The organism is Mycobacterium sp. WUMAC-067 (assembly GCF_020217485.1).
Lineage (GTDB): Bacteria > Actinomycetota > Actinomycetes > Mycobacteriales > Mycobacteriaceae > Mycobacterium.
Window position 1 is genome coordinate 113,981 of sequence record NZ_JAEKMI010000008.1, and the last position, 57,671, is coordinate 171,651.

General features: G+C 68.9%; 41 protein-coding genes (1 of these 41 cut by a window edge). 27 read left to right on the forward strand and 14 right to left on the reverse strand.

Going from position 1 to position 57,671, the window contains the following annotated elements:
* Positions 1–204: 204 nt before the first annotated feature.
* The 6 genes from JF781_RS08170 to JF781_RS08195 all read right to left on the reverse strand — a co-directional run bounded on the left by JF781_RS08170 (position 205) and on the right by JF781_RS08195 (position 8,148).
* Complete coding sequence (locus JF781_RS08170; protein ID WP_225326937.1) at positions 205–1,593, reverse strand: PPE family protein; 1,389 nt, start codon at positions 1,591–1,593, stop codon at positions 205–207.
* 324 nt (positions 1,594–1,917) lie between these two features.
* Positions 1,918–2,244, reverse strand: coding sequence for a hypothetical protein (locus JF781_RS08175; RefSeq protein WP_225326936.1), 327 nt, complete (start codon positions 2,242–2,244; stop codon positions 1,918–1,920).
* Positions 2,245–2,483: 239 nt separating this feature from the next.
* Entirely contained in the window at positions 2,484–3,731 is a 1,248-nt protein-coding gene (locus JF781_RS08180) for a hypothetical protein (RefSeq protein ID WP_225326935.1), read from the reverse strand.
* Positions 3,731–5,077 carry a wax ester/triacylglycerol synthase family O-acyltransferase gene (locus tag JF781_RS08185; protein ID WP_225326934.1) on the reverse strand — a complete coding sequence of 449 codons (1,347 nt, stop codon included), beginning with the start codon at positions 5,075–5,077 and terminating at the stop codon, positions 3,731–3,733. Before JF781_RS08185 ends, JF781_RS08180 begins: the two co-directional genes overlap by 1 nt.
* Positions 5,077–6,723 carry an ABC transporter permease gene (locus JF781_RS08190; protein ID WP_225326933.1) on the reverse strand — a complete coding sequence of 549 codons (1,647 nt, stop codon included), beginning with the start codon at positions 6,721–6,723 and terminating at the stop codon, positions 5,077–5,079. Before JF781_RS08190 ends, JF781_RS08185 begins: the two co-directional genes overlap by 1 nt.
* Before the next feature lie 33 nt (positions 6,724–6,756).
* Positions 6,757–8,148: a condensation domain-containing protein gene (locus JF781_RS08195; protein ID WP_225326932.1), complete on the reverse strand. Its 1,392-nt coding sequence runs from the start codon at positions 8,146–8,148 to the stop codon at positions 6,757–6,759.
* 935 nt (positions 8,149–9,083) lie between these two features.
* Here JF781_RS08195 and JF781_RS08200 point away from each other — a divergent pair.
* The 3 genes from JF781_RS08200 (at position 9,084) to JF781_RS08210 (ending at position 13,013) form a co-directional block, all read left to right on the forward strand.
* Positions 9,084–10,742 carry an NAD-dependent malic enzyme gene (locus JF781_RS08200; RefSeq protein ID WP_225326931.1) on the forward strand — a complete coding sequence of 553 codons (1,659 nt, stop codon included), beginning with the start codon at positions 9,084–9,086 and terminating at the stop codon, positions 10,740–10,742.
* A gap of 129 nt (positions 10,743–10,871) precedes the next feature.
* On the forward strand, positions 10,872–11,663 hold the full coding sequence (locus tag JF781_RS08205) for an iron reductase (RefSeq protein WP_225326930.1): 792 nt from the start codon (positions 10,872–10,874) through the stop codon (positions 11,661–11,663).
* A 291-nt stretch (positions 11,664–11,954) separates the two neighbouring features.
* Positions 11,955–13,013, forward strand: a complete 1,059-nt coding sequence (locus JF781_RS08210; RefSeq protein ID WP_225326929.1) for a 3-deoxy-7-phosphoheptulonate synthase — start codon at positions 11,955–11,957, stop codon at positions 13,011–13,013.
* A 28-nt stretch (positions 13,014–13,041) separates the two neighbouring features.
* Here the strand turns inward: JF781_RS08210 and JF781_RS08215 are convergent, their stop codons facing one another.
* Entirely contained in the window at positions 13,042–14,685 is a 1,644-nt protein-coding gene (locus JF781_RS08215; RefSeq protein WP_225326928.1) for a (2,3-dihydroxybenzoyl)adenylate synthase, read from the reverse strand.
* A gap of 96 nt (positions 14,686–14,781) precedes the next feature.
* Between JF781_RS08215 and JF781_RS08220 the strand changes: the two genes are divergently transcribed.
* The 10 genes from JF781_RS08220 to JF781_RS08265 all read left to right on the forward strand — a co-directional run bounded on the left by JF781_RS08220 (position 14,782) and on the right by JF781_RS08265 (position 37,501).
* Positions 14,782–18,285, forward strand: a complete 3,504-nt coding sequence (locus JF781_RS08220) for a non-ribosomal peptide synthetase (protein ID WP_225326927.1) — start codon at positions 14,782–14,784, stop codon at positions 18,283–18,285.
* A gap of 8 nt (positions 18,286–18,293) precedes the next feature.
* The gene (locus JF781_RS08225) at positions 18,294–19,064 is read left to right on the forward strand and encodes a thioesterase II family protein (RefSeq protein WP_225326926.1); all 771 of its coding nucleotides are present in this window, start codon (positions 18,294–18,296) and stop codon (positions 19,062–19,064) included.
* 5 nt (positions 19,065–19,069) lie between these two features.
* Positions 19,070–20,389, forward strand: a complete 1,320-nt coding sequence (locus tag JF781_RS08230; protein ID WP_225326925.1) for a polyketide synthase — start codon at positions 19,070–19,072, stop codon at positions 20,387–20,389.
* Positions 20,389–23,445 carry a mycobactin polyketide synthase MbtD gene (mbtD, locus tag JF781_RS08235; RefSeq protein ID WP_225326924.1) on the forward strand — a complete coding sequence of 1,019 codons (3,057 nt, stop codon included), beginning with the start codon at positions 20,389–20,391 and terminating at the stop codon, positions 23,443–23,445. The genes JF781_RS08230 and mbtD overlap by 1 nt, the downstream gene beginning before the upstream one ends.
* Before the next feature lies 1 nt (position 23,446).
* Entirely contained in the window at positions 23,447–30,022 is a 6,576-nt protein-coding gene (locus JF781_RS08240) for a non-ribosomal peptide synthetase (protein WP_225326923.1), read from the forward strand.
* Positions 30,019–34,455, forward strand: a complete 4,437-nt coding sequence (locus JF781_RS08245; protein WP_225326922.1) for a non-ribosomal peptide synthetase — start codon at positions 30,019–30,021, stop codon at positions 34,453–34,455. The genes JF781_RS08240 and JF781_RS08245 overlap by 4 nt, the downstream gene beginning before the upstream one ends.
* Complete coding sequence (mbtG, locus tag JF781_RS08250; protein ID WP_225326921.1) at positions 34,452–35,738, forward strand: NADPH-dependent L-lysine N(6)-monooxygenase MbtG; 1,287 nt, start codon at positions 34,452–34,454, stop codon at positions 35,736–35,738. Before JF781_RS08245 ends, mbtG begins: the two co-directional genes overlap by 4 nt.
* Positions 35,719–35,934, forward strand: coding sequence for an MbtH family protein (locus JF781_RS08255; RefSeq protein ID WP_225326920.1), 216 nt, complete (start codon positions 35,719–35,721; stop codon positions 35,932–35,934). Before mbtG ends, JF781_RS08255 begins: the two co-directional genes overlap by 20 nt.
* Positions 35,935–36,171: 237 nt before the next feature.
* Positions 36,172–36,708, forward strand: a complete 537-nt coding sequence (locus tag JF781_RS08260) for a hypothetical protein (protein WP_225327039.1) — start codon at positions 36,172–36,174, stop codon at positions 36,706–36,708.
* Between the two features lie 274 nt (positions 36,709–36,982).
* Complete coding sequence (locus tag JF781_RS08265; protein WP_225326919.1) at positions 36,983–37,501, forward strand: hypothetical protein; 519 nt, start codon at positions 36,983–36,985, stop codon at positions 37,499–37,501.
* Here JF781_RS08265 and JF781_RS08270 read toward each other — a convergent pair.
* From JF781_RS08270 to JF781_RS08280, 3 genes are all read right to left on the reverse strand, one after another.
* Entirely contained in the window at positions 37,495–38,400 is a 906-nt protein-coding gene (locus JF781_RS08270; RefSeq protein WP_225326918.1) for a sigma-70 family RNA polymerase sigma factor, read from the reverse strand. The two genes, JF781_RS08265 and JF781_RS08270, sit on opposite strands and share 7 nt — an antisense overlap.
* On the reverse strand, positions 38,397–38,993 hold the full coding sequence (locus JF781_RS08275; protein ID WP_225326917.1) for a carboxymuconolactone decarboxylase family protein: 597 nt from the start codon (positions 38,991–38,993) through the stop codon (positions 38,397–38,399). Before JF781_RS08275 ends, JF781_RS08270 begins: the two co-directional genes overlap by 4 nt.
* 83 nt (positions 38,994–39,076) lie before the next feature.
* Entirely contained in the window at positions 39,077–39,391 is a 315-nt protein-coding gene (locus tag JF781_RS08280) for a type II toxin-antitoxin system VapB family antitoxin (RefSeq protein WP_225326916.1), read from the reverse strand.
* A gap of 214 nt (positions 39,392–39,605) precedes the next feature.
* On the opposite strand from JF781_RS08280, the gene hrcA reads away from it, so the two are divergent.
* The 8 genes from hrcA (at position 39,606) to era (ending at position 47,950) form a co-directional block, all read left to right on the forward strand.
* Entirely contained in the window at positions 39,606–40,637 is a 1,032-nt protein-coding gene (gene hrcA / locus JF781_RS08285) for a heat-inducible transcriptional repressor HrcA (protein WP_225326915.1), read from the forward strand.
* Positions 40,638–40,694: 57 nt separating this feature from the next.
* Positions 40,695–41,843 carry a molecular chaperone DnaJ gene (gene dnaJ, locus JF781_RS08290; protein WP_225326914.1) on the forward strand — a complete coding sequence of 383 codons (1,149 nt, stop codon included), beginning with the start codon at positions 40,695–40,697 and terminating at the stop codon, positions 41,841–41,843.
* 13 nt (positions 41,844–41,856) lie between these two features.
* Entirely contained in the window at positions 41,857–42,618 is a 762-nt protein-coding gene (locus tag JF781_RS08295) for a 16S rRNA (uracil(1498)-N(3))-methyltransferase (RefSeq protein WP_225326913.1), read from the forward strand.
* Between the two features lie 170 nt (positions 42,619–42,788).
* Positions 42,789–43,847 carry a PhoH family protein gene (locus JF781_RS08300; RefSeq protein WP_225326912.1) on the forward strand — a complete coding sequence of 353 codons (1,059 nt, stop codon included), beginning with the start codon at positions 42,789–42,791 and terminating at the stop codon, positions 43,845–43,847.
* Positions 43,848–43,867: 20 nt separating this feature from the next.
* Positions 43,868–44,401 (forward strand): rRNA maturation RNase YbeY, encoded by a 534-nt coding sequence (gene ybeY, locus JF781_RS08305; protein WP_225326911.1) that lies wholly within the window; start codon positions 43,868–43,870, stop codon positions 44,399–44,401.
* A 50-nt stretch (positions 44,402–44,451) separates the two neighbouring features.
* A complete protein-coding gene (locus JF781_RS08310; protein WP_255641426.1) occupies positions 44,452–45,672 on the forward strand; it encodes a hypothetical protein in 1,221 nt (406 codons plus the stop codon).
* A 39-nt stretch (positions 45,673–45,711) separates the two neighbouring features.
* Entirely contained in the window at positions 45,712–47,058 is a 1,347-nt protein-coding gene (locus tag JF781_RS08315) for a hemolysin family protein (protein ID WP_225326910.1), read from the forward strand.
* A complete protein-coding gene (era, locus tag JF781_RS08320) occupies positions 47,051–47,950 on the forward strand; it encodes a GTPase Era (protein ID WP_225326909.1) in 900 nt (299 codons plus the stop codon). Before JF781_RS08315 ends, era begins: the two co-directional genes overlap by 8 nt.
* Here the strand turns inward: era and JF781_RS08325 are convergent.
* Positions 47,947–49,419, reverse strand: a complete 1,473-nt coding sequence (locus JF781_RS08325) for an aminotransferase class I/II-fold pyridoxal phosphate-dependent enzyme (RefSeq protein ID WP_225326908.1) — start codon at positions 49,417–49,419, stop codon at positions 47,947–47,949. The two genes, era and JF781_RS08325, sit on opposite strands and share 4 nt — an antisense overlap.
* Positions 49,420–49,495: 76 nt before the next feature.
* Complete coding sequence (locus JF781_RS08330) at positions 49,496–50,998, reverse strand: amidase (protein ID WP_225326907.1); 1,503 nt, start codon at positions 50,996–50,998, stop codon at positions 49,496–49,498.
* 61 nt (positions 50,999–51,059) lie between these two features.
* Here JF781_RS08330 and recO point away from each other — a divergent pair, with 61 nt between their 5' ends.
* From recO to JF781_RS08345, 3 genes are read left to right on the forward strand one after another with little or no spacing between them, the layout of a single operon-like run.
* Positions 51,060–51,857 carry a DNA repair protein RecO gene (gene recO / locus JF781_RS08335; protein WP_225326906.1) on the forward strand — a complete coding sequence of 266 codons (798 nt, stop codon included), beginning with the start codon at positions 51,060–51,062 and terminating at the stop codon, positions 51,855–51,857.
* 33 nt (positions 51,858–51,890) lie between these two features.
* Entirely contained in the window at positions 51,891–52,760 is an 870-nt protein-coding gene (locus tag JF781_RS08340) for a decaprenyl diphosphate synthase (RefSeq protein ID WP_225326905.1), read from the forward strand.
* Entirely contained in the window at positions 52,760–53,188 is a 429-nt protein-coding gene (locus JF781_RS08345) for a hypothetical protein (protein ID WP_225326904.1), read from the forward strand. The genes JF781_RS08340 and JF781_RS08345 overlap by 1 nt, the downstream gene beginning before the upstream one ends.
* 6 nt (positions 53,189–53,194) lie before the next feature.
* Here the strand turns inward: JF781_RS08345 and JF781_RS08350 are convergent, their stop codons facing one another.
* Together JF781_RS08350 and JF781_RS08355 are read right to left on the reverse strand one after the other, a co-directional pair.
* Positions 53,195–53,590: a Fur family transcriptional regulator gene (locus tag JF781_RS08350; RefSeq protein ID WP_225326903.1), complete on the reverse strand. Its 396-nt coding sequence runs from the start codon at positions 53,588–53,590 to the stop codon at positions 53,195–53,197.
* On the reverse strand, positions 53,587–53,964 hold the full coding sequence (locus tag JF781_RS08355; protein WP_374109679.1) for an ArsR/SmtB family transcription factor: 378 nt from the start codon (positions 53,962–53,964) through the stop codon (positions 53,587–53,589). Before JF781_RS08355 ends, JF781_RS08350 begins: the two co-directional genes overlap by 4 nt.
* A 230-nt stretch (positions 53,965–54,194) precedes the next feature.
* On the opposite strand from JF781_RS08355, the gene JF781_RS08360 reads away from it, so the two are divergent.
* From JF781_RS08360 to JF781_RS28705, 3 genes are all read left to right on the forward strand, one after another.
* Positions 54,195–55,586: a glycine--tRNA ligase gene (locus JF781_RS08360; protein WP_225327036.1), complete on the forward strand. Its 1,392-nt coding sequence runs from the start codon at positions 54,195–54,197 to the stop codon at positions 55,584–55,586.
* Positions 55,587–55,760: 174 nt separating this feature from the next.
* Positions 55,761–56,990: a PPE family protein gene (locus JF781_RS08365; protein ID WP_225341155.1), complete on the forward strand. Its 1,230-nt coding sequence runs from the start codon at positions 55,761–55,763 to the stop codon at positions 56,988–56,990.
* A 514-nt stretch (positions 56,991–57,504) separates the two neighbouring features.
* Positions 57,505–57,671, forward strand: the 5' portion of a protein-coding gene (locus JF781_RS28705) for a hypothetical protein (protein ID WP_374109678.1). The gene runs 121 nt beyond the window's last position; the window shows 167 of its 288 coding nt (coding positions 1–167); it begins with the start codon at positions 57,505–57,507; its stop codon lies off the right edge, out of view.

The following is a 57,671-nucleotide window of genomic DNA, read 5'->3' on the forward strand; positions in this document are numbered from 1 at the left end:
AGGGATTGGGGCTGGGGCCACCCGGATCCGGATCGGCGCCGGCCTGCGCCGGTGTCGATGCCCCGAACGCCACGATGACGGCAGCGCACATCGAAGCGTTTGCGATGAACGCCAGCGGTTTTCGGGCCGCCGGCCCGGTCGCGCGTTCCTTCGGATTCGGAGAGCTCGCGCCCTCCGTGACGGCCCGCGGTCGGCGTCGGCGCATCACCCGGCCACCGGCGAATGCGGAATGAGCGAGACACGCAGGCCGACGCGCTGAACCGCGCCCTCGGATTCGCGTCCGACCATGCCGCCCAGCGGCAACTTGGACACGGTAGGGCCGGGGGTCGGCGCCGCGGCCCATCCGCCCGGCATGGTGCTGGAGTGGAGAGCCTGCAGCGGCGTGACCGACGACACGGTGGCGGCCCAACTCGGTGGCACGGACAACGTGCTCAGGGAGCTGGCTTGGCCCACACCCGCCGCGGCGCCGTGGCCCACTCCTGCCAGCGGGAGATTTCCCAAGCCCGCCGCGACGCCCATACCGCTTATGCCCTCCACTCCGCCGGCGCCCTCGGCCCCCAGGATGGAACCGGCGCCCGCGTAGTCCAGCGCCAATCCCTGGTAGTCCAAACCGAGCCCCTGGTAATCCAAATCGAGGCCGTAGAGGTCTATTCCGATTCCGCCGGTGTCGGCGATCAGGCCGGTGCCATCGGCCCCGAACCCGGCCGCTTCTCCGGCCAGGGCGCCCGTGCCACCGTCGAGTGCAGGTGCGGCCGCGAGCGTCGAGGCAAGTCCCGTCGCGGCGCCCGCGCCCGTGCTCGCGCTCTTTGTCGCCCCCTTGCCGGAGGCGTTGGTCAGACCCGACAGCGCGCTGAGCGGGGCGGTGGCCCCCGACGATCCCAGCGAAGCGCCCGTGCCCATCGCCGCCTGCGACAGCCCGGTGCTCGAGGACGAGCCGGGTGTCGACAGGCCTTGCAGGGTTTGCGGCACCGAGGAGGCCCACTGCGTCGCCGTCGCGTGGGCGGTGCTGCCGGACTGGAGCGCCGCGTGGGTGACGGCGCCGATGTGGCCGGCGACGGCGGTCGAAGTGGTCGTTTGCGGGGGTGGCGGCGCCACCGGCGAAAGTGCCGAGGCCGACGCCGAACTGGCGGCATAGCCGTACATCGCGGTCGCGTCTTGGGCCCACATTTCGCTGTACTCGGCCTCGGTGGCCATGATCGCAGGCGTGTTCTGCCCGAAGATGTTGGTCTGGATCAATGCCAGAAGCCGAACGCGGTTGGCGGCGACCAGCGGAGGCGGGACCGTCATTGCGTAAGCGGTTTCGAAGGCTGCCGCGGCGGCCGTCGCCTGCGCGCCGGCCTGCTGACATTGCTCGGCGGTCGCCGTCATCCACGTGATGTAGGGCATGACCGCGGCCACCATCGACATCGACGCCGGCCCCGACCAGGACTCGTCGGTGAGACGGGCGATCACGGCTTGGTAGCTGCCGGCGGCATCAGTCAGCTCGGCGGCCAGCGTCTCCCATCCCGCCGCGGCGGCCAGCAAACTTTCGGGACCGGGTCCCAAATACATTCGACCGGAGTTGATCTCCGGTGGTAACGCGCCAAAATCCATGCCTATCCCTGTCCTTGGTGACTCTTTGGGCGGACCTTGCTGATGCCGCGGTGCTCGCACGCGACATCTGGTCAGCAGTCGAAGTGGTGGTGAAAAGTCCAAGCGCCCAACGCATCACGCAGCGACCTGGGACGCCCGTGACCTCGGAATTCCGTTAACTGGCACGCCGGATTTCGCGGCGGTGCCGGGTGTGGTGGCCACAACGCATCGCTGAAACAGCCCAGACAAGCCGATCAGCGGATGCCGGGGGCGCCGGAGCTGAGAGCGGCTAGCGTCCAGCTCGCCGTGCGAGGGTGTTGCACGCCGACGAGCCGGTGTGCCCGATCAGCAACGGGCGACGCAGTATTGAAAAATATTGTGCCCGACGGGGCTGGTCGCCGGCGCGCGCGCCGGCGTATCGACGCGCTGCTGTGACCAGATTACCCCGACAGCGGGCGGGGCCGACGAGCCGGACTGCCGCGGAGTGGAAAGGGCGAAAGTGCTTCCGCGATCGCGCTTTAACGCGGCACTCTTGAACGCCTTGTCGTCGTTCACAGTGGAGCCGACGCCGAGGCGACGCACCGGAACCGACTCGTGGTCCGGGTATATCGGGTTGGAAAGCGGGCTGACCGACGAAGCCGCCACCTCCGGCGGTGAAGCGTTGGCGGCCATTTCGGCTCGCAAAGCCCCGCAACCGAGTACAGCTGCGACGAGGGTCAGCGCAGCAACGATGGCCAGCGCAGCTTGTCCTCGCGGCCACCGTGAAAACATTCCCACTCCGAAATTCACAGTGCCATGCACTCTACCAGCCGCGATACATCACCAGCCAAGCCGTCACGTCCAGCAAAAACGATGATCGACATACGTTGGTGCGGCATCGATCGTGCGCCAGCTCGAAAAGGGCGGCGTCGTCAGACCATCCGCGGTCCGCCGAAACCCGGAACCGCGCCTACCGGGATCACGGCGAGCGCGATGACGAGAAGGATGAACAACCGCAACGTTTTTGGCGTGGGCGGCTGATCGATCTCCGGCCTGCGCGCTGCGAAAAGGACGAAAACGACCGCAACGTCGAACGCCACGATCGTCAGCCAGCGGGTCCAGTCGAAGCCGGTCAGAAAGACCGGGACGATCAACAGTAGGCCAGTGGTCACCCAGGTAGTCTGCCCCCGCAGCACCTCGACGAACGCGCGCAGCGGTACGCCCGACAGGACGCTGAGACCCCACACCGTCACCGCGGCGGCACCGGCACCGAAGATCACCGAGACTGTGAGACCGAGCGCGCCGATGTTCCCGACGGCCCGGATGGCGTCCGCGATTCCGTTGTCGTAGTTCGGCATCACGTTGCGGCACACCCAGTCGTGATAATCGGTTTGACTCGGTTGCCCCGCAAACACATAGCGCACCAGCGTCGCCGGCGATGTGACCGTGGCAAAGGGGTTGGGCACCGGGTGGTGCGGCACCGCCGCGCACAGTTGACGGGCGATGTCGTGGCGACCGAACGCCGCCACGGCGGCCGTGGTGAGGACGCCCGGCAACACGGCCAGCACCATGCCACGGCGCTGGGCCGTTTCCAACGCGCCGCCGAGGACGGCGATGGCCAGCAGCGCCCCCAACGCGAACTGCAGCCCTATCGCCTCGTGCACCAGCGTCAGCGCGGCGATGAGGGCGCCGTAGCCGGCGCACCAGCCCGTCGCGACGGGCCGGGAACGCGTGAGCGCCAACGCCGAGCTGAACACCGCCAGAGCCGCCGCGCCGAACAGGTCCGGCCGGGCCGAGAAGGCCGCAAACGGGACACCGAACGGCAACAACGGCATCACCCCCGCGACCAGCAGCCTGCGTTCAGACGGATGGCGACTGAAGAGCACCACACCGGCAACCGTTGCCAGGCCGCACAAATAGAGCGCGGTGGACAACCACCGCAAGCCGAGCGTGGCCGTGAAGTAGTGGCGTGGGGCCAACCGAACCAGCTCACCGGCGAGCCCGCGGCGCACGAAGCCGTGCGTGTAGTCGGCGGTGTAGTACGACATCCAGTACACGTCGAGCGGAACGACCTTGATCGCGAACCACAGCACGGCCGCCGCCCAGGCCGCGATCGCGACGGCGATAGCTACGTAACGGCGGCGTGTGCGTTGATCGGCCTCGAGGCCGAGGTCCACCATCACATCCCGCCCTCGTAGACCGTGGCGGCGCACAACCGCAGGTCGGCCAGCGCGCCACGCGCGAGCTCACGCGTGGCCGCTGTGGTGTCGCCGGCGCCGCTCTGGTAGGCGACCATCGTGAGAAATCGGCTGCCGTTGACCGTTCCTGTGGCGCAGAACAATTGGCCGCGTGTTTGCGCGATGCGCGACTGCGTGATGCCCTGCTCGGCCAGCCGCATCGAGAACTCGGTCGCGTCCGCACCGTCGATGCGGCGGACGGCGGGATCGAGGTTGCCGACGTTGGAGCAACCCACCGGTAGTTGGCCGGACGACATGGCGATGCCCTCGGCGCGACGCACCACCCATCGCGGCGTGAACGGAATGAGTGGCAATCCGGCGAGCATCTCGTTGGGTTGTCGATCCAGGGACGTCAGCAGGTTCTTGACTTCTGCACGCACGCCGCTCAGGTCGTGGACCACCGCGTGGCCGTCGACGGTGAGTGTGATCGAGGTCAGCGCGTTGGCGCGGTCGTCATCGGCGGTGCGATCGCTGACCGGAAGCACCACCGTCACGGAGCATCCGTCGGGGAGCACCCTGCCCATCCGGTGCGCCACGCGAGCGGCGAATGCGACGAACAGCGTGTTGCTGCTGCCGCCGAGGCCGCGGGCACGTGCGTCCCATGCCGCGGCGTCGGTTTGTATCGTCACCGACCCGAATGCGTTCTGGCCCTGACCCATTGGATCGTGCGCCCGAGGCGCCCGCGCCTGCGGGTGAACCTGCCGATCCGACGAGGCCTTGACCAGTATCGCCAGAGTCGCGATCAGCGCCCGGATCGCGGCCGGCAGGGCGAGAACGGCGTCAACCAGATCTTCCCGAATCGCGCGCCACCGGCCACGCGAATTCCGCTGCGGGTAGCCGCGATCGCGTCGTTCTCCCTTGACCGCTTCGGTGATGGCCGCCGCCATCGCGAGCCCGTCGACAACGCAGTGCGACGCGACCAGGGTGACGGCCGCCCCACCGTCGTCGAACGGCAACAGCCCGAGGTGAAACGACGGGCCGTGTTCGGGGTCGACGCGCACCCGCGCTCGTCGTTCGATCCACGCGCCGATCTCACGCCGCGGTTGCGGCGGCTCGCACGCGATGTCCGGCGAGCGGTCGTCGACGACCCAGCGATGACGCCCGAATGGCAGTGGTGAACGCTCGATCCGGCGCCCGAGCAGGCCGGCGCCGAGATTGTCTCGGAAGGACCGCAATTCGTCGATGTCCACGTCGCGGTCGTAGACCCACGTGCATTGCACCGTGCTGCCTTGGCCGGTGGCGCGCAACCGCAGGAACGCGGCCTGGTCCAAAAGCCCCAGCCTCGTCACTAGCAGCCCGCCTCGGCGGCGGCGCGATACCCGCGCACCGCGGCCGGCGCGAACACCGCGACCAGGACACCGGCCCACAGGCCCGCCTGCCACATCGGCGACAGCAGCGGCCCGCCCTCGGCGAGCGCGCGCATCGCCTCGATCGTCGGTGATATGGGTGAAAAGCGCACCACCGGTTGCAGCCAGCCCGGAAACACCCCGGCGGGCGCGACACCGGTGTTGAGGAACAGCAGCAGCACGCATCCCGCGCCCAGCCAGGTCACCATGGCTTTACCGTCCGCGCGGGCGGCGATCGCGATGACCAGCGTCGCCATCCCTGCCGAAATCGCCACGGGCACCAACACAAAGGCCAGTGCCGCGATCCAGCCGTAGCTGAATCGCAGACCCAGAGCCATCCCGAAGACGGTGAGCACAATGGCGGACGCGGTGGTGCGGGCGGCCTCGGCGACCAGCCGGCCGGCCACGGTGCTGGCCCGATGGACCGGCTGCACCCACAGCCTCGTCAGCACGCCCGACTCCCGCTCTGCCGGCAAAGCCAAACCGGCGCCGAGGGTTCCGAACACGGCGCCGACCACCGCACACATGGGGACCAGACCATAGAGGCTGTCGTGTCCCGTGACGGCCAGAACGGCCTTGCCGATCAGCAATTTGTAGACGATGAGCAGGAAGGTCGGGAACAGCAGCGCCTGCACCGCGACGATCGGGTCGCGCCGCCAGCGACGCAGGAGCCGCCCCGCCTCCGAGGCGCTGTGACTGACGAAGGAGGTCAGTGACGGTGCGAACGAAATCCCCTGTGGTGCAGTGGCATTCACCGCCCTGCGAGGTTGTTCGGCGGACACGTCCCGCGCCTGCCGGGCATCCCGCGCTGGAATCCGGACGGCCCGGGCCGCGCGGACACTTCCTCCGGCCGCGCGTTGCTGCATCCGCACCGCCAGAACGCCGAAAAGCGTCAGCATTCCAAGGCACCACGCCGATGCCACCGCCAAATCCCCACGCGTTGCGTGACCGGCGGCGAGTCCGCGCAACGTGTCGGTGACCCGGGAGACCGGCTGGTGCTGGACGAACGGGCCCAGCCATGTCGGAAACGATTCCGCGGGAGCGATACCCGTGGATAACAGGACCAGGACCAGTTGGGGCAGCAGCAGCAACTGGCTCGACGATTCGACGGTGCCGACCCGCGAGCCGAGGGCGTCAGCGCCCAGGCACACCGCCAACGCGAACGCCACGACGATGATCACGAACAGGACGGTGTCGCCCAGTCCGCCGACCATCCGGAAGCCAAACAACCACCCGACCGCGATAGCGGCGACGAGCGCGATGACCGAACGTATCAAGCAATAGAGCATCCGTGCGGCCAGGGGCACCGCCGCGGGCAGCGGCAGAGTCCGAAGCCGAGACCCGAAGCCGGACAGTCGGTCTCGTGCGGCGCGGTCGGCGGTGGTCATCGCCCCGAACAGCATCGCCTGCACGATGACCACCGGAAGGACATATTGCGGGTAGGTCATCGAACCGGTGTGGATGAGACTGCCCAACACCAAGGTGAACCCCAGGAAGCAGCCCACAGGCGCCAGCGCCGCGAACAGTAGGTCGGCATCGCGCCGGGAGCCTGACAGGGTCCGCGCGGTGAGTGCAACCAGGGCACTCATGCCGAGACCTCCTGCGGCGGGACGGAAACCGCATCATGCATCGCTGTTCAGCCCGGCGTCGGCCACCCGGGTGAACTCGGCGCGCATCGTCTCGACGTAGCGCGAGATGGACCCGCGGGCGACGTCGGTGCCGGGGTAGGCGACCACCAGCTGCGTTTTGTCGTGCATGCGATTGACCCACATGCACACCGTCTCCGAGAGCCGGTTGTCACCCCACACACCGGCGCGCAGGCCGTCGAAGTAGTCGCCGAACGGCAACTTGCGAATGTCGATGTAGGACAGCATCGGAACCGGTCGGTCCGGTACCTCGATGGGGCCTGACGATCGGTCCGGCGCCTCGAGCAGGTGGTAGTAGGGCACAGCGCCCAGGGCCGTGTTCGCGTCAAACGATGCCTGGGCGGCGGCGACGACCTCGTCGAACGAGGCGCCGGCGGTCGGAATTGCCAACGGGACGAAACTGGCCAACCATCCGACCGCGGTGGCGTGGGCGGGATCCCGGCGGTTGTCGAACGGCGTGAGGCCGAAATATGTTGCGGCGCTGGTCAACCGGTGCTCGGCCAGGGCGGCGCAGGCGAACACGCCACCGCTGAAACGCGCACCCGCGGCGCGGCATGCCGCTTCGAACCGTCGGCCCTGGTCGTCATCGATCAGGTCGAACACGTCGATGGCCCCCGGCGTATCCGCGGCCGCCTCGCCCAGCTCCAGCGGAAATTTCGGCAGCGCCCCGTTGTTCGCCGCGAGAAAGGCCCGCCACGACCGGATCTCGGGCGACTCTTCGTTCAGGCTCCTGGTGTACGCGTGCTGATTCGCGCTGTATTCGCGATGGCTGGCGGCGGGCGCCAACGGACTCTGCGCCTGCTGCAGCGCGCTGAAGTACATTGTCTGGATGTCGAGGAAGATCACCCCGGCCGACATACCGTCGGCGCGCAGGTGGTCTACGGCGATAAAGACCGTGAACCGGTCGTCGCCCTGGATGACGCCGAAGGTGAAGCAGTCCCATTGCAGGGGATCGGGAGTGTCGAGAAGCAGTTTGCGGATCTGCGGCGGGCCCATCCTCCCGAGATCCGTTGGCGCCAAAGTGATGACCTCCGGGTCGGCAATGACGTAGCGAAGGACCTCGTCGCCGTCGCCGAAGGCAAACCGGTCGTGGTAGGTGTCGTGGCGCCGCAGGTGCGCATTCACGGCGTACGTCATCGCATCGATATCGCAGACACCGCTGATTTCCCAGGCCCCGATGCACAACCGTGGGATATCACGGCCCCGGCTGACCTGGCGTCGGTAGTACCGAAGATGTTGCGATTGCTGATAACTGACCGGCGCCGGATGGTATTGCGCTTCGGCCGCGCGCCGATAGGTGGTCGCGGTGGGGTACCAGGATACGACGGTGCCCTCGGCCGTCCAGTCCTCAACCGTGCCCAAGAACATGCGTTACCTTTCGTCCGTCAGCTGGTGACGCCAGTTCGGATGACCTTAACGGCACCGCGCATGAGTTGCTGAACGAGCTGAGGGCCCAAAGAGCCCCGCTACGCGGGCCTGGCGATTGGCGCACCGCCGGATGCGTCGACGAATGCGCGCGAGAGATTAAGTTCAGCGTGATGTGAGTTGGCGACCCGCATGTTGCCAAGCGGCGCAAAGTGATGACTCGCCGGCGCGCCTGCGGCGCAATCATGAATTCCCCTTTCGGGCCCGAGCAATTCCCCAGGAACTTCTGACAACTCGTCGCGTGCCCGTGTGAGGTCATCGACGATGGGGGGTCATTAAAGCGCGTGCGTTAACACAGAACTGCTGCCCGAACAAGCATTTATCTCGACGCGATGACCAACCTGTCGATTCCCACCCACAGAGCGCTGTCTTGGCGAAGCCACCCGAGACGATGCTGGGCCTGCCGAAACGGCGCCTCGGTTACCATATCGTGATGTATGGCCGTATTGGAATAGTGTCAGCCGAACCTTTCTGGCACGGATGGTCCGGGCAAACAACATAGCCATGCTCAAAAGTGCGGTGGCACTGGGTCGCACGCTCCCGCCGATACGAAGGCGGCACGTGATTGGGCCGGATCCCCAGCGCTGTCAGCAAACTGCGCGTCAGTTTCGTCCAAATATTAGGCGGAGCTCAGGGGCGATTAACGCGTCGGTTTCCCTGGGGCGTTCAACAGTTCAATGAACCCCGCCTCGGCGAACCCGCAGACCGAACGCTTCGCACGTGGATTCGAAGGCGACCGCGAGGTTTTGGCAGCGCACTGACATTTGACAATGTTGACTCAGGGTTACGCGCAGACAAACAGTTGGGGAATCATCGACGATGGTCGTCCGACACCCGCCGTTCCCCTCCCGCGAGATTCCTACAGAAGGACGTTAACGATGCCCGATGAGCTCCGGGGGTCGGCCAAGCTCTTCGATGCCCTGACCACCAAGGGCACCGCCTTCACCGAGGATGAGCGCCGGCGATTCGGCCTGATGGGCCTGCTGCCCACGACGGTGAAGACCCTCGAACAACAAGCCGAGCACTGCTGGCACGAATTCTCCACTCGCCGCGACGATCTGGACAAGCACATTTATCTGCGGGCGTTGCAGGACCGCAACGAGACGTTGTTCTACCGCGTTTTGCTCGACCACATCCCCGAGGCCCTGCCGATTGTCTACACGCCCACCGTGGGAGAGGCGTGCCAGCGTTTCAGTGAGATCTACCGGAGGCCGCGGGGACTGTTCGTGTCCTACGCCGAGGGGGACTGCCTTGAGGAGGTGCTGAACAATCGGCCCCAGCGCGAGGTGGACGTGATCGTGGTGACCGACGGGCAGCGGATCCTCGGGCTGGGCGATCAGGGTATCGGCGGCATGGGCATCCCGATCGGAAAGCTGTCCCTCTACACCCTCATTGGTGGCATCGACCCCGCTCGCACTCTCCCGATCGTGCTCGATGTGGGAACCGACAACAGCGAACTGCTCGATGACCCTCGGTATCTGGGCTGGCGGCACCGCCGTATCGACGACGACGATTACTACGCGTTCATCGACAAGTTCGTCGCCGCGGTGCACAAGCAGCTACCCAATGTGCTGGTGCAGTGGGAGGACTTCGCGACCACACATGCGCTACCGATCCTCGCCCGCTACCGCGACAAACTCCTTACCTTCAACGATGACATCCAGGGGACGGCCGCCGTCACCGTGGGAGCGCTGCACGGTGCCGCCAAGGTCGCGGGCCGCCCCCTGTCGCAGCAACAGGTCGTCATGCTCGGCGCCGGTGCGGCCGGCATCGGGGTGCTCGACATGATTCGCCGCCAAATGGTGAACGAGGGATTGTCCGAAAAGGCTGCCTCGGAGCGCATCTGGGTTGTCGACGTGGAGGGGCTCCTCACGGATGACCGCGCCGACCTCTCCGACGCGCAACGGGGATTCGCCCAGCCGGCGGGCCGGGTGGCGGGCTGGGGCGTGTCCGGACGCGTCCGGCTCGCCGACGTCGTCCACCATGTCGACGTCGGTGTGCTGCTCGGCCTGTCCACCGCCGCGGGCGCGTTCACCGAAGCCATCGTGCGTGAAGTCGCCGGCAAGACCGACCGGCCGATCATCTTCCCGCTGTCCAACCCGACGAGCCGGGCCGAGGCGTACCCGGCGGAGTTGGATCAGTGGACCGACGGGCGCGCCCTGATCGCTACCGGATCGCCGTTCGCGCCGCTGCGCCGCGGCGGGGTGGAGCGCCCTGTCGCCCAATGCAATAACGTCTACATCTTTCCCGCGATGGGTCTGGCCGTGACCGCGGCCCAGGCGACTCGAGTCACCGACGAGATGATGCGCGTCGCCGCCCAGACCTTGGGGGAGGCGTCGCCGGCTCTCGCGGATCCCGACCAGCCGTTGCTGCCCGCGTGGTCGGATGTGCCCGATGTCGCCGTCAGCATCGCGCGCGCCGTCGCCGTGCAGGCGGTGGCCGACGGCGTCGCCCCGGCCCGCAGCGACGCGGAACTCGGCGAACGCATCGCCGAGGTGCGGTGGCGCCCCCGATATCCAACCGCAGCCAGCCAGTGAGCCCAGGAATGGCGCCCACAACGAGTTCGGTGGGCGCTGCGCGGGTTCATCCCTGACCCGGGGCGAGCGCTGGCCCACCGCGTTACTTTAGGGTAGCCTAACCTAATCGCGATACGGGAGGTTGCCGACGTGCGCACCGCGATTCACCATCCGCTGATATCGGGGATGGACATCCGCCGAGAGCTGCCGGTCCATGAATCCAGCCGTCGCCTGCGCGGACTCTTTCCCGCGTGCCCGTTGGTGTATGGCATCGCCGTGCTCGACGATGTCGCGCGACATCGCTGGTGGCCCCTCGATTCCACGCGGACCGACACCCTGCTGCGGGCGATGTTCGACGATGCCGTGGACAACATCGGTCCCCACGCCGCCGCACGGCAGCTGGCGGCCAGCCTGATCCACGAGATCATCGGGCGGATGCTGCCGCTGGTGCTGCTGGAAGGAAGGGCCTGGGACGTGGGCCTGGAGAATCTCTGGCTGCACCGCGATCGGGACGGTGCGATCGATTGGGCCGCCGTGGTGGACCCCACGCTGCGCGTGCTGCCCGACGATCCCTGCGTGGTCGCGCCCGGCGGCGATGCCCGCGGGTGGCGTGCGCGCCAGGAGGGGCTGATAACGCTGCCGAACGAAGGGGCGCTGGCGATTTGGGTAGCGCATCGCTGCCACCGAAGCCTGACGCGGCTGTTCGACTCGGTGCACGCAATCAGCAACGGCGCCGTCTCGATCACGGCGATGTGGCACATCGTGGGATCGGCGACCATCGGGGTCGCCGCACAGATTCCACGCGCGGCGTCCGTGGACGACCACGTGATCACCCGCCGAAGCCAAGCCATCCTCGACGCGATGGTCGGATTCGGGCTGCCGGTACGCCGATCACGCTGCGCGGCAGCGCCTTTGCTTACCGCACCCGCCGGCTCTCATTGAGCGGCACTGAAACCGCGCCGTCGTCGCGCCCGTCCGGGCCCCTCGTGCCCGACAGCTTTCGAACCGTCGGGCCCCGCGTGGTATGTTCGCCGACGTGAACATCGGCGTGCGCGCGTATTGGCGCTTTATCGTGGCTCCGGGTGGAGCCGGCGATGCGGCGTCTGGTTGACGCACCCGCACGACTGAGACCCGGAGCCCAGCAGTGACCACAAGGTCGCTGCTTTTCGCTTTTCAGGGCATCGGGAACCAGCGGGCGTGCCCTGGCGGCCAACACAGAAAGACACACCCACCATGTCCCTCACCGACTTACCCACAGCTGTCGACACGTCCGACCACCGGATCGTCTCCTTCCGTGAACTCTCGGCTCCCGCCGCGATTCGCACCGAACTTCCGCTGACCCCTGCGCGCGCCCAGGCCGTCCAGCGCGACCGTGACGAGGTATCGGCGATCCTGGCCGGCCACGACGAACGGCTGCTACTCGTGGTCGGCCCCTGCTCGGTGCACGATCCCGTTGCCGCGCTGGACTACGCACGCCGGCTCGCCCCGCTTGCCGCCCAGTACGCCGAACGGCTGAAGATCGTGATGCGGGTCTACTTCGAAAAGCCGCGCACCACCGTCGGCTGGAAGGGACTTATCAACGACCCCGCGATGGATGGCAGCTTCGACGTGGAACGCGGCATCCGCACCGCCCGCGGGCTGCTGCTCGACATCATCGACGTCGGCCTCCCGGTAGGGTGCGAATTCTTGGAGCCCACCAGCCCGCAATACATCGCCGACGCGGTCGCCTGGGGCGCGATCGGCGCACGGACCACCGAATCGCAGGTGCACCGCCAATTGGCATCCGGGTTGTCGATGCCGGTCGGATTCAAGAACGGCACCGACGGCAACATCCAAGTCGCCATCGACGGCGTCAAAGCCGCGGCGGCGCCCCACCATTTCTTCGGAACCGACGACGTGGGCCGCGCGGCCGTCGTCGAAACGATGGGCAATCCCGACTGCCACGTCATCCTGCGGGGCGGCACCGCCGGCCCGAATTACGATGCGGCCTCGGTGGACACGGCCATCGAACGGTTGCGCAGCACCGGCCTTTCCGAGCTGGTCATGATCGACTGCTCACACGCCAACTCCGCCAAAGATCATGTGCGACAGGCCGAGGTCGCCGCCGAGGTGGCCGCGCGCGTCGCGGCGGGCGAGCGAGGTATCGCCGGCCTGATGCTGGAGAGCTTCCTGGTGGCCGGCGCCCAATCGCTCAGTGGCGAACTGACATACGGCCAATCCGTCACCGACGCCTGCATGGACTTCGGCACCACGGCGCGCTTGCTGGCGGAGCTCTACGAGGCCTTGGGCTGAACGCGGGGTGCAGCGTGCGGTGCGGTGCTCAGCGCGCCGAAACCTGGCCGGCGATGGCCTTTTTGTCAATCTTGCCGATCGGCGTGGTGGGCAGCGCGGTCATCGGAACCAAGACGTCGGGCCGGGCGTGTGCGGCCACGCCACGCTCGTCGAGGTAGCCGTTCAGCTCCGCAAGTGAAAGCTCTTGTCCTTTGAAAACGACCGCTGCACAGATCTTCTCGCCCAGGTAAGGGTCGGGCAACGCCACCGCGGCCGCCGAGAAGATCGCCGGATGGCTGTGCATCTGCTCCTCGAGGTCTACCGCGGAAACGGTTTCGCCGCAGCGGCAGATGACGTCCTTGACGCGGCCGGTGACCACCACGTAGCCGTCGTCGGTGATCCGGACCAGGTCACCGCTGCGGAAGAAGCCCTGCGCGTCAAAGTAGCGCTCATTGTCGCGCTCGGCGCGAAAGTAGCCGTTGAACGTGTAGGGCCCGCGGACCAGCAATTCGCCTTCCGCGCCCGCCGGCACCGGCCCACCGGCCCCGTCGACGACGCGCAATTCATCGGCGGCAGACAACGGCCGCCCCTGCGTGTGCTCGGTGAGGTCGGGTGGATCATCGAGGCGCGTGTAGTTCAGCAGTCCCTCGGCCATCCCGAATACCTGCTGCAGGCCCGGCGTCAAGGCGGCGCGCACCAAGCGGGCGTCCTCGGGCTCCAGCTTGGCGCCGCCGACTTGCAAGAGCCGCAAGGATTTCGGAGTCACCGGTTCCCACTCGCAGGCCTGCGCCCACAGTTTGGCCAGGGCCGGCACCAGGGCGGTGACCGTGACGCCGTGGCGGTCGATGGCGGCGAAGGCCGCCTCGGGGCTGGGATCGGTGCCGAACACGGTGGCGGCGCCCACCGTCATCGCGCCGAGCAGGCCAGGACAGGCGAGCGGAAAATTGTGTCCGGCCGACAGCACCGCAAGATAGACGTCGTCGCAGGTGAGCCGGCAGAGTTCGGCGCTGGCCGTCGCGTTGAACACGTAATCGTCATGGGTGCGGGGGATGAGCTTGGGTGTGCCCGTCGTGCCACCCGAAACCAGAAGCAGCGCAGGCGATCCCGGGTCGCCCGGCGCGGGTGGCGGGCCGACTGGGGCCTGCTCGCACAACTTCGCCCATGAGGTGAACGGTCCCGGGTCGCCGTCGACGATGACGTGCCGCAGCGCGCGGTGTTCCTCGACGAGGCCGAGCGCCATGGTTCGGTAGTCGAAACCCGCTGCCGTGTCGGCGATCAGTAGCCCGGTGGCCCCGCTGACCGCGGCGAAATGCCCGAGTTCGGCGGCCCGATGTCCCGGCAGGCACATCACCGGGATCGCCCCCGCCCGCAGCAGTCCGAACAGCGCCACCGCGAACTGGCAGCTGTTCGGCAGCTGCAGCAGCACCCGGTCGCCCGGGGCGATACCCAGTGCCCTCAGCCCCCCGGCGGCGCGATTAGCCTGGTCGTCGAGGTCCGCATAACTGAAGCCGGTACCGCCCACGGCGTCGAGCACGGCGATTCGGTCGGGCCACTGCCGCGCCGCGTCGGTCAGGATCGTGTCCAGGGGCCGTCCCGTCCAGTAGCCGGCCGCCTGGTAGGCGGCGGCGCGTTCAGCGGGGAACGGCACGAACCCGTCGAGGACTCCGGCCGGCGGCGGTGTGTTCGGGGTCATGGCTCCTCTGGCGGGGGCTTAGTAGCGGGGATGCAGGGAGTAAGGATAGGGTAACCAAAAAATTTAGGGCAGCCTGTGCTAATTCTGGGAGGGTCTGTGGTGCGCGCCCCGGCACGCTCGGAGGACATCCGGGCGGAGGTGGCCGAACTGCTCGGCGTCGACGTCGAGGCAGTTCAGCCGGGTAGCAACCTCATCGGTCAGGGCCTGGACTCGATCCGGATCATGACCCTGGCCGGACGCTGGCGCCGCCAGGGCCTCGCCGTCGATTTCGCCACGCTCGCCGAAATGCCGACCGTCGAGGCCTGGGCGCGATTGGTCGGCGCCGGCGGGCCGAGCGCTGATCGGCCCGCCGAGCCCGCCGATGCGCCCGCGGACGCTCAAGGATCCGGGGAGGACGAGCCCTTTTCGCTGGCCCCGATGCAGCACGCGATGTGGGTCGGCCGCCAGGAAAACCAGCAGCTCGGCGGCGTCGCGGGGCACCTCTACGTCGAATTCGACGGCGGACCGATCGATCCGGAACGCCTGCGCACCGCGGCCACCGCGCTGGCACGGCGTCACCCGATGCTGCGGGTGCGGTTCCTGCCCGACGGCACCCAGCGCATCACCCCGGCCGGCGAGTGCGGCGCGTTCCCGGTCCACGTCGAGGACCTGCGCGAGCGGCACACCGACGCGGTCGATCAGCGACTCGCCGCCATCCGCGCCGCCAAATCACACCAGCAGCTCGACGGCGCCGTGTTCGAACTGGCGGTGACGCTGCTCCCGGACCAACGGTCCCGGCTCCACGTCGACCTCGACATGCAGGCCGCCGACGCGATGAGCTATCGCACGCTGATGGCCGACCTCGCGGCGCTCTACCTCGGCCGCGACCTGCCCGAACTGCGCTACACCTACCGCCAGTACCGCCAGGCCATCGAGGCCGAAGACGCACGGCCGCAACCGGCCCGCGACGCGGACCGCGCCTGGTGGGCGCCGCGCCTCCCGGAGCTGCCGGACCCGCCCGCCTTGCCGACGGTCCGGGGCCGCGCCTGCAACGAGAGCACCCGGCGCTGGCACTGGCTGGACCCGCAGACCCGCGACGGGCTCTTCACCCGCGCCCAAGCGCGCGGATTCACCCCGGCGATGGCGCTGGCCGCGGGGTTCGCCAACACCCTGGCGCGCTGGTCGACGACGTCGCGCTTCCTGCTGAACGTCCCGCTGTTCGGGCGCCAGGCGTTGCACCCCGACGTCGACTCGTTGGTCGGGGACTTCACCTCCTCGCTGCTGCTCGACGTCGACCTCGCCGGCGCGGACACCGCGTCGGCCCGGACGCAGGTGGTGCAGGACGCGATGCGCACCGCGGCTGCCCATTCGGCCTATCCCGGGCTGTCGGTGCTGCGTGACCTCAGCCGCCATCGCGGCACCCAGGTGCTCGCGCCCGTCGTCTTCACCAGTGCGCTCGGGCTCGGCGAACTGTTCAGCTCCGAAGTGACCGGCCAATTCGGCACACCGGGGTGGATCATCTCCCAGGGGCCGCAGGTGCTGCTCGACGCGCAGGTCACCGAATTCGACGGCGGCGTCCTGGTGAATTGGGATGTGCGCGAAGGCATCTTCCCCGCCGGGGTCATCGACGCGATGTTCGCCCACCACATCGACGAGCTGCTCCGGCTGGCCGGCGCCGACGATGCCTGGGACGCGCTGGCCCCCCCGGCACTGCCCGAGGCTCAGCGGGCCGTGCGCGAGGCGATCAACGGTCGCACCGCCGAACCGAGCGGAGAAGCCTTGCACGACGGGTTCTTCCGGCAAGCCGAGCGGCAGCCCGATGCCCCGGCGGTCTGCGCCAGTTCCGGTGACCTCAGCTACGCGCGGCTACGCGACCAGGCGCTGGCCGTGGCGGCCGCGCTGCGTGCGGCAGGCATCACCGCCGGCGACACCATCGCGGTGATGGGCCCCAAAACCGCCGAACAGATCCCGGCGCTGCTGGGCATCCTGTCCGTCGGTGCTGCCTACCTGCCGATCGGCATCGACCAGCCACGCGACCGCGCCGAGCGCATCCTCGAATCCGCCCGCGTGAGCCTGGCCGTGGTGTGCGGCGGACAACGGCTGTCCACGCCGGTACCCGAAGTGGTGCTCGCCGACATCCTTCGCGATGCCCCCGCGGGCGCCGAGATCCAATCCGCGAGAATCGATCCCGCCGGGCTCGCCTACGTGTTGTTCACCTCCGGCTCCACCGGCGAGCCCAAAGGCGTCGAGGTCACCCACGACGCGGCGATGAACACCGTGGAATTCATCGCCCGCCACTTCGAGATCGGCCCGGCCGACCGGTGCCTGGCGCTGTCGACCCTGGAGGGCGACATCTCGGTGATGGACATCTTCGTCACCCTGCGCACCGGAGGGGCCATCGTGGTGGTCGACGAAGCGCAGCGGCGTGATCCCGACGCGTGGGCCCGGCTCATCGACGCGCACCAGGTCACGGTGCTGCATTTCATGCCCGGCTGGCTGGAGATGCTGGTCGAGGTCGGCCGCGGGCGGCTGTCCTCGGTGCGGGTGGTGCCCACCGGAGGCGACTGGGTGCGGCCCGAAGTGGTGCGCCGGCTGCGGGACGAGGCGCCCGACCTCCGGTTCGCGGGCCTCGGGGGCGCCACCGAAACCCCCGTGCACAACAGCATTTTCGAGGTGACCGAGCCGATACCGGAACACTGGACGTCGCTGCCCTTCGGCGTCCCGCTGCCCAACAACGCCTGCCGTGTCGTCGACGACAGCGGCGCCGACTGTCCCGACTGGGTCCCCGGCGAGTACTGGGTGTCCGGTCGCGGCATCGCGCGCGGCTACCGCGGACGTCCCGATCTCACCGCGGAACGCTTCGTCGAGCACGACGGCCGAATCTGGTATCGCACCGGGGACCTGGTCCGCTACTGGCCCGACGGCACCCTCGAATTCGTCGGCCGCGCCGACCATCGCGTCAAGATCAGCGGGTACCGCGTCGAGCTGGGCGAGATCGAGACCGCATTGCGGCGGGTGCCCGGGGTGCGCACGGCGGTGGCCGCCCTGATCTCCGTATCCGGGGAATCCGACGTGCTGGCCGCGCAGGTGTGCGCGGACGACGCCGCCCTGACCGCCGAGGGCATCCGGCGGGCGGTCGCCGACCTCGTTCCCGCACACATGATCCCGCGCCACATCGCGGTGGTGGAGCGGATCGGCTTCACCGATGCCGGAAAGCTCGACCGCCGCGCCGTGGTGCGCGAATTGGAAAACGCCGTGGCGCAATCGCAGCAGCCGGGGCACCGCGCGCCGTCGACGCCGTTGGAATCCGCGCTGGCGATGATCGTGGGCGACCTGCTCGGCCGGCAGAACATCGGTGTCGACGACGACTTCTTCGCGCTCGGCGGTGATTCGGTGCTGGCCACGCAGGCGGTGGCGCGAATTCGGGCATGGCTGGACGCGCCGGACATCATGGTCGCCGACATCTTCGCCAACCGAACCGTGTCGGCACTGGCCGCGGTCCTCAGCGCCGGCGAGCACGAACCCGGCCGGCTCGACCAGGTCGCCGAGCTATACCTCGAGGTTATCGGCATGGACGCCGAATCGGTTCTGGCGGCCTCTCAGCAACCCGCGAAATCATAAACGGCGCAATGACATTGAATAATCTGATCACCGTGTCCTCCACGTTCCCGTCCTGGATCAAACTGACCCGGGGCCGCAACGACGGGACCGCGGACCGCTCCGCGGGTGCCACCGTGGTATTCCCGCACGCCGGTGCGGCCGCCGCGAGCTACCGGGTGCTCGCCGCGGCGCTGGCCGCCGGCGGAGACACCTACGTCGTGCAGTACCCTCAGCGGGCCGACCGCCTCAGCGAACCCGCACACGAAAGCGTGCGCGACCTCGCCGCCAGCCTCTTCCGGGCCGCACCATGGCCCAGCGTCGCGCCACTGACATTGTTCGGCCACAGCATGGGCGCCGTCGTCGCCTTCGAATTCGCCCGCGTCGCCGAGATGCACGGCGCGGCCGTGCGCAAGCTCTGGGTTTCGGCGGGCCCACCGCCCTGCGTCGTCGCCGACATGCCCGAACTGCCGACCAGCGACGACGGGCTGCTGGCGGACATCGCCGATTTGGGCGGCACCGACCCCGAACTGCTTGCCGACGAAGAGTTCTCGGAACTAATGACCACCGCGGTGCGCGCCGATTACCAGGCCTTCAACCGCTACGACCCCAGCCCCGACGTCCGCATCGGCGCCGACATCCACGTGTTGGGCGGCCATGACGACCACCGCATCGGGACGGGCGTGCTGCGCCAGTGGGACAAGCACACCGCCGGATCCTTTGCCATGTCGCTGTATGACGGCGGGCACTTCTACGTCTACGACCACGTCGACGCGGTCGCCGCACAGGTGAACGCCGGGTGATACCAATGTCGGACGATGCGTACGGCGCCGAGGGCGTCGACCCTGTCGTGATCGTGGGGATGGGTGTCGAGGCGCCCGGCGGCATCGAAAACGCCGAGGGTTACTGGGATCTGCTGGCGCACGGCCGTGAAGCACTGGGACCGTTTCCCACCGACCGCGGTTGGGCCGTGCGCGAGCTGCTGGCCGGCTCCCGCCGCAGCGGATTCAAAGAGATTCACGATCGCGGCGGATTCCTCAGCGGGGCAACAACGTTCGACCCGGAGTTCTTCGGCATCTCACCACGCGAGGCCGTGGTGATGGACCCGCAGCAGCGGGTGTCGCTCCGGGTGGCCTGGCGCGCTTTGGAAACCAGCGGCATCAACCCCGACGACCTGGCCGGGCACGACGTGGGCTGCTTCGTGGGCGCCTCCGCCACCGGCTACGGACCCGAGATGGCCAGGTTCTCCGAACACAGCGGCCATCTGCTCGCCGGGACCGCCCTCAGCGTGATCTCGGGCCGCATCGCCTACACGCTGGGATTGGCCGGCCCGGCACTCACACTGGATTCTTCGTGCGCGTCCGCGCTGGTGGCATTCCACGTCGCGGTGCGCTCGCTGCAGAACGACGACTGCGACATGGCCATCGCGGGTGGGGTCAACGTGCTCGGCTCACCCGGCTTCTTCGTCGAGTTTTCCAAACAACACGCCCTCTCCGATGACGGGTACTGCCGCCCCTACAGCGCGCAAGCCAGCGGAACCGTGTGGGCCGAGGGAGCGGCGATGTTTGTGCTGCAACGCAAATCGGCCGCGCTGCGGGCCGGCCGGCAGATCCTGGCCGAGGTGCGCGCCACCGCCATCAACCAGGACGGGCGCAGCGCCGGGCTCAGCGCGCCCAGCGGCGACGCCCAGGTTCGCCTGTTCCAGCGGGCCATCACCCAGGCCGGGATCAAGCCCGCCGAGGTGGGCATGATCGAGGGGCACGGCACCGGCACCCGACTCGGCGACCGCACCGAATTGCGCTCGCTGGCACAGACCTACGGCGACACCGAAGCCGGCGCCGGGGCGCTGCTCGGTTCGGTGAAGTCCAACGTCGGGCACTCGCTGGCCGCCGCCGGCGCGCTGGGACTGGCCAAGGTGCTGGTCTCGGCAGAACACGGGGCGGTCCCGCCCACCCTGCACGCCGACAACGCCAGTCCCGAAATCGAGTGGGACAAACAGGGTTTGCGGTTGGCGCAGACTCTGACGCCCTGGCCGGCCGTCGACGGGCAGCGCATCGCCGCGGCCTCCGCGTTCGGGATCGCCGGCACCAACGCGCATCTGATCGTCTCCGTCCCCGAGGTCGCGTGATGCTCACCCATCGTCTGCCCGACGGGCGTATCCCGGTGCTGCTGAGCTCCCACGACCCCGAGCTGATCCGCAGGGACGCCGCGGCGATCCTCGATTACCTGGGCCGCGTCGACCCACCGAACGCGGCCGCCGCCGTCGCATCCACCCTGCTGCGGCTGCGGCGGGCGCGACGTCACCGCGCCGTGCTGCGAGCAGCCGACGGCGCCGAGCTGGTCGCCGGGCTGTCCGCGATCGCGCGGGGCGAAGAACACGAGCTGGTCACGCGATCCGCGAAGACGACGCCGCCGCGCATCGCGTTCGTGTTCCCCGGCCAGGGCAATCAATGGCAGGCGATGGGCGCCGACGCCTACCGTCAGCTGCCCGCCTACCGCGAGACGGCCGACCGGTGTGCGGGAGAGTTCGTCGTCGCCGGATTCGACTCCCCGCTCCCGTATCTGGTGGGGGAGGAAGAGCGCGGCTGGTCACGTGCCGAAATTCAGGGAGCACAGTTCACCCACGCGGTCAGCCTGGCCGAGGCATGGCGACACTGCGGGCTGCTGCCCGAAATCACCATCGGCCACAGCCTCGGCGAGGTGGCGGCGGCCTATGTGGCCGAAGCGATCTCGCTGCCCGACGCCGTCGCCCTCGTGGTCGCCCGCGCCACCGTCGTCGGCCGGCTGACGGGCCGCTACGCGATGGCGGTGCTGGGCACCGGCCTCGACATCGCCGAATCGCTGCTGGCCGAGGCTCCCGGCTGGGTGGAAGTCTCGGCGGTCAACGGGCCGTCGTCGACCGTGGTCGCCGGCGACCACGACGCGGTCGCCGCCGCGGTGCGTCTGGCGCAACGGCGTGACATCTTCACCCATCAACTGTCCGTCGACTACCCCGGCCACACCAGTGCACTACGCCCGTTGCGTGCCGGCCTGGCCGAGCTGACGCCGCAGTCGCGGTTCCGGGACGGGCCGGTGCGGTTCGTCGGCTCCACCCTGGGCGCCGAGTTGGGCGAAGCGACCGACTTCATCGAATACTGGTACGAAAACCTCTGCGGCACAGTGAGATTCGATCTCGCCGTGCAATACGCCCGCAGCTGCGGAGCCGATACGTTCGTGGAGCTCTCGGCGCACCCTGCACTGCTCTATCCGCTCGGCGACATCGTCGACGACGAGGCGGTCGTCGTCGGCTCGGGGCACCGCGACCGCCCCGTCACCGAATCCCTCTCGGCGAGCATCGCCGCCGTCGCGACCGCCGACCCCGGCTGCCGGTGGGCCGACGCCGTCCCGGCGGGTGAGCGGGCTCCACTGCGAGGGTTCCCGAACGCGCCGATGCGCGCGGTGCACCTCTGGGCAGCGCCGGAACGAGCCACCGAACCGGCCTCGGTGCCCGCGCTCACCGTGGCCGTCGAGGACTGGCAGCACACCACCTCGCCCATCGGTCCGAGCGCGACACGCCCCGGCATCGGCTTCGCCGGAACGGACGCGCTGACCCGGCAGCTGGCCGATGCCGCTGCGGCGCACGGCAATTGCCGCGTGGTGCCGCCGAACGAGGCGGAGATCCTCGCCATCGTGGCGCCGGGTATCGACGAGCTCGACGCCACGGCCGCGATCGAGCAGATCGCCGCCCGGCCCGATGCCGGCCTACCCGATTACCCCGCGCTCATCGGCCCACGATGCCGGGCCGTCTGGCTATTGACCGTCGGCGCCGAACACATCGATCGGGATGACACCACCGCCTCGCCGGCGCAGGCGGCCCTGGCGGCGATGCATCGCAGCGTCGGGTTCGAATTCCCGGACCAGGCCTTCGGGCATCTCGACCTCGAGCGCGCAGATGTGGACGCCGCGACCGCGCGCGCCGTCGTCGACGTGCTGTCGGGCGAGGCGGCCGAGGTCGCGTTGCGGGGCGGCGAGTCACCGCTGAGCCAGGTCCGACGCCACGTCCGAACATTCCGCGCGTGCCGCGAATCGGCGACCCACCGGCCCCTCGACGCCGCCGCCCTGGACGACGTGGTGATCACCGGCGGCAGCGGGGCCATCGGCCTGCAATACGCGCGGTTCTGCCTCGAACGCGGTGCCCGGAGCATCACCCTGTTGAGCCGCAACGGCGTGGACCCGGCCGCGCTGCGCGAGCTCGCCGACAGGCACGGCGCCGAAGTGCGCGCCCCGCAATGCGATATCACCGACCGCGCCGCGCTGGCCTCCGTGGCCGCCACGCACGCGGGTTCGGGGGCGTCGCTGCTCATCCACACCGCGGGCATCGCGCAGGCCCGCTCGCGCGCCGACCTCACCGGTGCCGATGTGGCGGCGGTGTGCGCCGCTAAGGTCCGCGGATTGGCGTTGATGGCCGAGGTTTGGCCGCTGCAACCGGACTGCCGAATCCTCGCCTGCTCCTCGGTGTTCGGAGTTTGGGGCGGCTACAACCACGCGGCCTACGCGGCGTCCAACCGGATGCTCGATGCGTTGGCCGCCAGGTTGCGTGCCGAAGGCCGCGACTGCATGGCGATCCGGTGGGGGCTGTGGCAGGGCGCTGGGGTGGTGGTCGGCAACGAGATCACCCGCACGGAACGCTCGGGGCTGGTGGCGATGGAGCCGGAGGTGGCGATCGAGGCCAGCCTGTACCGCTACGACGGCGACCCGCTGATTTTCGACGCCGACTTCGACCGGCTGCAGGTGTTCTTCGAAAGCCAGGGAATGCCAATGCCGTTCAGCGCTCCGCAGAGCGGCGACGTCGGGATGGCGGAAGACGCCGTGGTGGCGAAGCCCCTCGCCGACGTGGTGCGAACGGAATTGGCCGCGACCCTGCATCTGGGTGATTCGCTGTCGATCGACCCGGGCACGTCGCTGATCGACCTCGGGGTGGACTCGCTGCTTGCCCTCGATCTACGTAAGCGGCTGCGCCGGACGGTGGGGAACTCGGTTCCGGTGGCGCGCATGCTCGGCGGCATCACCGTCAACGAGCTGATCGACGCGCTGCGCGCCGACTCACCCGGCGGCCCCACGCCGCCGTCGCCCATCGAGCGCACCGGCGCCGCCAACGGTGCGCACCACTCAACGCTCGCGACGCTCGAAAGGTTGGACTCCTAGCGTGACAGACACCACCGGCGCCGGCACCCGTCTCGACGATGAGCGCTTGGAACTCCTGCGCCGCAAGCTCGCCGAGCGCGGCCTGGCCAGGTCGACCGGCGCGGCTTCCGTCGCCACCTACGACGAGCCACGCATGTCCGCCGGCCAGCACCGGATGTGGTTCGTGCAGTCGGTCGATCCCGACAGCGCGTTGCTCAACATCTGCGTCTCCTATCGCCTCACCGGCGCCGTCGACGCCACGCGGCTACACCGCGCCGCCGACGCCGTCGCCGCGCGACACCCCGTCCTCCACACGACGTATGACACCGACAGCGAGGGCGACCCGCGGCCCGTCGTCCGCGACGACCTGCGGCCCGAATGGGCCGAACACGACCTGTCCGGGTTGACCGATCAAGCTCGCCGCTTGCGCCTGGATGTGCTGGCGCAGCGGGACTTTCGCCGCCCGTTCGACCTGAGCAAGGATTCACCCCTGCGAGTCACCGTGGCGCACGTGGCCGCCGATGACCTGATACTGCTGATCACCGCGCACCATATCGCCTGGGACGACGGCTCGTGGGCGCCGTTTTTCGCCGACCTGACTCGTGCGTACACCGACCCCGACGGCTTCGCCGCCGCTCCGGTGCTGCCGGCCCCTTCCCACGACCCGACCGCGATCCGTCAGGCGGATCTGGACTATTGGCGGCCGCTGATGGCCGATCTCCCGGAGCCACTGGAACTTCCGGGGCCTAACGGTTCGGTGGTGCCCAGTACCTGGCGCGCGCAACGCGCGACCGCGCCGCTGTCGGCGGACGTCGTCGACCGGGCGGCCGCGCTGGCCCGCGAGACCGGCGCCACGCCCTACATGGTGTTGATGGCCGCGTTCGGCGCCCTGGTGCACCGCTACACCCAGTCGACCGACTTCCTGTTCGCGGCCCCGGTGCTGAACCGCGGCGTGGGAACCGAGGGTGCCATCGGGTACTACGGCAACACCGTGGTGGTCCGGCTGCGCCCGCGGCCGCACCAGACGTTCCGCGAACTGCTGGCGCAGACCCGTGACGGCGCGGTGGGCGCCTTCGCTCATTCGCGGGCCGACCTGGATTGGCTGGTGCGTGAGTCAAACCCCGACCGCCGGCACGGCGCTGACCGGATGACCCGCGTCAGCTTCGGACAGCGGGAGCCCGACGGCGCCGGCTTTTGCCCACCGGGCGTGCGTTGCGCGCGCGCCGAGTTGCGCGGTCATTTCAACCAGCTGCCGCTGAGTCTGATGGTCGAACTGAACCGGACGCCGGATGGCTTGGGCGGCGGCGTGATCGAGGCCGAGTACCTCGTCGAGGTGCTGGATCAGCAGTTGGTGCAGCAACTCCTGCGCCACTACGCCGCCCTGCTGGACAGCGTGCTGTCCGACCCCGACGCGACGCTGTCGGCGTGCGCGCTGATGAACGACGAAGACGCCGAGCGGCTGCGGTCCGTGTCGACCGGTGAAGAATTCGTCACCCCGGCGAGCACCTTGTCCGCGCTGGTCAGCCGGCGAGCGGCGCTCACGCCCGACGCCATCGCGGTCGTCTACGAGGGGCGCGCCTACACCTACCGCGAAATCGATGAAGAGTCGAACCGAGTGGCGCACTGGCTCATCGAGCGTGGAATCGGCACCGAGGATCGCGTCGCGGTCCTGCTGGACAAGTCACCCGAACTGGTCATCACCGCGCTCGGCGTGCTCAAAGCGGGTGGGGTCTACCTTCCGGTGGATCCCACCTACCCGGAGGACAGGCTGAGCTTCATCCTCGGGGACGCGGACGCCAAACTGGTGCTGCGCGAACCGGTTTGCGAAGCGGGGGACTACCCGACCACCGCGCCCACCGCGCTGCTGCGGCCGCTGAGCCCGCAGAACACCGCGTACCTGATCTACACCTCGGGTTCGACCGGGCTGCCCAAGGGCGTTCCGGTGCCCCACGCGCCCATCGCCGAGTACTTCGTCTGGTTCGGCGAGGAGTACCGGATCGACGAAACCGACCGGCTGTTACAGGTGGCGTCGCCCAGCTTCGACGTGTCGATGGGCGAAATCTTCGGCACCTTGATCATGGGTGCCCGACTGGTGATTCCGCGCCCCGACGGGCTGCGCGACATCGGCTATCTCACCGACCTTCTGGCCCGCGAAGGCATCACGTCGATGCACTTCGTGCCGTCGCTGCTGGGTCTGTTCCTGTCGTTGCCCGGCGTCAGCCAGTGGCGCACGTTGCGGCGCGTGCCCATCGGCGGGGAGGCCCTGCCCGGCGAGATCGCCGACAAGTTCCACGCCACCTTCGACGCGTCGCTGCACAACTTCTACGGCCCGACCGAGACGGTCGTGAACTGCACCAGCTACCCGGTGGAGGGCACCCAGGGCACGCGGGTGGTGCCGATCGGCCGGCCCAAGATCAACACGCAGGTGTACCTGCTCGACAACGCCCTGCAGCCCGTTCCCATCGGGGTGATCGGTGAAATCTACATCGCCGGAACACATGTCGCGCACGGATACCACCGCAGGCCGCAGCTGACGGCCGAGCGCTTCGTCGCCGACCCCTTCACCCCCGGCGGGCGGATGTACCGCTCCGGCGACCTGGCCCGGCGCAACGCCAACGGGGACATCGAGTTCGTCGGCCGCGCCGACGAGCAGGTGAAGATCCGCGGTTTCCGCATCGAGTTGGGCGAGATCGCCGCCGCCATCTCGGTCGACCCCAGCGTCGGACAAGCCGTCGTGCTGGCCATGGACCTGCCTCAGTTGGGCAAGAGCCTGGTGGGATACGTGACTCCGGCCGAGGGCGCTGGCACGGAAACGGTTGACGTCGAACGCATCCGCGCTCGGGTGGCCGCCGCGCTGCCGGACTACATGACGCCGGCCGCCTATGTGGTGCTCGACGAGATCCCGATCACCGCCCATCAAAAGATCGACCGCGCCGCGCTGCCGCAGCCGCAGCTCGCGGCCGGCACCGAGTACCGCGACCCCACGACACCCACGGAAATCCGGGTCGCCCAACTATTTTCGGGGCTGCTCGGCCACGAGCGGGTGGGTGTCGACGACTCGTTCTTCGATCTGGGCGGGCACTCGCTGGTCGCCACCAAACTGGTCACCGCGATCCGCGCGGAGTGCGGCGTGGAACTCGGCATCCGCGACGTGTTCGAGCTCGCCACGGTGGGCCTGCTGGCGGAGCGGGTCGACCAGCTGAGCTCGGGCCAACTGACGCAGTCGCGCCCCAGGCTGATCGCGACCGCACACGACGAGCCGATGCCGCTGTCGGCGTCGCAGCTGCGCAGCTGGTTCGCCTATCGCCTGGACGGGCCCAGCCCCGTCAACAACATTCCCTTCGCGGCCAAGCTGACCGGACCGTGGGACATCGATGCGCTGATCGCCGCCGTCGGCGATGTCCTCGCCCGGCACGAAATCCTGCGCACCAGCTACGTCGAGCTGGACGGCGTGCCCTATCAGGTCGTGGGCCCGGCGGGCGTCGAGGTTCCGGTGCGCCGCGCGGAGGGAGTCGGCGAGGCGTGGCTGCAGGAGCAGCTCGACGCCGAGCGGCGCCACTGCTTCGAGCTGGACTCGGAATTGCCGATCCGGGTCGCGGTGCTGCGCACCGAGAACGCGGACGAGCACGTGCTGTCGGTGGTCGTGCACCACATCGCCTCTGACCACTGGTCGGCGGGCGTGCTGTTCTCCGACGTGATGACCGCCTACCGGGCGCGGCGCGGTGGCGAAGCGCCGTCCTGGGCGCCGCTGCGCGTGCAGTACGCCGACTACGCGGCGTGGCAGCGCACGTTTTTGGGTGACGCCAGCGGCCAGGAGTCCGCCATCGCCGGCGAGCAGCGGGAGTACTGGACCCGCAAGCTGGCCGGGCTGCCGGAGGACACCGGGTTGCGCCCGGACTTCCCCCGCCAGCCGGTGTCCAGCGGGGAGGGCGAATCCGTCGACTTCCACATCGACTCGGCGACCCGCGCCAAGCTCGGCGAGCTGTGCCGCGAGTTGGGCATCACCGAATTCATGCTGCTGCAAACGGCTGTGGCCGTGGTGCTGCACAAGGCCGGTGGCGGCGTGGACATTCCGTTGGGCACCCCGGTCGCCGGCCGCACCGAAGCCGAATTGGACCAACTGATCGGCTTTTTCGTCAACATCCTGGTGCTGCGCAACGACATGGACGGCAACCCGACGTTGCGCGAACTGCTGAAACGGGCGCGGGAGACCGCGCTGGCCGCCTACGCCCACCAAGACCTGCCGTTCGACCGGGTGGTCGACAGCGTCAGCCCGGTGCGATCGCTGTCCCGCAACCCGCTGTTCCAGGTCGTCGTGCACGTCCGGGATCACCTGTCCGCCACGCGGGTCATCGAGACCGCGCCCGCGGGCGGCGACGGGCGGGACACCGTGTGCACGTCGCTGGATCCCATCTTCGACATGGCCCACGCCGATCTCAGCGTCAACTTCTTCGGCACCGACGGCGCCGACGACATCGGCTACAACTGCAACGTCATCTTCCGCACCGAGCTCTACAGCAGAAGCACCATCGAGCGGTTGGCGCAATGGCTGACCAGGGCGGTCACCGCGTTCGCCGAGGATCTCGATCAGAGCCTGCGCGACGTTGCGCTGATCGACGCGGGAGAGCAGCGCCGCATCCTGCAGGACTGGAGCCGCGGCGCGCCGCCACCGCAGGACCGGCCGCGCACCATACCCGAGCTGCTGGAACCCAGTCGGGCCTGGGGAGCGGATCGGATCGCGGTGCGCTGCGGGGACGAGCAGATCGATTACCCCGCGCTGCATCGCCGTTCGGACAACTTGGCCGCGCTGCTCGTGAAGAACGGCGCAGGACCGGGCGCGTTGGTCGGGCTGTCAACCCGCCGCAGCATCGACCTGGTGGTGGCGCTGGTGGCCATCATGAAGGCCGGCGCCGGTTACTTCCCCATCGACCCCGGCTATCCCTTGGCGCGAAAGCAATTCATGCTCGACGACGTCACGCCGCCGGTGGTGGTCGCCACGACCGAAGCGGTGGAGACCATGCCGCGCGTGCCGGGGGTCGAAGTGCTTTCGCTGGACGACCCCCACGTGCGCGCGGTGGTGGACAGCGATGGCGTGGACCCCCAGTCGCGGAATGTGCGGCGGCCGCACCCCGATGACCCCATGTATCTGGTGTTCACCTCCGGATCCACCGGCAAGCCGAAAGGCGCGGTGGGCACCCACCGTTCGATGGCGGCCCGGCTGGACTGGCAACTGCGGCACTACCCGCCCAGGACCGAGGACGTGCGGTTGGCGCAGGCGTCGATCACCTTCCTCGAAGGCGGGATGGAGATGCTGGCCGGCCTGGCCGCCGGTGCGACCATGATCCTGGCCGACGACGCCGAGCACCGCGACCCCGAGGCCCTCGGGGAGCTGATGAACCGGTATTCGATCGCCCAGGTGACCGCCGTGCCCAGCCTGGTCTCGGCGTTGGTGGACAGCCGGCCCGACGCCGTGCGCGCGCTGTCGCGGCTGGTGTGCGGTGGCGAGCCGGTCAGCGCGTCGTTGCTGCAACGGCTGGCGTCGGTGTGCGCCGACGACGGCGGGACCGAGTTGTTGAACAACATCGGTTCCACCGAGACCTCCGGCGCGGTGTCCCGCGGGCGGTTGGGCTTGCCGAATCCGCTTGTCGGAAAGCCGGTCCCGGGCGCGCAGGCCTACCTCCTCGACGATGGGCTGCGACCCGTGCCGGTCGGTGTGGTGGGCGAGCTGTACTACGCCGGCGACCAGCTGGCGCGCGGGTACTGGAAGCGCCCCGGCCTGACCGCGACACGGTTCGTCGCCAATCCGTATGGCGGGGAGCCCGGTTCGCGCCTGTACCGCAGCGGCGACCTGGCCCGGTGGACCGAGGACGGCCAACTGGAATTCGTCGGACGCTCCGACCACCAGGTGCAGGTCCGCGGTTTCCGGGTCGAGTTGGCCGAGGTCGAGGCGGCCCTGGCGGCCGCCGACGGCGTCGCCGCCGCAGCCGCCCGCACCTGGGAGGTGCACGGCGGCACGTCGCTGGCCGGATATGTTGTGCCGCAACGGCCGATCGTCGACGACGTCGAAAAGGCGGCCTTCGCGGGGGAGGTGCGCGCCGCGATCGCCACGACCCTGCCGGGCTACATGATGCCGTCGTCGCTGACCGTCCTCGATGTCCTGCCCAAGACCGAATCCGGCAAGTTGAACCGGCCCGGGTTGCCGCGGCCGGCGGTCAGCACCGGCGGTCTGACCGAACCGGCGCGCACGGACACCGAACGGGCGCTGGCCAAGGTGTTCGCCGAACTGCTGTCGACCCCCGAAGTGGGGCGCTTCGACGACTTCTTCGCCCTCGGCGGCGACAGCATCCTGTCGGTGCAGCTGGGCTCGCGCGCACGGGCGGTCGGGCTGGCCGTGAGTCCGCGGATGATCTTCGAGAATCCGACGGTGCAGCAGCTGGCCGCCGCCCTGGACGCCCTGGGCGACGGGGAGGCTGACACCGGGCGGGACGACCAGGCGACCGACGTGCGTTTCGAGCCGATGAGCACCTCCGGTCTCTCGTCGACGGATCTGGCTGCGGTGACCCAACTTTGGTCGGCGTCACGCAAAGGCACGTCATGACGGCCGCCGACACCGACGTCGCGCCCGACATCGAGGACGTGATGGCGCTGAGCCCCCTGCAGGAGGGCTTGTACTCGCTGACCACGCTCGCCGAATTCGCCGACGGCGAAGCGGCGGACGATCCGTACGTGATCGGCATGGCGGCCGACATCTCCGGCGCACTCGATGTCGCGCTGCTGCGCGAGTGCGCGGAGAAGATGTTGGTGCGTCACCCGAACCTGCGGGCCAGCTTCTTCAGCCGGGGCATCCCGCGGCCGGTGCAGATCGTGCCGTCCCGCGTCGAGTTGCCGTGGCGATCCGTCAGCGCGGCACCCGAGGACGTGCCGGCGCTGGAAACCGGCGAACGCCGCCGGCCCTTCGACCTGGAACACGGACCGGCCATCCGCTTCCTGCTGATCGAATTGCCCGGCGCGCAATGGCGTTTGGTGCTCACCGCCCATCACATCGTGATCGACGGCTGGTCGATGCCCGTGTTCATCAACGAGATGATGATCCTGTACCAGGCCGGAGGCGACCTGTCGGCGTTGCCCGTCGCTCCGCGGCCGTACCGCGATTACATCGGCTGGCTGGCCGGGCGTGACCCGGAGACCAGCCAGCAGGTCTGGCGCCGGCACCTCGCCGGGCTGCCGGGCCCCACCCTGCTGGCCGCCGCCCTGGGCTCGATGGACACGACCCAGGGGCGGCAGACGGCGCTGCCGCGCACCACCGAACTGCGGCTGCCGGCGGAGGCCACCGCGCGGCTGGTCGACGAGACCCGTTCGCGCGGCATCACCGTCAACACCTTGATGCAGATGGCGTGGGCGCTGGTGCTGTCCCGGCTCACCGACACCGACGACGTGGTTTTCGGGGTCACGGTGTCGGGCAGGCCGCCCGAGCTGACCGGCGTCGAGACCATGGTGGGTCTGTTCATCAACACCGTGCCGCTGCGGGTGCGGCTCGACCCCGCGGCCAGTGCCGGTGAGCAATGCCGCGCCGTACAGCGCGATGCCGCCCTGCTGCGCGAGCACAGCTATCTCGGGCACGCCCAATTGCGCTCCCTCGGTGGGGTCGGGGAGATGTTCGACACCCTGCTGGTCTATGAGAACTTCCCGATGAACGGACTGTCCTCCGGCGGTGAATTGACCGCCGGCGGTGCGACATTCCGGCCGTCCGCCCTTCAGAACCTGTCGCATTTCCCGATCGCCATCGCCGCCCACATGGACGCCGGCGAACTGGTGGTGCTCATCGAAGTGATCGACGGCGCCCTGGGCGCCATTCCGGCCGCTACGTTCGGGCAGCGGGTGCTGTCCACCGCCGAGCGGCTGTTGCAGGGGTGGGAGCGTCCGCTGCGTGAGGTCAGCGTCCTCTTCGAGGACGAGGCAGCCCCGCTGCGTGCCGCCGGCGCGCCCGCCGCGACGTCACCGCGGTGCATTCACGCGCGGTTCGCCGAGGTCGTGGCCAGGACGCCGGACAGCCCGGCGGTCAGCTGGGCGGGTGGCACGCTGAGCTATCGCGAGCTGGACGACCGGAGCACCCGGCTGGCCGCTCAGCTCGCCCGCAGCGGTGTCACGCCCGAAACACCGGTCGGCATAAGGCTTTTCCGGGGCCCGCGGTACGTCGTCGCGATGCTCGCGGTGCTCAAGGCCGGCGGCATGTGCGTGCCCATGGAGCCGGGGATGCCCCCGGAACGGGTGACCTCGATCCTGCGCCAGTCCGGCGCGTCGATCGTCTTGGACGAGGAGCTGACCGCGCAGCTGCTCGAGTCCGGCGGACCGCACCACGGCTTCGACCCGGTCGACGTCCCGCTCGAGCGGGCCGCGTACGTCGTGTTCACCTCGGGAACCACGGGAGAACCCAAGGGGGTCATCGGGACTCACGGCGCGGTGGGGGCCTACGCCGACGACCATCTGGACCGCGTGCTGCGGCCCGCGGCCGCGCGGCTGGGCCGTCCGCTGCGCATCGCCCACGCGTGGTCGTTCGCCTTTGACGCCGCCTGGCAGCCGTTGGTCGCCCTGCTCGACGGCCATGGCGTGCATGTGGTCGACGAGCACACCCAGACCGATGCCGAGGCGCTGGTCGCGCTGATCGCCGAGCACGGCATCGACATGATCGACACCACCCCGTCGATGTTCGCCCAGCTGCAGGTGTTCGGCCTGCTGACCGATGCGCCGTTGACGGTGCTGGCGCTCGGGGGAGAGGCCCTCGGCAGCGTCGCCTGGGCCCGAATCCGCAAGGCGTGCACCACCACATCGATGGCGGCGTTCAACTGCTACGGGCCGACCGAGACGACGGTCGAGGCGGTGGTCGCCGCGATCGCCGAGCACGACGAGCCCTGCATCGGGCGGCCGACCCGGCACACCCGCGGGTACGTGCTGGATTCCGGGCTGCGTCCGGTGCCGTGCGGCGCGACGGGCGAACTGTACCTGGGCGGCGCCCAGCTGGCCCGCGGCTATCTGGGCCGCGCGGGCGAGACCGCGGCGCGCTTCGTCGCCGACCCGTTCGCACCCGCGCAGCGGATGTATCGAACGGGCGACCTGGTGCGCCGGATGCCCGACGGCACACTGCAATACATCGGTCGCGCCGACGCCCAGGTGAAAATCCGTGGCCACCGCGTCGAGCCCGGGGAGATCGCCGCCGCCCTCGAATCCCATCCCGCCGTCCGGCACGCCGGGGTGCTCGTGCATCAGCACCGCGGCGCGCCGCGGCTGACCGCGTACGTGGCGACCGACCCCACCGGCGACCAGCCGACGGTGCCCGACCTGCGCGGCATGCTCAGCACCCGGCTGCCGCGCTACATGGTGCCGCAGCGCATCGTCCTGGTCGACGAGATCCCGTTGACTCCCAACGGAAAGCTGGACGAATCCGCGCTGGCCGCCGTCGACGTCGCCGAGTCCGTCGGCGGCGCGGCAACACCCGAGACCGCCACCGAATCCGCGCTGGCCGAACTGCTCGCCGAACTGCTCGGGCACCCGCGCGTCGACGTCACCGCGGACTTCCTGCAGCTGGGACTGGACAGCATCATGGCCTTGTCGGTGGTACAGGCGGCGCGGGCCCGCGGAATCGCGCTGCGCGCCAGGCTCGTCCTCGACTGCACCAACGTCCGCGAACTGGCCGACGCGGTCGACTCGGAAACCGCGGCCACCGCCCAGCGGGTGGACGAGACAACCGGACCAATGCCGTTGCTGCCCAACGGCCGATGGCTCTACGAACACGGCGACCCGCGCCGGCTCGCCCAGACCGAAGCCATCCGGTTGCCCGAGACGCTGCGCCGCGAACAACTCGACGCCGCGCTGGCAAGCATCGTCAACGGCCACGAGGTGCTGCGCACCCGGGTCGATCGCTCCACCATGACCCTGGTTCCGGTACCGGCCGCGGACGTCCTGAGCGAACTCAAAGAGGTTGCAGTGGGCGGAGATCTGGGCGCGGCGGTACCGGCCCACGTCGCCGAGGCGGTCGACCGGTTGGACCCCGAACGCGGAACGCTGCTGGCCGCGGTGTGGCTCCGGCCCCCGGCCGGAGAGAGCGTGCTGTTGCTGGCCGCGCACGTCGTCGCGCTGGACCCGGCGTCGTGGCGGGTGATCCTCGGTGAACTCGGTGCCGCCCTGACCGCCGCGGCCACCGGTCACCCGCCGGCACCCATTCGGGAACACACCAGCTATCGGCGCTGGGCCGAGGCGCTCACCGCGCGAGCGCGCGGCCTGGACACGGTGCAGTACTGGGCGTCGGAGTTGGCCGGCGACGATCCCGACCTCGGCGCCCGGCGCCTCGACCCGGACCGTGATCGGGCGCGCGATCTGATCGTCCGCAACGTCCCCACCGACGCCGACCTCACCCGGCGGCTGCTGAATTCGGGTCTGCCGTTACCCACGCTGTTAATCGCCGCCACCGCGGCGACAGTGACGAGCTGGCGCCGGCTACGTGGCCAGGCAACGGCGCCCCCGCTGCTGGCGCTCGAAACCCACGGCCGCGCCGACAGCTTGGTGGACGGTCCGGGCGCGCACACCATCGACACCGGCGACACGGTGGGGCTGCTCAGCTCGATCTACCCCGTGCGGGTGGACTCGGCCGACCCGCACAGGGTGGCGGAGAAATTGGCCGCGATCCCGGGCGATGGGCTCGACTTCGGGTTGCTGCGCTACCTGCGGGACGACACCGCCGAGCGGCTCGCCGGTTTCCCGCCGCCGCAAGTGTTGCTGAATTACCTTGGCGCCGCCCACACCGACGGCGGCACCGGGCTGACGCTCGAACGCGAGCTGCTCGCGGGGGTGTCGCCGGTGCCGGAGCCCGAGCAGGCGGTGCGCCACGAGCTCACCATCGCGGCGATAGTGCTGACGTACGGCGGGGAGCGGGTGCTGGCGGCGCAGTGGCGCGCGCTGCCCGACATTCTCACGGACGCAGACATGACTGCGCTGCAAGGACTTTGGATCGATTCGCTGCGGGAGATGGTGAAATGAGCACACTCGCGATCGTGGGCGCCGGCGCCAAGGCGGTGGCCGTCGCGGCCAAGGCATCGGTGCTTCGCGACATGGGCGTCGAGGTTCCGGACGTGGTCGCCGTGGAACGGATCGGCGTCGCGGCGAACTGGCAGGCCAGCGGCGGCTGGACGGACGGCGCGCATCGGCTGGGCACCAGCCCGGAAAAGGACGTCGGCTTTCCCTACCGCTCGGCGCTGGTGCCGCGCCGTAACGCCGAGTTGGACGAGCGGATGACCCGCTACAGCTGGCAGTCCTATCTGATCGCCACGGCGTCGTTCGCCGAGTGGATCGACCGCGGCAGGCCGGCGCCGGCGCATCGCCGGTGGAGCCAGTATCTGAGTTGGGTCGCCGACCACGTGGGCATGAATGTGGTGCACGGCGAGGTCGAACGGCTGGCTGTCACCGGGGACCGGTGGGCGATCCACACCCACGAAACCACCGTGCACGCCGACGCGTTGATGATCACCGGCCCGGGCCAGGCCGAAAAGTCCTTGCTTCCCGGCAATCCGCGCGTGCTCTCGATCGCCCAGTTCTGGGACCGCGCCGCCAATCACGACCGGATCAGTGCAGAGCGGGTCGCGGTGATCGGCGGTGGTGAGACGGCCGCGGCGATGCTCAATGAGCTGTTCCGGCACCGGGTCTCGAGCATCACGGTCATTTCCCCGCAGGCGACACTGTTCACGCGCGGCGAGGGGTTTTTCGAGAATTCGCTGTTCTCCGATCCCACCAACTGGCCGGCCCTCACCCTGGCCGAACGTCGTGATGCGTTGGCCCGCACGGACCGGGGGGTGTTTTCGTCGAACGTGCAGGAGGCGTTGCTGGCCGATGACCGCATCCATCACCTGCGTGGCCGCGTCGCCCACGCGGTCGGCAGGCAGGGGCAGATCCGGCTGACGCTGTCCACCAACCGCGGCAGCGAGAACCTCGAGACGGTCCACGGGTTTGATCTCGTCATCGACGGCTCCGGCGCCGACTCTTTGTGGTTCGCACCATTGTTCAGCCAGGAAGCGCTTGATCTGCTCGAACTCGGACTGGGTGGGCCCCTGACTTCGGAGCGGCTGCAGGAGGCGATAGGTTATGACCTGGCCGTCACGGACGTCACACCCAAGTTGTTCTTGCCGAACCTGTCGGGACTCACCCAGGGGCCCGGGTTCCCGAACCTGAGCTGCCTTGGACTGCTATCCGATCGGGTGTTGGGTTCCACCGTCAGTCCGTCCAAGCATCCCCTGAGAAGGAGACATGATGAGCACCAACCCCTTTGACGACGAGAACGCGACCTTCGTGGTGCTGGCCAACGACGAGGACCAGCACAGCCTCTGGCCGACCTTCGCCGACACGCCTTCGGGCTGGCGGGTGGTCTTCGGGGAAGCCAGCCGCGCGGACTGCCTAAACTACGTCGAACAGAATTGGTCAGATATCCGCCCCAAGAGCCTGATTGAGGCGCTCGCGGGGGAGTAACCCGCCACTGGCCCTCGCAACAGCAGGCAAGGGACGGCCGCTACACACTTGCGGCACAGGCCATTCAGCGTGTTTTCCCGCGTCGCCGCCGTAGCGTCGTCGTAACGTGACCAACCTGAGACACAAATGCGGGTGTCACCATGCACACTTACACCATCTTCAACCATGAAGACGTGTGACCGCGTGCGGCGCATCCGCGAAATCCCGCAACGGTTCATGTGCATCGAAGGGGGACCTGTGAAAACCGTGAAGTCCATTGCCACGGGCGTGGCGGCGCTGGCCGCCATTGGCGGCGCCGCCGCCGGCGTGGCTTCTGTTGCAGCGCCGATCGGCGCGCATGATGTGCAGCTGGCGGCGTTCGGAGCGCCACTGCCGCAAGACCCGCCGCCGCCTCCGCCCCCGCCGCCGGGCGCGCCTGGGCAATTGCCGACGGCCGATCAGTTGGCCACTCTCTGCAACCAGGTAACCGACCCCGGCGTCAACTACAGGGACAAGGCCAACTTCGTTGAAAACGGCGTCAGTCAAAACGAGGGGATGGTGGCCGACCACGACCTGCGAAAGGCCTACCGCAACGGGAACTTCCCCGAGCAGTTCAACGTGACCAACATCGCCCCGGCGGGTCCGAACATGGCCCAGGCCGACGTCGCCATCACGAGCCCGAAGTTCGCCGGACCGGTCACCAAGCACCTCGCGTTCGTCAACCAAGGCGGGAACTGGGTCTTGCAGCACGACGCGGCGATCGCTCTGATTCAGGCCGCGACCGCCACCAACTGATCACCGCGCGGTGCCTACCGCGCAAACCCGATGCCAGTCTGGCGGATTCGCCAGATGTCTCATGGACACCCCATGCGCCGGCTTCCGCGGGCGCATGGGGTTCGGCAGCTACGGCATCTACGGCCACGCCCGCACAGCGCGCGCACAGGTTGCTCATGTTGTTTGCACAACGGGTCGCCGTAACGTATCGGTGCCGGGACACGAAGTACGAGACGCAAAGGGCACGCTGACACCACCCGTGCGTCAACATTCGTGCCCACCAAAAGGGGGAACCATGAAAACCGTTAAAACGCTTGCCACCAGCGTGGCAGCTCTGGCGATCGTCGGGGGCGCGGCCGCCGGCCTGACCTCGATGTCGGCGCCGAGCACACAGGTCGGGGTGCACCTCGCCACGATCGGCGCGCCGCTTCCGCAGGATCCGCCGCCGGCGCAGCCGGTCGCGGGGGCCAACGTCCCGACGCCCGATCAGCTGACCGGCCTGCTCAACAGCCTGGCGGACCCGAGCGTGTCGTTTAGCAACAAGAGCAACCTGGTGCAGGGCGGCATCAGCGGCATCGAAGCCCACGTCGCCGACAAGAAGCTGCAGAAGGCCGCGAAAAACGGTGACCTGCCCCTGTCGTTCGACGTGACCAACATCCAACCGACCGCCGCCGGTTCGGCGACCGCCGACGTGTCGGTCTCCGGCCCCAAGCTGACGTCACCGGTCACCCAGAACGTCACCTTCGTCAACCAGGGCGGCTGGGTGCTGTCGCGGGCGTCGGCGATGGAGCTGCTGCAGGCCGCCGGTCAGTGATCGGCGCCGAGCGCGCGCAGGTCTAGTTTCGCGACGCGTGCCGGATCCGCCAGCACATCGATCGCCCGGATCCGGCCGGCGCGCACCACGAATCCCATGACGGACGCCGCGTGTCCCCCGACGAAGATGACGGCGCCGGCGGCGCCGTTGACGGTCGCCGCGCGGACCTCGCGGTCGGGACCCGCGTAGGCGCGGGCCAGCCTGGCCACCGAGTCCGCGCCGTCGGCCCGGAACGCCGCCGCGGCCGGGCCGAAGTCACCCCGCAGCACCACGTCGGGATGCAGCACCGACACCAGGCGGTCGAAGTCACCGCTGCGCCCCGCCGCGAAGAAGGCGTCCACCACCTCGCGCTGGGCGGTGAGGTCGCCGTCGGGTTCCGGGTCGGCCCGCTCGATCCGCCGGCGCGCCCGGCTGGCCAGCTTGCGGGCCGACTCCGGCGTCCGGTCGACGACCGTGGCGATCTGATCGAACGGCACGCTGAAGACGTCGTGCAACACGAAGGCCAATCGCTCCGCCGGCGACAGCGTGTCCAGCACCACGAACAGCGCCAGCCCCACCGCGTCGGCCAGCATCGCGCGGTGTTCCGGGTCGAATTCGTCGTCGGCTTCCACGATCGGGTCGGGCAGGCGGCCGGCCAGCTCCTCGCCGCCGTGAGTTCGGCGCTCGCGCAACATGTTCAGGCAGATGCGGGCGACCACGGTGGTCAGCCACGCGTCGGGGTTGGCGATTGTCTCCGCGGAGCTGCCGCTCCACCGCAGCCAGGCCTCCTGCACCGCGTCCTGGGCGTCGTCGATCGAGCCCAGCATGCGATAGGCGAGGGCGCCCAGCCGCGGCCGGGCCGCCTCGAAGCGCGCCGTCAGTGACGGCAGTGACGGCGGTGATGCATCCGGTTTCGTCATGGCCGATCGGTCTCCGGCAGGGCGCACACGCGGTCGCCGGAAAAGCCCGAGGACCCGATGTCGAGCGCGATGTTGAAGCGGGCGCGCAGATTGCCCAAGGTGATGACGTGGGTCAGCGCGACGAGTTGGGCGGTGTCGAAATGCGCTCGCAGCGCGTCGAATAGTTGATCGCTCACGTCGACCGGGGTGCGGCTGATCGCGGTCGCGTAGTCGAGGATCAGTTTGTCGACGTCGGAAAAGCACTGCGCGTCGCGGTAATTGGCCATCCCCAGCAGTTCTTCGTCGGTGATGCCCCATTGCCGGGCGATCTGGGAGCCGAGGTCGATGCAGTATGCGCAACGCACCGTCGTCGCCGACTTCAGCTCGGCCAGCGCGCGGTGACGCGGGCTGAGAACGTCCAGCTTCGATTCGGCCTGCTCCAACTTGCCGTAGGCGTTGAGCAATCTGGGGATGTGGGCATACATCCGCAGCGGTTCCAGCATTCCCGCGGTTTCCAGCCCGGTCATCTGGGCGAGCTTGCGCCTGGTGAAGAAGAAGGCGATCTTGGCGCCCAGGCCGGCGTCGCGGTCGGAGACTCCCTGTAGCCGTGGCATGGCGATCCTCCTGGCAAGTTGTGGTCGTGAACCAACGTCCTCACTAGGTCGACACGCGGGAGGGCCCGAACGTGACCACTAACTCACCCGGGCTGGCCCAGCGGCAGATCCATGTCGAACACGCGGGCGTGCAGCACCGTGCGGTTTCGCAGCGCGGCGCGCACCGCGCGGTGCAGGCCGTCCTCGAGATAGGTGATGCCCTTCCAGCGCACCGCGTGCGGGAACAGGTCGCCGTAGAAGGTCGAGTCCTCCGAGAGCAGGCGGTCCAGCGCGAGCACCGTTGTGGTGGTGACCAATTCGTCGAGCCGGATCTGTTGCGGCGGTATCTGGGACCAATCCCGATAGGACAGGTTGTGCTCGGGATACGGTTTGCCGTCGCGCACGCCCTTGAAAATCATTGGCCGATCTCTCCCGACGTCTCGCTATGCCCCGACCGGTTCATGCTGGAAAGGCTAGTCGGACACCGGTGGTCCCGGCGAGCAGACGCAAAGCACCGCGGCACGCCGACGAAGAGGGACTTTTGCCTGCGCTCGCGCTCCAGTGGTGAGGCCGAGCGAGCCCGAGACCGTAAAATGGACCCGGTCTAACAGCCATCGAAGGAGGTGACGACCAGTGGGAACTGCCGATGACCGTCGGTTCGAGGTGCTGCGGGCCATTGTCGCCGATTTCGTCGCCACCAAAGAACCGATCGGTTCCAAGACGTTGGTGGAGCGCCACAACCTGGGCGTCTCATCGGCGACCGTCCGCAACGACATGGCCGTGCTCGAGGCCGAGGGCTACATCACCCAGCCGCACACCAGTTCCGGGCGGGTCCCCACCGAGAAGGGCTACCGCGAATTCGTCGACCGGCTCGACGACGTCAAGCCGCTGTCCTCCGCCGAACGGCGCGCGATCCAAGGCTTCCTGGAGTCCGGTGTCGACCTCGACGACGTCCTGCGCCGCGCGGTACGGCTGCTCTCGCAGCTGACCCGGCAGGTGGCCGTCGTGCAGTACCCGACGCTGTCGTCGTCGACCGTGCGCCACCTGGAAGTGATCGCCCTGACGCCCGCGCGGCTGCTGATGGTCGTCATCACCGACTCCGGCCGGGTGGACCAGCGCGTCGTCGAACTCGGCGACGTCATCGACGACCACGAACTCTCGCAGCTGCGGGAGATGCTGGGCCAGGCGCTGGTGGGCAAGAAGCTGTCGGCCGCCTCGATCGCGGTGGCCGACCTCGCCGGACAGCTGAGCAGCCCGGAGGGCCTGGGCGACGCGGTGGGCCGATCGGCGACGGTGTTGCTGGAGTCACTGGTCGAGCACACCGAGGAACGCTTGCTGATGGGCGGTACCGCCAACCTGACCCGCAACGCCGCCGATTTCGGTGGCTCGCTGCGCTCCATCCTGGAGGCGCTCGAGGAGCAGGTGGTGGTCCTGCGGTTGCTGGCGGCCCAGCAAGAAGCCGGTAAGGTGACGGTGCGCATCGGCCACGAGACGGCCGCCGAGCAGATACTGGGCACTTCCGTGGTGACCACCGCCTACGGCACCTCCGACACCGTTTACGGGGGAATGGGTGTGCTGGGGCCCACCCGGATGGACTATCCGGGAACTATCGCCAGCGTTGCTGCGGTTGCCCTGTATATCGGCGAAGTCCTGGGTGCTCGATGAACGCGCACCCGCTGTGTGGGTAGGCGCGGAGAAAGACCAGGTATAGGAGAGTCAGGCGTGGCACGCGATTATTACGGGCTGCTCGGCGTGAGCAGAAACGCCGGTGACGCGGAGATCAAGCGCGCGTACCGCAAGTTGGCGCGCGAACTGCATCCCGACGTCAACCCCGACGAGGCCGCGCAGGCGAAGTTCAAGGAGATCAGCGTCGCCTACGAGGTGCTGAGCGACCCCGAGAAGCGGCGCATCGTCGACCTGGGCGGCGACCCGCTGGAGAACGCGGCCGCGGCCGGTGGCGGTTTCGGCGGCGGATTCGGTGGCCTGGGCGATGTGTTCGAGGCCTTTTTCGGTGGCGGCTTCAGCGGCGGCGCGTCCTCGCGCGGCCCCATCGGGCGGGTGCGGCCGGGCTCGGATTCGCTGCTGCGGATGCGGCTCGATCTCGAGGAGTGCGCGACCGGCGTCACCAAGCAGGTCACCGTCGACACCGCGGTGTTGTGTGACCGCTGCCAGGGCAAGGGCACCAACGGCGACTCGGCGCCGGTGCCGTGCGACACCTGCGGCGGTCGCGGCGAGGTCCAGACCGTGCAGCGCTCCCTGCTGGGCCAGGTGATGACGTCGCGGCCGTGTCCGACCTGCCGCGGCGTCGGCGTCGTCATCCCCGACCCGTGCCACCAGTGCATGGGGGACGGCCGCGTGCGCGCCCGCCGGGAGATCAGCGTCAAGATTCCGGCCGGCGTCGGCGACGGCATGCGCGTGCGGCTGGCCGCCCAAGGCGAGGTGGGACCCGGTGGCGGGCCGGCCGGCGACCTGTACGTCGAGGTTCACGAACAGGGCCACGACGTCTTCGTCCGCGAGGGCGACGACCTGCACTGCACCGTGTCGGTGCCGATGGTCGACGCGGCGCTGGGCGCCACGGTCACCGTCGACGCCATCCTGGACGGCGTCAGCGAAATCACCATTCCGCCTGGCACGCAACCGGCTTCGGTCATCACGCTGCGCGGCCACGGGATGCCGCACCTGCGGACCGGTACCCGCGGCGATCTGCATGTCCACGTCGAGGTGGTGGTTCCCGCCCGCCTGGACAGCCGCGACACCGAACTGCTGCGCGAACTGAAGGCGCGCCGCAGCCGCGACGTCCCCGAGGTGCGCTCGACCCACGCCGGCGGCGGCTTGTTCAGCCGGCTCCGCGAGACGTTCACCGGACGCTAGCCACGCCGCGCCGATGGTCGCGACCCTGTTCTACGCCGACGATCTGCCCGAGACCGGCGCGCTGGCCGTCCTGGCCGGTGACGAGGGGTTTCATGCCGCCAGCGTGCGGCGGATCCGCCCGGGCGAGCGGCTGGTGCTCGGCGACGGCGCCGGGGGCCTGGCGCACTGCGAGGTGGAGCACGCCGGGCGTGACGGGCTGCGCGCGCGGGTGCTGGAACGCTGGAGCGTCGCACCCGGGAGCCCGCCGGTGACGGTGGTGCAGGCCCTGCCGAAATCGGAGCGTTCCGAGCTGGCCATCGAGCTGGCCACCGAGGCGGGCGCCGACGGGTTCCTGGCCTGGCAGGCGGCCCGCTGCGTGGCCAACTGGCACGGCGCCCGGGTCGAGAAGGGTTTGCGCCGCTGGCGCGCGGTCGCCCGTTCGGCGGCGCGGCAGTCCCGACGGGCGCACATCCCGTCGGTCGACGGCGTGCTGTCCACCGCGGCGCTGACGTCGCGGATCCGCGACGAGGTGGCCGGCGGCGCGACGGTGCTGGCCCTGCACGAATCGGCCACCGAGCGGCTCGCCGACCTCGACCTGGCGCGCGCGAGGACGGTGTTCCTGGTGGTCGGCCCCGAGGGCGGCATCGCCGATGACGAGATCGTGGCGTTGTCCGACGCGGGCGCGACGGCGGTGCGGCTGGGCCCGCAGGTGCTGCGGACGTCGACCGCCGCGGCCGTGGCGCTCGGCGCGCTCGGGGTGCTGACGCCGCGATGGGACGACCCCTCGAGCCTGTGACCGCCCACAAGGTGCTGGACAAGGGCCTTCCGGCGAACACCCCTGCCGCGGCGCTGCGCACTTGCGGCGTGCCGCACATTGGGGTCAGCGACGCCCCGGCGGTAGGATAAAAGCGCTAGAAAACGCCGGGATCGGCGAGCACTTCACACAAGGCAGGCATCGAAAACCACGTGACGCCCCGCGAGACCAGCGCTGCTGACGCAGCCGGAGCCCTCCAGGCCGACGCTCAAGTTCGCAGCAGCATCAACGTTCCGCCCGATACCGTCATGGGCCTGCTGGGTTCGGCAGACGAGAACCTGCGCTCCCTGGAACGCACCCTGGACGCCGATCTGCACGTGCGCGGCAACACCCTGACCATCTCCGGTGAGCCCGCCGACGTCGCGCTCGCCGAACGGGTGATCTCCGAACTGATCGCGATCGTCGCCGGCGGGCAGCAGTTGACCCCGGAGGTGATCCGGCACAGCGTCGCCATGCTGGCCGGCACCGACAACGAGTCACCGGCCGAGGTGCTGACGCTGGACATCCTGTCGCGGCGCGGGAAGACGATCCGGCCCAAGACGCTCAACCAGAAGCGCTACGTCGACGCCATCGACGCCAACACCATCGTCTTCGGCGTCGGCCCGGCCGGCACCGGCAAGACGTACCTGGCGATGGCCAAGGCGGTCAACGCTTTACAGACCAAACAGGTCAGCCGCATCATTCTGACCCGTCCGGCCGTGGAAGCCGGTGAGCGCCTTGGCTTCTTGCCGGGCACGCTCAGCGAGAAGATCGATCCGTATCTGCGGCCGTTGTACGACGCGCTCTACGACATGATGGACGCCGAGCTGATCCCCAAGCTGATGTCGGCGGGGGTCATCGAGGTGGCGCCGCTCGCGTACATGCGGGGCAGGAGCCTCAATTCCGCGTTCATCGTGTTGGACGAGGCGCAGAACACCACCGGCGAGCAGATGAAGATGTTCCTCACCCGCCTGGGTTTCGGATCCAAGATCGTCGTCACCGGCGACGTCACCCAGGTCGACCTTCCGGGCGGCGCCAAGTCGGGTCTGCGCGCGGCGATGGAGATCCTCGACAGCGTCGACGACATCCACGTCGCGGAGCTGACCAGCGTGGACGTGGTGCGCCACCGGCTGGTCTCGGAAATCGTCGACGCCTATGCCAAGTTCGAAGAACCCGACCTGACCATGAACCGGGCGGCGCGCCGGGCGTCGGGCTCGCGCGGTCGCCGATGATGATGCGGTGAGCGGGTTCCATGAGCATTGAGGTCTCCAACGAGTCGGGCATCGACGTCTCCGAAGCCGAGTTGATCAGCGTCGCGCGGTATGTCATCGCCAAGATGGACGTCAACCCGGCGGCCGAGCTGTCGATGGTGCTGTTGGACACCGCGGCGATGGCCGACCTGCACATGCGCTGGATGGACCTGCCCGGGCCCACCGACGTGATGAGCTTCCCGATGGACGAGCTCGAACCGGGCGGGCGCCCGGACGCCCCCGAGCCGGGGCCCTCGATGCTGGGCGACATCGTGCTGTGCCCGGAATTCGCGGCCAGTCAGGCCGCCGCGGCGGGGCACAGCCTGGGGCACGAGCTGGCGCTGCTGACCATCCACGGCGTGCTCCACCTGATCGGCTACGACCACGGCGAGCCGGATGAGGAAAAGGAGATGTTCGCGCTGCAGGACCGGTTGCTCGAAGAGTGGGTCGCCGACCAGGTCGAGGCCTACCGCCAGGACCGCCAGGAAGAGCGCGACCGCCGATTGCTGGACAAGTCAAGGTATTTCGACAATTGAGCCGACTCTGGATTCTGGTGGCGGCTGCCATCGCGTTCGCGCCGATCTCGATGGTCGTCGCCATCCCTGGCACGGTCGCGCAGGCGGCTCCCTGCGCCGGCGCGGGCTCCAACCCCGTGTCCTGCCAGCGCTGCATGTTCTACGTGAACGCCTATCACACGGCGAACGTGTGCAACGAGGACAAGCGCGGTGTCCAGGGCCCCCCGAGCAATGCGCCGACGCCGGTTCCGGAAGTGCCCATCCCGGCGTACGAGCCGCCCCCGGCCCCGCCGCCGGTGCAGCAACCGGTGGTCCTTCCGCCGCCCAACTCGGGTCAGAACACCGTCCCGGTGCTCGAGATCAATCCGCCGGGCCCCGATGCGCCACGCAACGCCCCGGTGGTCGCGCCGCCGAGAGGGCTCGAAGCGCCCTCGCTGGCGATCGCGGCGGCCAAGGCCGCGCCGGTGACCCGCGCTGACCCCGCCAACCCGCCGAAGCCGCCGACCGAGGTGGATTTCAACCAGCAGGTGCAGAACGTGGTGAGTTCCCACCGGCAGAACGTCGACGTCCTCAAGGTCGACGAGCACCGGTTCGTCCGGCCGCGCCACTGGGACTACCTCGACTACGACGACGCCTACCGCCGCCCGACCCTGTACAACCCGCTGAATCAGGCGATGACGTTCCGCTACTTCTACAACGGCGCCTACCAGCAGCTTTACCTCCCGCGCGGGGCGCGGATGGTGCTGGACGCCGCGACCGTCGGCGTCGTCCCCTTCACCGCGGTCGGCGACAGCTATGTCGCGTCGGGCAGCTTCTACGGCGGGGGCTCGATACCGCTCAACGGGTACAACGGGCCGCCGCCACCGGACTACAGGCCGCCGGCGCCCCCGAAGCTGTATGAGAACGTCGTCGTGTCCGTTCCCGCCAAAGGCGAGACCGTGGAGGTCGGCCACGTGGCGGTGGTGGGTCACGACGGTAGCCAACCCTCGGGCAGCCAGGACACGTTCCTGCTCGACGACTCCACCTTGGCCTGGGGACAGATCGACAACTCCAGCAGCGCCCCCGCGCAGATCCGGGTGATCAAAACCCAGCCGACGCCGGGCGTCGGCCTCACCGACGACGGCAGCTTCTTGGTGCTGCTCGCCGTTCACCACCAGGAACCCGGTCAACCCCACCAATCCGCGTGGACCATGGCGCTGCGCTTCGGTGGGTTCGCCGTGGTGGTGGGCCTGGTCGCCTGGCTGCTCAACCGCCGGCACCGCAGCGAGGACGACGCCGCTGAGTCCTCGTGATGCCCTAGGGGACTCAATGACCACATCGAGGTGTGACCGTTGACCGGCTGGTCCGAGCTGCTCGGCGCGGTCGCCTTGATCGCGCTGGGCGGGCTGTTCGCCGCGATCGATGCGGCCATCAGCACGGTGTCGCTGGCCCGCGTTCAGGAGATGGTGCGCGACGAGCGGCCCGGCGCGGTGGCGCTGTCCAAAGTGATGTCGGAACGTCCCCGCTACATCAACCTCGTTGTGCTGCTGCGGATCACGTGCGAGATCACCGCGACCGTGCTGCTGGTGGTGTTCCTTTACGACAACTTCGGGCTGACGTGGGGATTGTTCGGCGCCGCGGCGATCATGGTGGTGACCAGCTTCGTCGTCATGGGGGTGGGCCCACGCACCCTCGGCCGTCAAAACGCCTATTCCATCGCGTTGACGACGGTGCTTCCGCTGCAAGCGATCTCGTGGTTGTTGATGCCGATCAGCCGGCTGCTCGTGGTTTTGGGTAACGCGGTCACCCCGGGCCGGGGGTTGAGGAACGGGCCGTTCGCCTCCGAGATCGAGCTGCGCGAGGTCGTCGACCTGGCCCAGCAGCGTGGCGTGGTCGCGGCCGAGGAGCGCCGGATGATCCAGTCGGTCTTCGAGCTCGGCGACACCCCGGCCCGCGAGGTGATGGTCCCGCGCACCGAGATGATCTGGATCGAAAGCGACAAGTTCGCCAGCCAGGCGATCAACCTGGCGGTGCGCAGCGGGCATTCACGCATCCCGGTCATCGGCGAGAACGTCGACGACGTCGTCGGGGTCGTGTACTTGAAAGACCTTGTCCAGCAGACCTTTTTGTCGGGTGGCGGCGGGCGGACCACGCCGGTGGCGCAGGTGATGCGGCCGGCTGTCTTCGTGCCGGACTCCAAGCCCTTGGACGCCCTCCTGCGCGAAATGCAGCGCGACCGTAACCACATGGCCCTGCTCGTCGACGAGTACGGCGCGATCGCCGGGCTGGTCAGCATCGAAGACGTGCTCGAAGAAATCGTCGGTGAGATCGCCGACGAGTACGACCAGGCGGAGACGGCGCCGATAGAAGACCTGGGCGACAAACACTTTCGGGTGTCGGCGCGACTGCCGATCGAAGACCTCGGCGAGCTCTACGGCGTCGAGTTCGACGACGACCTCGACGTCGACACCGTGGGCGGCCTGCTCGCCCTGGAATTGGGCCGGGTGCCGCTGCCGGGCGCCGAGGTGACTTCGCACGGTTTGCGGCTGCACGCCGAGGGCGGCACCGATCACCGGGGGCGGGTACGCATCGGCACCGTCCTGCTCAGCCCCGTCGAATCCGACGGCTCACCCAATAGCTCACCCGACGGCTCACCCAACGGCTCACCCAATGGCGAGGAATCCCCGCAGCATGACTGAATTCCGTTCCGGCTTCGTATGTTTGGTCGGCCGTCCCAACACCGGGAAATCGACACTGACGAACGCGCTCGTCGGGACCAAGGTCGCGATCACCTCGAAGCGGCCACAGACCACCCGGCACACCATCCGCGGGATCGTGCACCGCGACGACTTCCAGATCATCCTGGTCGACACTCCGGGTCTGCACCGCCCCCGCACCCTGCTGGGCAAGCGGCTCAACGACTTGGTGCGCGACACCTACGCCGAGGTCGACGTGATCGGGCTGTGCATCCCGGCCGACGAGGCGATCGGCCCCGGGGATCGGTGGATCGTCGAGCAGATCCGCGCGACCGCACCCAAGGCCACACTGGTCGCCATCGTCACCAAGATCGACAAGGCGCCCAAAGACCGGGTCGCCGCGCAGTTGGTCGCGGTCAGCGAGCTGGTCGGCGGCTCGGCCGAGATCGTGCCGGTGTCGGCGGTGGTCGGGACGCAGGTGGACGTCTTGACCGACGTGCTAGCCGCGGCGCTGCCGCCCGGGCCTGCCTACTACCCCGACGGGGAACTGACCGACGAACCCGAAGAGGTCTTGATGGCCGAGCTCATCCGGGAGGCAGCCCTGGAGGGAGTTCGCGACGAGCTGCCGCATTCGTTGGCGGTGGTCATCGACGAGGTCAACCCGCGGGAGGACCGCGACGACCTGATCGACGTGCACGCGCTGCTCTACGTCGAACGCGACAGCCAGAAGGGCATCATCATCGGCAAGGGCGGCGCCCGGCTGCGTGACGTCGGCACCGCCGCGCGCGCCCAGATCGAGAAGCTGCTGGGCACCAAGGTGTACCTCGACCTGCGCGTCAAGGTCGCCAAAAACTGGCAGAGCGACCCCAAACAGCTTGGCCGCCTGGGCTTTTAGCCGCCGCGCCGCCCGGCGAGCACTCGGATGGTCTTCAGCGACGGGTCCGCCGCGTCGGGCAGATTCATGCCGGCACTGACGCCCGAGCACAGATAATCCAGCACAGCATCATTGAGGCGTTCACCCGGCACGACGGCGGGAATACCCGGGGGATAGGGCGTGATCTGCTCGGCGGCGATGCGGCCGGCGGCGCGGTCCGCGGGCACCGCCTCCACCGGCCCGAAGAACGCGTCGCGCGGCAATTCGACGGACTCCAATTGCATCTCCTCGGGCGACGGCAGCGCGATGCAGGGCGGCGGCTCGAACTCGTCGGCGGCGGTGCGCCATGCGCGCAGCGCGTCGGTGAGACGCCCCAGGGTCTCCTTGTCGTCGGCCATCGACAGCGTGGCCAGGATGCGGCGGTGGTCGCTCATGCCGACATCGACGTGCGCGTGCGCCCGCAGCCAGTCGGCGGCCTGATAACCCGAGGTGCCCGTTGCCGACACATCGATCAGCACCTGCATCCGGTCCAGGTCGTGGGACGCCTGCGCGCCGAGCAATTCATCGTCGAGCACGGCCACATCGGGGATGAGTTCGATCTCCTCCCGCACGCGTCGCGTCAAATCGAGTGCGGCACCGAGCAATTCGTGGCCATGCTGCACCATCTGCCGGCGCCACCCGTCCATGGCCGCGTACAGCAGGACGCTGGGGCTGGTGGTCATCAACTGATCCGCGCAGGCCGACAGGCGATCCCGATCGATCAGGTCACCCTGCAGGTGAAACACCGACCCCTGCTCGAAGCCGGCGCCCATCTTGTGCACGCTGACCACACAGACGTCCGCGCCGGCGTCCATCGCCCAGGTCGGCAGGTCCTCATGGAACGGCAGGTGCGCGCCCCACGCCTCGTCGACGATCAACGGCTTGCCGCGCCGGTGACATACCTCGGCGATCCGGGCGATGTCGGCGCACGTGCCGTACGGGCTGGGGCTGACGACGAGCGCACCGGCGGCGTCGGGGTGCTTGTCCCAGGCCTCTTCGACCTGCTCCGGGGAGGGCGGATGAGAAAAGTGGTGCGCGGCGTCCCAGCGTGGGGTGATCCAGCGCGGCTGCACGCCGGAAAAGATCAGCCCCGCCACGATCGACTTGTGGCTGTCCCGGCTGACCAGCAGGCTGCCCTCGCCGCCGGCGACCGCCAACATCGCCGCCCGCACCGACAGTGAACTGCCGCAGGTGGAGAACCAGGCGGTGTCGGCGCCCACGGCCTCGGCCATCAGGTCTTCGGCGTTCTTCAGGTATTTGTTGCTGGTTCGGCGGTCATCCAGGCCGCCGCTCGCCAGCACGTCGTCGAGGAAGGGCTCGCGGCCCAGGACTGCCAGGACCCGATCGTCGGTGCCGCGGCCCTGCCGGTGGCCCGGCGGCGTAAACCCGTATCGGTTCTTTTCGCGATACTCGGCCAGCGCATCGAGCAGTGGGGCGTCGGATTGGTCCATGCCGAACGTGTACCCGCCTTGTCGGCCGGAAATTCACCGCGCGACCTGGGAAGACGACGGGGCGCGGGGCGCTGTTTCAGCCGCTGGGCGCCGGTGCCTCCGGGGTGGCCGCGCTCTGGTTCCACCAGGGTTGGGGCTGCTGGCTCGCCCATCCGCACAGGGCTTCCAGCTCGGCGGCCAGCGAAATCAACATGCCCTCGCTGTTGGCCGGGCCCATCAGCTGCACGCCGATGGGCAAGCCCTCGGAGGTGAAGCCCGCCGGAACGTTGATGGACGGCCACCCCAGGACGTTCCACGGGAACGTCAGCGGGCAGGCCGCGATCATGGCCCGGTCGGTGCCGAAGCCGCTCAACCGGTCGAAGGCCCGCGCCAGCGGCGGGGGCTGGGCGGTGGTCGGCGCCAACACCACGTCGACGATGTCGAAGATCGAACCGACCCGGCGCTGGTCGGCTTCCTCGTGGCGGCGGGCGCTGCGCAGAATCGCCTGCCCCAGCGCTGCGCCCATGCGCAGGTTGGACAGGGTGCGAGGGTCCAGCACGACGCCGTCGCCCAGGCGCTCCTCCCAATCCCGCAGCCCCGCGGTGGACCGGGCGAGAAAGTCCCACGACAGCCTCATGCCGTAGTCCGGGTTGCCGGGCACCACGGTGTGGCCCAGCAGTTCGAGCTGGTTACCCACGGCGCGCGTCGCCGCCAGGATCTCCGGGTGCAGCTTGGGACGGAAGCCGGTGTAGGGGAATCGGGTTGACAGCGCGATGTTCAGCGGGCCGGGCGCCTTCCCCACATAGTCGGAGGCGGTGATCGCGGGGGGTTTGTGCCGATCGCCCTCGACGTTGCCGGACGCGGCGTCGAGCACCAACGCCGCGTCGGCCACCGTGCGGGCCAGCACGCCGTTGACCGTGATGCCGTTGAACGCCTCCGGGAGCGGCCAGGTCGAGATCCGCCCGCGCTGCGGTTTGATGCCCACCAGGTGCGTCCACGCCGCGGGGATGCGGATACTGCCGGCGCCGTCGGACCCGATGGCGGCCGTGACCAGACCCGCGGCCACCGCCGCGGCGCTGCCGCCCGACGATCCGCCGGGGGTGTGCCGCCGCGACCAGGGGTTGCGGGTATGCCCGAAACCGGGCCCGCTGGTAAACGGCCACTGGCCGAGTTCGCAGGTGTTCGTCTTGCCCACGATCACCGCGCCGGCGGCCTTGAGGCGGCGCACCACCTCGGCGTCGTGCGTCGCCGGCGCGACCCGCCCCTCGGTGCCGAACGCGGTGGGCTCGCCCGCAATGTCGACGTCGTCCTTGACGGCGATCGGAATGCCCAGCAGCGGGGCGGTGTCCCCGGCCGCGCGGCGCCGGTCGGCCTCGGCCGCGTCGGCCAGTGCCGACTCGGTCAGCACCACCCGGAAGGCGTTCAGCGTGGGCTGGCTGGCGTGGATGGCGTGCAGCGAACGACCCACCAGCGTGGTGGACGTCACCGAGCGGCTGGCCAGCTGATAGAGCAAATCGGTCAGCGTGGGCAGGCGCCGGCGGCCGGATCCGGGACCCGAGCCGGAAAGGGCCCCAAAACCCGACCCAGAAGCGCCAATCACGGGGTACGAGACTAACGGCGCGGATACCCGCAATGTCGCGGCGGGGTGCAAAACTATTGGGATGCGGCTATACCGAGACCGAGCTGTTGTGCTGCGCCAGCACAAGCTCGGCGAAGCCGACCGGATCGTCACCCTGCTAACCCGTGATCACGGGCTGGTCCGCGCGGTGGCCAAGGGCGTGCGTCGCACCCGCAGCAAATTTGGTGCGCGGCTGGAGCCGTTCGCGCACATCGACGCGCAGTTACATCCCGGCCGCAACCTCGACATCGTCACCCAGGTCGTCTCGATCGACGCGTTCGCCACCGACATCGTCAGCGACTACGGCCGCTACACCTGCGGGTGCGCCATGCTGGAAACCGCCGAACGCCTCGCCGGTGAGGAGCGGGCGCCCGCCCCCGCCCTGCACGGGCTCACGGTGAGCGCCCTGCGGGCGGTGGCCGACGGCCGCCGGTCCCGGGACCTCCTGCTGGATGCCTACCTGCTGCGGGCGATGGGCATCGCCGGATGGGCGCCGGCGCTGAGCGAGTGCGCCCGCTGCGCCACGCCCGGTCCCCATCGCGCGTTCCATGTCGGTGCCGGTGGCAGCGTCTGCCCGCACTGCCGCCCGGCCGGTTCGACGACGCCGCCGCCGGGGGTGCTGGATTTGATGACGGCGCTGCACGACGGCGATTGGGACTTCGCCGAAAAGACGCCGCAGTCGCACCGCAACTACGTCAGCGGTCTGGTGGCGGCGCACCTGCAATGGCATTTGGAGCGGAAGCTCAAGACGTTGCCGCTCGTAGAACGGACGTATCACGTGGACCGCACCATCGCCGATCAGCGCGCGACGCTGATCGGGCAGGATATGGACTGTGGCTAACGGGACGGTTGATGGGGACCGGGTGGGGCGCAAGTGACGAACCGCGGTTTCCCGCAGCTGCCCCCCGCGCCCGACGACTATCCGGTCTTCCCCGACAAGTCGACCTGGCCCGTCGTGTTCCCGGAGCTGCCGCCGTCGGCCGACGGTGGCCCGTGCCGGCCGCCGCAGCACATCTCCAGGGCGGCCGCGCCCAGGATCGAGGCCGAGCGGTTGCCCAACCATGTGGCCATCGTCATGGACGGCAACGGCCGTTGGGCCACCCAGCAGGGGCTGAGCCGCACCGACGGCCACCGCGCCGGGGAGGCGGTGGTCATCGACATCGTCTGTGGGGCAATCGAAATCGGGATCAAATGGCTCAGCCTCTACGCCTTCTCGACCGAGAACTGGAAGCGTTCACCCGAAGAGGTTCGCTTCCTGATGGGCTTCAACCGTGACGTGGTGCGCATGCGCCGGGTGAACCTGAATACGATAGGGGTCAAGATCCGCTGGGTCGGTTCGCGGCCCCGCCTGTGGCGCAGCGTGATCAACGAGCTGGCGATCGCGGAGGACCTGACGAAGGACAACGACGTCATCACCGTCAACTACTGTGTGAACTACGGCGGTCGCGCCGAAATAGCCGATGCCACAAAGGAAATCGCACGCCTGGCTGCGGCCGGCCGGCTGAACCCGGAGCGCATCACCGAGTCGACGGTGGCAAATCACCTGCAGCGGCCCGACATTCCCGACGTGGACCTGTTCTTGCGGACCTCGGGTGAGCATCGGTCCAGCAATTTCATGCTGTGGCAGGCCGCATACGCCGAGTACGTCTTTCAGGACAAGCTGTGGCCTGACTACGACCGGCGCGACTTGTGGGCCGCCTGCGAGGAATACGCCTCGCGCGATCGCCGGTTCGGGAGCGCATAGTGCCATCACTGCAGGAGCGTCTGGCGTCGATCCTCGGCGATGTCGTTGCGCTGCAGGAGGAGACCGATGGCGCGCTGACGGTCCACCATGACGGCACCATCGCGTCGTTGCGGGTGGTGAACATCGCCGAGGACCTCGACCTGGTCTCGCTCACCCAGATATTGGCGTGGGACCTGCCGCTGACCAAGAAGATCAGCGACCAGGTGGCCAAGCAGGCGCGCGACAGCAACTTCGGCAGCGTCACCCTGATCGAGAAGGTCAATGACAAAGCCGTGCAGCGCAATTCGGGCAAGGGCGCGGCTAAAAGCGCCGACGTGATGCTGCGCTACAACTTTCCCGGCGCCGGCCTGACCGACGACGCCTTGCGGACCTTGATCCTGTTGGTGCTCGACACCGGCGCCCAGATACGCCGCACACTGACAGGCTGAATCGGGTCAGGGCCGGCAGTCTGAACAGGTGCCGAAGATTTCGATGGTGTGACTGACGTCGGAGAAGCCATGCTTGGCGGCCACGGCCGTCGCCCACTCCTCGACCTCGTGATCGCCCACCTCGATCGTGGATCCGCAACTGCGGCAGACCAAGTGGTGGTGATGGTGCTCCGAACACCTGCGATAGACCGACTCGCCGGTGTCGGTGCGCAGCGTGTCGATCATGCCCGCCGCGGCCATCGACTGCAGCGTCCGGTAGACGGTGGTCAGCCCGATGTTCTCGCCGCGCCGGCGCAGCTCGTCGTGCAGATCCTGCGCGGAGCGGAATTCGTCGAGTGTCTCCAACAGTGTGGAAATCGCCGCACGCTGACGGGTCGAGCGGACGCTCGCCCCTGACGTCACGGGGTGTCCTCGCTCGCGTGCGCGACGGCGTCCACCACGATGTGGGCGAGGTGATGATCGGCGAGCCGGTACAGCACTTCGCGCCCGGAGCGCTCGCCGGCAACCACGCCCGCCGCCTTCAGGATCTTCAGATGCTGACTGACCAGCGGCTGCGGCACGCCGAGCGCGTCCACCAGTTCGTGCACGCAGCGATGGGATTCCCGCAACTGCAACACGATGGCGATGCGCACCGGCGCCGCCAGCGCCCGCAACAACTCGCCCGCGGCATCGAGGATCTCCCGCGGCGGCGGGACCGGGTAATCGACCAGTCCGGAGTGCCCACCGGCGCCGAGTCCGCCGTGGTCATGGGCGACCGCGTCCAGGTCCGTTCCCATGCCGCCGTCGGTGGCCGCCGGCATCGACGCAGAACGTGAGGGGGACATCATGGGAGCGGCATCACCTCGAGAAGTGCCAGGTAGTGGGAAAGTCTCCGCCGTATCGGCTGCCTCCACTGTCACATGCATGATGACGCATGTCAAAGACCGCGGCGCCGATCGCTACCATGACTGATGCTCTGCGCACGGCGCTCGACCGCCAGGCGCGCCCACCCAACCCCGGAAAGGGAGTGCACCACCCCGTGGCGTCCGTCATCGACACCGTAGTGAACCTGGCCAAGCGGCGCGGCTTCGTCTTCCCCTCGGGGGAGATCTACGGCGGAACCCGGTCGGCGTGGGACTACGGCCCGTTGGGTGTGGAGTTCAAAGAGAACATCAAGCGCCAGTGGTGGCGCGCGGTGGTCAGCGGACGCGACGACGTCGTCGGCCTGGACTCATCGATCATCTTGCCGCGGCAAGTGTGGGTGGCCTCGGGCCACGTCGAGGTCTTCCACGACCCGCTGGTGGAGTCGTTGATCACCCACAAGCGTTACCGCGCCGACCATCTCATCGAGGCTTACGAGGCCAAGCACGGCCACCCGCCGCCCAACGGACTGGCCGACATCCGCGACCCAGACACCGGCGAGCCCGGGCAGTGGACCGAGCCCCGCGAATTCAACATGATGCTCAAGACCTACCTGGGACCCATCGAGACCGAGGAGGGCTTGCACTATCTGCGTCCGGAGACCGCGCAGGGCATCTTCGTCAACTTCGCCAACGTGGTGACGACCGCCCGCAAGAAGCCGCCGTTCGGTATCGGCCAGATCGGCAAGAGCTTTCGCAACGAGATCACCCCGGGCAACTTCATTTTCCGGACGCGCGAGTTCGAGCAAATGGAAATGGAGTTCTTCGTCGAGCCCTCGACCGCGAAGGAATGGCATCAGTATTGGATCGACACCCGGCTGCAATGGTATGTCGAGTTGGGTATCGATCCGGAGAACCTGCGGTTGTTTGAACACCCGGCCGACAAACTGTCGCACTACTCCGATCGCACCGTCGACATCGAGTACAAATTCGGCTTCGCCGGTAACCCGTGGGGTGAACTGGAGGGCGTCGCCAACCGTACCGATTTCGATTTGTCGACTCATTCAAAGCATTCCGGCGTCGACCTGTCGTTCTACGACCAAGCGACCGACGCGCGCTACATCCCGTATGTCATCGAACCGGCGGCCGGTTTGACGCGGTCGTTCATGGCCTTCCTGATCGACGCCTACGTCGAGGACGAGGCCCCGAACGCCAAGGGCAAGATGGAAAAGCGCACCGTCCTGCGGCTGGACCCGCGGCTGGCCCCGGTCAAGGCGGCGGTGCTGCCGCTGTCCCGCCATGCCGATCTGAGCCCCAAGGCCCGTGACCTGGCCGCCGAACTGCGCCAGTTTTGGAATATCGATTTCGACGACGCCGGTGCGATCGGGAGGCGCTATCGCCGCCAGGACGAGATCGGCACGCCGTTCTGTGTGACGGTGGATTTCGACTCGCTCGAGGACAACGCGGTGACGGTGCGCCGGCGCGACGACATGTCCCAGGAGCGAGTCGCGATGAACACCGTCGCCGATTACCTCGCGGCGCGCCTCAAAGGCTGCTAGTCACTGCCGTCGCCGGGCCGCATTTGCGAATTAAGGTTTGCTTAAAAGTCCGGCCGTCGGCGGTGGCGGTGCCTTAGGATCTGCCGTGGGGCATAAGTAGATAGCCAGTTGAGCCGCGGGCGGATGTCGGGCCGTCTGACGCAGGAGCCGTTGACTCGGTCGGTTGGGGTGTGGATGATTCCCGCGTTCTTGTTCTTCCCTCCGGAAATCAACTCGGCCTTGATAGTCGGCGGCCCCGGTTCCGGTCCTCTGTTCGAGGCGGCTTCCGCGTGGGACGGATTGGCGGCGGAGCTGTCGTCCTCGGCGTCCTCGTTCAACACCGTGGTGACGGACCTGGCGGCGGGCCCCTGGACGGGTCCGTCGTCGGCATCGATGACGGCCGCCGCGGCGCCCTACGTGCAATGGCTGCTGATCGCCGCGGCGGAGGCGGAGGTGGCCGCGATCCGAGCCCGGCTGGCGGCGCTGGCGTTCGAGGGGGCGGTGGTCGCGACGGTGCCGTTGCCGGCGGTGCTGGCGAATCGTGCCCGGTTGCTGATCCTGATCGCGACCAACTTCTTCGGCCAGAACACGGCGGCGATCGCGCAGACCGAGCTTGAGTACGTCGAGATGTGGGCGCAGGACGTGGCCGCGATGGTGGGCTATCACGCGGGGGCCCAAACGCTGGTGGAGACGCTGCCGGCGTTCACCCCGCCGCCCGCGGGTCTCGGCGGCGGCGCGGCATCCGCGGGCCTGGCGGGCCTGGCCGACCTGGTGACGGCGCCCCTGACTTTAGCGTCACAGTTCTTCCAGGGCTTGTCCTCACTGGGGACCGCGTTCGCATCTCAGCTGCAGTCGGTGTTCATGGCGCTCTCGCCGGCCGTCTCGTCGCTGACGTCGTTGATGACCTCCGCGCCGGTGGCGACCCTGACGACGGTGGCCCAGGCCGGAATGTACCCGGCAAGCGCGCTGATGCCACCCATGGTGGCGCTGGCCCAAAGCACCGCTCCGGCGACCGTCGCGCCGGCGGCGGCACCGGCCCCGGTTTTGCTCAGTGCCACCAACGTGGCCGGCGAGGCCCCGCACAGCGCGCATAGCGTGCTGTCCGATCTGCAACCGTTGGCCGGCGGAGGACTGGGCGCCCTCGGCGTCGCGTCGGCGGGCCTGGGGACCGCGCGGTTCGTCGGGGCGATGTCGGTGCCCGCGGCGTGGCAAGGGTCGATGCCGGCTTACGTGCCCGCGCCGGCGATGTCCGGCGTGGCCGGCGGAGCGCCGGCGACGGCGGCGACGGCGGGGGCGGCCGGCCCGGGCAGCGGCCCGCCGATGACGGCCATGCCGGTGGGTGAGAAAAACCCCAAGGGCGAGGACCGCGGCACCAAGGCCGAGGTGGTGCGGTCCCGGCCCAAAGTGGTGCCGCGGACCCGATAGTGACCGATGCCGCTGTTGCGGATGTGCATGGTGTGCACGGCGGTGAGAAACGGAAATCGATTAAGTTGGCCTGGACGCAGTCAGTCGCCGTATCGCATTGCGCGAATTCATCTAATACGTCCCGTAAAAACAGCAACGGCGCGCCCGCCCGCATGCGTTGCCCAAGGCGCAAGCGAGCGGCGCAACGCGTCGGACCCCGTCGAGCACTCGTGGCCGACCGCTCGATCCCGATCACCCTCGCCCGCCCTAAGGAGCTGTGCGACAAGGGGTTTGCGGGGAACAGGTTGCCCGGAGCCGGGTGAGTTCCCGACAGTTCCCGGCGCGCGTGGCCCACACGGCGGCGGTCCTGACCGGCCAGGCGATGGGTCGGCGTTGGTCCGACACCGGCTCAAATTAATGGAAAATTGGCAATTCCCGCATATCTTCTTCAGTTTGTCTTACGATGTGACCGGTTGGTGTAAATAACTTCGCCACAGCGCCCGAACGCTTTGACCGGCTGTGGAAGGGGGCAGGGGTGCTTTTGCCTCTCGGTTCGCCGTTACCTGACGACACGGTGGCGGCAGTACGCGGTGAGTCCGGCGTGCTCGGTGGCTTATCGGTGCCGCTCAAGTGGGGGGTCGTCGTTCCACCGGACGATTACGACCACTGGGCGCCGAAGTCCGACGCGAGCGCCGAGACCGC

Coding starts and splice junctions, on each gene's coding strand:
- JF781_RS08170 (WP_225326937.1), bottom strand. CDS start 1,593: ATGGATTTTGGCGCGTTACCACCGGAGATCAACTCCGGTCGAATGTAT.
- JF781_RS08175 (WP_225326936.1), bottom strand. CDS start 2,244: ATGGCCGCCAACGCTTCACCGCCGGAGGTGGCGGCTTCGTCGGTCAGC.
- JF781_RS08180 (WP_225326935.1), bottom strand. CDS start 3,731: ATGGTGGACCTCGGCCTCGAGGCCGATCAACGCACACGCCGCCGTTAC.
- JF781_RS08190 (WP_225326933.1), bottom strand. CDS start 6,723: ATGAGTGCCCTGGTTGCACTCACCGCGCGGACCCTGTCAGGCTCCCGG.
- JF781_RS08195 (WP_225326932.1), bottom strand. CDS start 8,148: ATGTTCTTGGGCACGGTTGAGGACTGGACGGCCGAGGGCACCGTCGTA.
- JF781_RS08200 (WP_225326931.1), top strand. CDS start 9,084: ATGCCCGATGAGCTCCGGGGGTCGGCCAAGCTCTTCGATGCCCTGACC.
- JF781_RS08210 (WP_225326929.1), top strand. CDS start 11,955: ATGTCCCTCACCGACTTACCCACAGCTGTCGACACGTCCGACCACCGG.
- JF781_RS08215 (WP_225326928.1), bottom strand. CDS start 14,685: ATGACCCCGAACACACCGCCGCCGGCCGGAGTCCTCGACGGGTTCGTG.
- JF781_RS08225 (WP_225326926.1), top strand. CDS start 18,294: ATGACATTGAATAATCTGATCACCGTGTCCTCCACGTTCCCGTCCTGG.
- JF781_RS08230 (WP_225326925.1), top strand. CDS start 19,070: ATGTCGGACGATGCGTACGGCGCCGAGGGCGTCGACCCTGTCGTGATC.
- mbtD (WP_225326924.1), top strand. CDS start 20,389: ATGCTCACCCATCGTCTGCCCGACGGGCGTATCCCGGTGCTGCTGAGC.
- JF781_RS08245 (WP_225326922.1), top strand. CDS start 30,019: ATGACGGCCGCCGACACCGACGTCGCGCCCGACATCGAGGACGTGATG.
- mbtG (WP_225326921.1), top strand. CDS start 34,452: ATGAGCACACTCGCGATCGTGGGCGCCGGCGCCAAGGCGGTGGCCGTC.
- JF781_RS08255 (WP_225326920.1), top strand. CDS start 35,719: ATGAGCACCAACCCCTTTGACGACGAGAACGCGACCTTCGTGGTGCTG.
- JF781_RS08265 (WP_225326919.1), top strand. CDS start 36,983: ATGAAAACCGTTAAAACGCTTGCCACCAGCGTGGCAGCTCTGGCGATC.
- JF781_RS08270 (WP_225326918.1), bottom strand. CDS start 38,400: ATGACGAAACCGGATGCATCACCGCCGTCACTGCCGTCACTGACGGCG.
- JF781_RS08275 (WP_225326917.1), bottom strand. CDS start 38,993: ATGCCACGGCTACAGGGAGTCTCCGACCGCGACGCCGGCCTGGGCGCC.
- JF781_RS08280 (WP_225326916.1), bottom strand. CDS start 39,391: ATGATTTTCAAGGGCGTGCGCGACGGCAAACCGTATCCCGAGCACAAC.
- JF781_RS08295 (WP_225326913.1), top strand. CDS start 41,857: ATGGTCGCGACCCTGTTCTACGCCGACGATCTGCCCGAGACCGGCGCG.
- ybeY (WP_225326911.1), top strand. CDS start 43,868: ATGAGCATTGAGGTCTCCAACGAGTCGGGCATCGACGTCTCCGAAGCC.
- JF781_RS08310 (WP_255641426.1), top strand. CDS start 44,452: ATGGTCGTCGCCATCCCTGGCACGGTCGCGCAGGCGGCTCCCTGCGCC.
- era (WP_225326909.1), top strand. CDS start 47,051: ATGACTGAATTCCGTTCCGGCTTCGTATGTTTGGTCGGCCGTCCCAAC.
- JF781_RS08325 (WP_225326908.1), bottom strand. CDS start 49,419: ATGGACCAATCCGACGCCCCACTGCTCGATGCGCTGGCCGAGTATCGC.
- recO (WP_225326906.1), top strand. CDS start 51,060: ATGCGGCTATACCGAGACCGAGCTGTTGTGCTGCGCCAGCACAAGCTC.
- JF781_RS08355 (WP_374109679.1), bottom strand. CDS start 53,964: ATGGGAACGGACCTGGACGCGGTCGCCCATGACCACGGCGGACTCGGC.
- JF781_RS08365 (WP_225341155.1), top strand. CDS start 55,761: ATGATTCCCGCGTTCTTGTTCTTCCCTCCGGAAATCAACTCGGCCTTG.